At 67.7% G+C, this 43,711-nt stretch carries 42 protein-coding genes and 4 pseudogenes; 24 read left to right on the top strand and 22 right to left on the bottom strand.

Annotated elements, in window-relative coordinates; translation table 11 throughout:
- On the top strand, positions 1 to 1,624 hold a 1,624-nt coding region (locus EB75_RS17595; protein WP_217267710.1), incomplete at its 5' end, for an AMP-binding protein.
- Position 1,625: 1 nt separating this feature from the next.
- On the opposite strand, the gene EB75_RS17600 is transcribed toward EB75_RS17595, so the two are convergent.
- The 3 genes from EB75_RS17600 to EB75_RS17610 form a co-directional block, all read right to left on the bottom strand.
- Entirely contained in the window at positions 1,626 to 2,894 is a 1,269-nt protein-coding gene (locus EB75_RS17600) for a PE-PPE domain-containing protein (RefSeq protein ID WP_073696637.1), read from the bottom strand.
- 272 nt (positions 2,895 to 3,166) lie between these two features.
- Entirely contained in the window at positions 3,167 to 4,303 is a 1,137-nt protein-coding gene (locus tag EB75_RS17605; RefSeq protein WP_073696638.1) for a serine/threonine-protein kinase, read from the bottom strand.
- A 98-nt stretch (positions 4,304 to 4,401) separates the two neighbouring features.
- Positions 4,402 to 5,406, bottom strand: coding sequence for an oxygenase MpaB family protein (locus tag EB75_RS17610; protein WP_073696670.1), 1,005 nt, complete (start codon positions 5,404 to 5,406; stop codon positions 4,402 to 4,404).
- A 70-nt stretch (positions 5,407 to 5,476) separates the two neighbouring features.
- Here EB75_RS17610 and EB75_RS17615 point away from each other — a divergent pair, with 70 nt between their 5' ends.
- The 5 genes from EB75_RS17615 to phoU all read left to right on the top strand — a co-directional run bounded on the left by EB75_RS17615 (position 5,477) and on the right by phoU (position 11,248).
- Positions 5,477 to 6,064, top strand: coding sequence for a TetR/AcrR family transcriptional regulator (locus EB75_RS17615; RefSeq protein WP_073696639.1), 588 nt, complete (start codon positions 5,477 to 5,479; stop codon positions 6,062 to 6,064).
- A gap of 137 nt (positions 6,065 to 6,201) precedes the next feature.
- Positions 6,202 to 7,203 carry an acyl-ACP desaturase gene (locus EB75_RS17620; RefSeq protein WP_073696640.1) on the top strand — a complete coding sequence of 334 codons (1,002 nt, stop codon included), beginning with the start codon at positions 6,202 to 6,204 and terminating at the stop codon, positions 7,201 to 7,203.
- Positions 7,191 to 8,366 carry a tRNA dihydrouridine synthase DusB gene (gene dusB, locus EB75_RS17625; RefSeq protein ID WP_217267711.1) on the top strand — a complete coding sequence of 392 codons (1,176 nt, stop codon included), beginning with the start codon at positions 7,191 to 7,193 and terminating at the stop codon, positions 8,364 to 8,366. The genes EB75_RS17620 and dusB overlap by 13 nt, the downstream gene beginning before the upstream one ends.
- Before the next feature lie 2 nt (positions 8,367 to 8,368).
- A complete protein-coding gene (locus tag EB75_RS17630) occupies positions 8,369 to 10,501 on the top strand; it encodes an LCP family protein (RefSeq protein ID WP_073696642.1) in 2,133 nt (710 codons plus the stop codon).
- 78 nt (positions 10,502 to 10,579) lie between these two features.
- A complete protein-coding gene (gene phoU, locus EB75_RS17635) occupies positions 10,580 to 11,248 on the top strand; it encodes a phosphate signaling complex protein PhoU (RefSeq protein WP_073696643.1) in 669 nt (222 codons plus the stop codon).
- Between the two features lie 77 nt (positions 11,249 to 11,325).
- Here the strand turns inward: phoU and EB75_RS17640 are convergent.
- Positions 11,326 to 11,719: pseudogene (locus EB75_RS17640) on the bottom strand (MarR family winged helix-turn-helix transcriptional regulator); the annotation flags it as partial.
- Here EB75_RS17640 and EB75_RS17645 point away from each other — a divergent pair.
- A pseudogene (locus EB75_RS17645) lies at positions 11,718 to 12,170 on the top strand (zinc-binding alcohol dehydrogenase family protein); the annotation flags it as partial. The pseudogenes EB75_RS17640 and EB75_RS17645 sit on opposite strands and share 2 nt — an antisense overlap.
- 150 nt (positions 12,171 to 12,320) lie before the next feature.
- Complete coding sequence (locus EB75_RS17650; protein WP_073696644.1) at positions 12,321 to 13,193, top strand: type IV toxin-antitoxin system AbiEi family antitoxin domain-containing protein; 873 nt, start codon at positions 12,321 to 12,323, stop codon at positions 13,191 to 13,193.
- A gap of 87 nt (positions 13,194 to 13,280) precedes the next feature.
- Here EB75_RS17650 and pstB read toward each other — a convergent pair whose 3' ends face one another.
- The 6 genes from pstB to EB75_RS17680 all read right to left on the bottom strand — a co-directional run bounded on the left by pstB (position 13,281) and on the right by EB75_RS17680 (position 19,017).
- Complete coding sequence (gene pstB / locus EB75_RS17655; protein WP_073696645.1) at positions 13,281 to 14,057, bottom strand: phosphate ABC transporter ATP-binding protein PstB; 777 nt, start codon at positions 14,055 to 14,057, stop codon at positions 13,281 to 13,283.
- A gap of 16 nt (positions 14,058 to 14,073) precedes the next feature.
- Complete coding sequence (gene pstA, locus EB75_RS17660; protein ID WP_073696671.1) at positions 14,074 to 14,988, bottom strand: phosphate ABC transporter permease PstA; 915 nt, start codon at positions 14,986 to 14,988, stop codon at positions 14,074 to 14,076.
- Positions 14,989 to 14,996: 8 nt separating this feature from the next.
- Complete coding sequence (pstC, locus tag EB75_RS17665) at positions 14,997 to 16,028, bottom strand: phosphate ABC transporter permease subunit PstC (protein ID WP_073696646.1); 1,032 nt, start codon at positions 16,026 to 16,028, stop codon at positions 14,997 to 14,999.
- A gap of 72 nt (positions 16,029 to 16,100) precedes the next feature.
- Entirely contained in the window at positions 16,101 to 17,210 is a 1,110-nt protein-coding gene (pstS, locus tag EB75_RS17670; RefSeq protein WP_073696647.1) for a phosphate ABC transporter substrate-binding protein PstS, read from the bottom strand.
- 149 nt (positions 17,211 to 17,359) lie between these two features.
- Positions 17,360 to 18,244 (bottom strand): mycothiol synthase, encoded by an 885-nt coding sequence (mshD, locus tag EB75_RS17675; RefSeq protein WP_073696648.1) that lies wholly within the window; start codon positions 18,242 to 18,244, stop codon positions 17,360 to 17,362.
- A complete protein-coding gene (locus EB75_RS17680) occupies positions 18,241 to 19,017 on the bottom strand; it encodes a winged helix-turn-helix transcriptional regulator (RefSeq protein WP_073696649.1) in 777 nt (258 codons plus the stop codon). Before EB75_RS17680 ends, mshD begins: the two co-directional genes overlap by 4 nt.
- A gap of 209 nt (positions 19,018 to 19,226) precedes the next feature.
- Between EB75_RS17680 and lmeA the strand changes: the two genes are divergently transcribed.
- From lmeA to EB75_RS17710, 7 genes are all read left to right on the top strand, one after another.
- On the top strand, positions 19,227 to 20,024 hold the full coding sequence (gene lmeA / locus EB75_RS17685; protein WP_073696650.1) for a mannan chain length control protein LmeA: 798 nt from the start codon (positions 19,227 to 19,229) through the stop codon (positions 20,022 to 20,024).
- Positions 20,021 to 20,446 carry a thioredoxin family protein gene (locus EB75_RS17690; protein WP_073696651.1) on the top strand — a complete coding sequence of 142 codons (426 nt, stop codon included), beginning with the start codon at positions 20,021 to 20,023 and terminating at the stop codon, positions 20,444 to 20,446. The genes lmeA and EB75_RS17690 overlap by 4 nt, the downstream gene beginning before the upstream one ends.
- 29 nt (positions 20,447 to 20,475) lie before the next feature.
- Positions 20,476 to 20,568: an Ms5788A family Cys-rich leader peptide gene (locus EB75_RS30185; protein ID WP_350224456.1), complete on the top strand. Its 93-nt coding sequence runs from the start codon at positions 20,476 to 20,478 to the stop codon at positions 20,566 to 20,568.
- Between the two features lie 83 nt (positions 20,569 to 20,651).
- Positions 20,652 to 21,122 (top strand): DUF4395 domain-containing protein, encoded by a 471-nt coding sequence (locus EB75_RS17695; RefSeq protein ID WP_073696652.1) that lies wholly within the window; start codon positions 20,652 to 20,654, stop codon positions 21,120 to 21,122.
- Between the two features lie 38 nt (positions 21,123 to 21,160).
- Entirely contained in the window at positions 21,161 to 21,997 is an 837-nt protein-coding gene (locus EB75_RS17700; protein WP_073696653.1) for a sulfurtransferase, read from the top strand.
- Between the two features lies 1 nt (position 21,998).
- Positions 21,999 to 22,301, top strand: a complete 303-nt coding sequence (locus EB75_RS17705; protein ID WP_020098804.1) for a DUF1416 domain-containing protein — start codon at positions 21,999 to 22,001, stop codon at positions 22,299 to 22,301.
- Between the two features lie 277 nt (positions 22,302 to 22,578).
- Positions 22,579 to 23,238 (top strand): heme-binding beta-barrel domain-containing protein, encoded by a 660-nt coding sequence (locus EB75_RS17710; RefSeq protein WP_073696654.1) that lies wholly within the window; start codon positions 22,579 to 22,581, stop codon positions 23,236 to 23,238.
- A 351-nt stretch (positions 23,239 to 23,589) separates the two neighbouring features.
- Here the strand turns inward: EB75_RS17710 and EB75_RS17715 are convergent, their stop codons facing one another.
- A complete protein-coding gene (locus tag EB75_RS17715; RefSeq protein WP_502689383.1) occupies positions 23,590 to 24,378 on the bottom strand; it encodes an aminodeoxychorismate lyase in 789 nt (262 codons plus the stop codon).
- Between the two features lie 57 nt (positions 24,379 to 24,435).
- On the opposite strand from EB75_RS17715, the gene ygfZ reads away from it, so the two are divergent.
- Together ygfZ and EB75_RS17725 are read left to right on the top strand one after the other, a co-directional pair.
- Complete coding sequence (gene ygfZ / locus EB75_RS17720) at positions 24,436 to 25,509, top strand: CAF17-like 4Fe-4S cluster assembly/insertion protein YgfZ (RefSeq protein WP_073696656.1); 1,074 nt, start codon at positions 24,436 to 24,438, stop codon at positions 25,507 to 25,509.
- Between the two features lie 100 nt (positions 25,510 to 25,609).
- Complete coding sequence (locus EB75_RS17725) at positions 25,610 to 25,825, top strand: DUF3073 domain-containing protein (protein ID WP_073696657.1); 216 nt, start codon at positions 25,610 to 25,612, stop codon at positions 25,823 to 25,825.
- 58 nt (positions 25,826 to 25,883) lie between these two features.
- On the opposite strand, the gene purM is transcribed toward EB75_RS17725, so the two are convergent.
- Together purM and purF are read right to left on the bottom strand one after the other, a co-directional pair.
- Complete coding sequence (gene purM, locus EB75_RS17730; RefSeq protein WP_020098790.1) at positions 25,884 to 26,966, bottom strand: phosphoribosylformylglycinamidine cyclo-ligase; 1,083 nt, start codon at positions 26,964 to 26,966, stop codon at positions 25,884 to 25,886.
- 62 nt (positions 26,967 to 27,028) lie between these two features.
- Entirely contained in the window at positions 27,029 to 28,561 is a 1,533-nt protein-coding gene (purF, locus tag EB75_RS17735) for an amidophosphoribosyltransferase (RefSeq protein ID WP_073696672.1), read from the bottom strand.
- Between the two features lie 203 nt (positions 28,562 to 28,764).
- On the opposite strand from purF, the pseudogene EB75_RS17740 reads away from it, so the two are divergent.
- A pseudogene (locus EB75_RS17740) lies at positions 28,765 to 30,108 on the top strand (DoxX family protein).
- Position 30,109: 1 nt separating this feature from the next.
- Here the strand turns inward: EB75_RS17740 and EB75_RS17745 are convergent.
- From EB75_RS17745 to EB75_RS17755, 3 genes and pseudogenes are all read right to left on the bottom strand, one after another.
- Complete coding sequence (locus EB75_RS17745; RefSeq protein ID WP_073696658.1) at positions 30,110 to 30,490, bottom strand: sterol carrier family protein; 381 nt, start codon at positions 30,488 to 30,490, stop codon at positions 30,110 to 30,112.
- 53 nt (positions 30,491 to 30,543) lie between these two features.
- A complete protein-coding gene (gene purL, locus EB75_RS17750; RefSeq protein ID WP_073696659.1) occupies positions 30,544 to 32,832 on the bottom strand; it encodes a phosphoribosylformylglycinamidine synthase subunit PurL in 2,289 nt (762 codons plus the stop codon).
- Between the two features lie 51 nt (positions 32,833 to 32,883).
- Positions 32,884 to 33,307: pseudogene (locus EB75_RS17755) on the bottom strand (DoxX family protein).
- A gap of 136 nt (positions 33,308 to 33,443) precedes the next feature.
- Here EB75_RS17755 and EB75_RS29355 point away from each other — a divergent pair.
- Positions 33,444 to 33,614, top strand: a complete 171-nt coding sequence (locus EB75_RS29355) for a hypothetical protein (RefSeq protein WP_163692779.1) — start codon at positions 33,444 to 33,446, stop codon at positions 33,612 to 33,614.
- 4 nt (positions 33,615 to 33,618) lie between these two features.
- Here EB75_RS29355 and EB75_RS17760 read toward each other — a convergent pair whose 3' ends face one another.
- Together EB75_RS17760 and EB75_RS17765 are read right to left on the bottom strand one after the other, a co-directional pair.
- Positions 33,619 to 33,972, bottom strand: coding sequence for a VOC family protein (locus EB75_RS17760; protein ID WP_073696660.1), 354 nt, complete (start codon positions 33,970 to 33,972; stop codon positions 33,619 to 33,621).
- 15 nt (positions 33,973 to 33,987) lie between these two features.
- Entirely contained in the window at positions 33,988 to 35,247 is a 1,260-nt protein-coding gene (locus EB75_RS17765; protein ID WP_073696661.1) for a M18 family aminopeptidase, read from the bottom strand.
- Positions 35,248 to 35,310: 63 nt separating this feature from the next.
- Between EB75_RS17765 and EB75_RS17770 the strand changes: the two genes are divergently transcribed.
- The 3 genes from EB75_RS17770 to EB75_RS17780 are packed head-to-tail and all read left to right on the top strand — an operon-like array spanning position 35,311 to position 38,535.
- On the top strand, positions 35,311 to 36,678 hold the full coding sequence (locus EB75_RS17770) for a cytochrome P450 (RefSeq protein ID WP_073696662.1): 1,368 nt from the start codon (positions 35,311 to 35,313) through the stop codon (positions 36,676 to 36,678).
- A gap of 46 nt (positions 36,679 to 36,724) precedes the next feature.
- Positions 36,725 to 37,741 carry a Dyp-type peroxidase gene (locus EB75_RS17775; RefSeq protein WP_073696663.1) on the top strand — a complete coding sequence of 339 codons (1,017 nt, stop codon included), beginning with the start codon at positions 36,725 to 36,727 and terminating at the stop codon, positions 37,739 to 37,741.
- Positions 37,738 to 38,535 carry a family 1 encapsulin nanocompartment shell protein gene (locus EB75_RS17780; protein ID WP_073696664.1) on the top strand — a complete coding sequence of 266 codons (798 nt, stop codon included), beginning with the start codon at positions 37,738 to 37,740 and terminating at the stop codon, positions 38,533 to 38,535. The genes EB75_RS17775 and EB75_RS17780 overlap by 4 nt, the downstream gene beginning before the upstream one ends.
- 223 nt (positions 38,536 to 38,758) lie before the next feature.
- Here the strand turns inward: EB75_RS17780 and purQ are convergent, their stop codons facing one another.
- Complete coding sequence (purQ, locus tag EB75_RS17785; protein ID WP_073696665.1) at positions 38,759 to 39,433, bottom strand: phosphoribosylformylglycinamidine synthase subunit PurQ; 675 nt, start codon at positions 39,431 to 39,433, stop codon at positions 38,759 to 38,761.
- Positions 39,430 to 39,669 carry a phosphoribosylformylglycinamidine synthase subunit PurS gene (purS, locus tag EB75_RS17790; RefSeq protein WP_073696666.1) on the bottom strand — a complete coding sequence of 80 codons (240 nt, stop codon included), beginning with the start codon at positions 39,667 to 39,669 and terminating at the stop codon, positions 39,430 to 39,432. Before purS ends, purQ begins: the two co-directional genes overlap by 4 nt.
- Before the next feature lie 94 nt (positions 39,670 to 39,763).
- Between purS and EB75_RS17795 the strand changes: the two genes are divergently transcribed.
- Both EB75_RS17795 and EB75_RS17800 read left to right on the top strand, forming a co-directional pair.
- Positions 39,764 to 40,414: an MBL fold metallo-hydrolase gene (locus EB75_RS17795; protein ID WP_073696667.1), complete on the top strand. Its 651-nt coding sequence runs from the start codon at positions 39,764 to 39,766 to the stop codon at positions 40,412 to 40,414.
- A 17-nt stretch (positions 40,415 to 40,431) separates the two neighbouring features.
- The gene (locus tag EB75_RS17800) at positions 40,432 to 41,013 is read left to right on the top strand and encodes a phosphatase PAP2 family protein (protein ID WP_083612382.1); all 582 of its coding nucleotides are present in this window, start codon (positions 40,432 to 40,434) and stop codon (positions 41,011 to 41,013) included.
- A gap of 3 nt (positions 41,014 to 41,016) precedes the next feature.
- On the opposite strand, the gene EB75_RS17805 is transcribed toward EB75_RS17800, so the two are convergent.
- Together EB75_RS17805 and EB75_RS17810 are read right to left on the bottom strand one after the other, a co-directional pair.
- A complete protein-coding gene (locus tag EB75_RS17805) occupies positions 41,017 to 42,657 on the bottom strand; it encodes an FAD-binding dehydrogenase (RefSeq protein WP_073696668.1) in 1,641 nt (546 codons plus the stop codon).
- A 24-nt stretch (positions 42,658 to 42,681) separates the two neighbouring features.
- A complete protein-coding gene (locus tag EB75_RS17810) occupies positions 42,682 to 43,386 on the bottom strand; it encodes a DUF2334 domain-containing protein (protein WP_073696669.1) in 705 nt (234 codons plus the stop codon).
- Positions 43,387 to 43,711: the final 325 nt, after the last annotated feature.

Raw genomic sequence — 43,711 nt, forward strand, 5'->3', positions numbered from 1 at the left:
AAGGCCCCTAACCCCCCGCCTCCCCGAGCCGGCTCGGCGGGCCGGCCTCGAAACCCGCGCACTCGTGGCACTGGTGCGGGCCGGCGCCATCGGCGTCGACCTGCCGCACCGCTTGGTGCAGGTCCTGGCGGCACTCGACACCTACGGGCCGTTCGGCGCCGCGCCGCGTATCGCGGCGATCCGGCACGGCGCGTATCCGGCGATCGCTGACGAACGCGGCGAGCTCACCTATGCCGAGTTCGACGAGGCAGTTGACCGGATTGCCAACGCATTCCGGGATCGGCTCGCCCCAGGTGACACCGTCGGCATCCTCTGCCGCAACCATCGCGGACCGCTGATCGTGGCGTTCGCCGCGTCCCGCGCCGGCGTCAACGCGGTATGGCTCAACACCGCGTTCTCGGCCCGGCAGGCGGCGGAAGTCGCGAACCGCGAAGGTGTCGATCTGCTGGTGCACGACGTCGAATTCACTGATCTGGTCGCCGATATCGAGGCACCGAAGGGCACGTTTGTTGCCGATATCGACAGCGCGAGTGACGATCTCGACACCCTCGCCGCGAGCGCGTCGCCCAAGGCACCACCGGCGCCGGCCAAGCAGGGCCGGATCATCCTGCTGACGAGTGGGACGACGGGCACGCCCAAGGGCGCACCGCGCGCCGAGCCGCGCAGCTTCATCCTCCCGGGCGGTCTCCTCGAGCGGCTGCCGATGCGCGCCCGCGAAGCCACCATCATCGGCCCGCCACTGTTCCACGGCACGGGCCTGCTGATCGCGATCATGACGATCGCCCTCGGCTCGAAGTTGGTGCTGCGGCGCAAGTTCGAGGCCGAGCAACTGGTGGCGGACATCGAGAAGCACAAGGCGACCACAGTGTGCGTCGTGCCGATCATGTTGCAGCGGGTACTTGCCCTGGGCGACAACACCGTCCGCAGCTACGACACCTCGAGCCTGCGGGCCATCTTCTGCGCCGGCTCCCAGTTGCCGGCCGCCGTCGCGACCGCGGCGCAGGATCTGCTGGGCGAGGTCGTCTACAACCTCTACGGCTCAACGGAAGTCGCACTGGCGACCATGGCCACCCCGGCCGACGTTCGCGAAGCCCCTACGTCGGTCGGCAAGCCGATGCTCGGCTGCCGGATCAAGATCTTCGACGACAACGGCCGCGAGGTACCCTCACCTGGCACAGGCCGGATATTCGTCGGCGCCGCAACACAATTCGAGGGCTACACCGGTGGTGGCACCAAGGAATTCATCGACGGTCTGATGGCCAGCGGCGACGTCGGGCACTTCGACGACAAGGGCCGGCTGTACATCGACGGCCGCGACGACGACATGATCGTCTCCGGCGGCGAGAACGTGTTCCCCGTCGAGGTCGAGGAACTGCTGGTCACCCATCCCGCCATCGTGGAAGCCTCCGCCGTCGGCGTCGACGACGAGGAATTCGGAAAACGCTTGCGCGCCTTCGTGGTCACCGTCTCGGGCGCCGAGGTCTCGGAAGCCGACCTCAAGCAGTTCGTCAAGGACAACCTGGCCCGCTACAAGGTGCCGCGCGAGGTGGTGTTCCTCGATGAGCTGCCGCGCAACCCCACCGGCAAGGTGCTCAAGCGCGACCTGATGACCTGGACGGACTGAGCTACGGGCTGCCGGGAGCCTTGAGCTTCGGCAGGCCACCAGTCAGCCCGCTCACCACCCCACCGACCGTTGACGTGACGGCACCGGCAGCGCGGTTCGCCATGCTGCCGGGGTTGGGCAGGCCGACATGCGGCGCGGCCTTGTTCCCCGTCGTCATGTCGACGAGGTTCTTGGCCGGCGGCGTATCGGTGCTCGCGGCCAACACCTTTGGACTCGACGGAGTAGCGGCCAGTGGCGCGGGGAGGTCACCTGCGGCCGCCTGCGCACCCTCCTGGACGGCACCGGGCAAGCGTCCCAACGCGGTCTGCGTTTCCGCCACGGACGGGAACAGACCGACCGGCCGGGTCTCGCCCGGGTCCTGCGGTATCGGCGAATTGTCCTTGTAACCTGCGTCGACCAGCACTTTCAGTGCGGGCTCGATCGGGTCCGCAATGATGTTGCCGCCCGGGATCATTCGCACCGGACGCAGTAGTGGCAGCCCGGGGGACGTGAACGTCACGTACGTGATGTTGCCCGGAACCGGCACGGTATCAACGACTGTGCCGTCCGGCGCCACGATGTAGTGGTAGTGCTGCGCACCCGGGGCGACGGGTTCGAGCGCGGCGTCCGGCACCGGCGCGGTCCGCTCGGCACCGTAATCCCCGAGGTAGGCGGCCAGCGTGTTGGCGTCGGCCAGCACGTTGATCGGGTAGGTCGGCGCATCGGAGTTGACGTTGTACTCGTAGGCGACATCAGTTATCGGGACCGTGGTGTCGCTCGGCGTCGGGGCGGCCGAGGTCAGCAGGAAGGGTGCGCCGAACCAGTAGGTGGTCCAGAATCCGCCGCCGGCGCGGTTCGAGTTGTTGTCGAGCACCACGAGTTTCACGTTGTCCAACGCGGGGTCATTGCGGTCCTGCAGGATGCCGATTGCCGTGCCCGTCTGCCCGGCACCCCAGCCCGACGACAGAACGACGATGCCGCGCGGGTCGTCGGCGTTGGCCGCTATCGCATTCGCGATCCCATTCGGCCCGGCGAGGAACGGCACCACCTGCGGCTGCCCGTACGGGCTCCAGTCCCGGTTGTAGTACTCCGAGCCCGCGAAGAACTGCGCCGTGGAGTTCGCCGGCGTGATCAGCGCCGCCAACGCCACCGGCGCCGACATCACGGGGACACGCGTCGTGGCGGTGGTGAACGCTGTCGCGACGCCCGCAGCCGTCACCGTTACCGCGGCGGCCCCGCGCGACCATCGCCGCGTCGCCGCACGTCGAGCTTCACGATGCTTCCCGGCCATACGGACCCGCCGTTCCTCGGTCTCTCCCTGGATTGCTCACCAGCTACCCCGGGACCGTACTACGTTGACCAGCGAAATGATTGGCAAATCTGATGATCATCGCGGCAACGTCCGAAAATGCTTGTCAAAGCGTGAAACTGCCTTGCGAGTATCCGAATCACTAACCAATGGCAAATTTGCACAAATTCGCCAGCAACCAGCTTCGATCATGTTTGGAGCTGCGCCGCTACATCGGTACCTGATGGGCACCGGGGAGTGCCGCGCACCGGCGCTCAGTCGTGGTGCTTGTTCTTGGGGCCTTTGCCCCGACCGTTGCCGGGGCCCGTGGGCGGCGGGGTCTCAACAGTCGGGGTCGACGTCAGCGGCGGAACCGGCGTGGATGTCGCGGTCGACTCCGACGTGCTGGTGCCGACCGGAGCCGGCGTGGCCGGCCGCGACGCGGCATCGGCGATCACCGCGACAACCGTCACCAGCAACACGATGGCCACCGCGGCCCAGAGCAGGAACCGCGACCGACGCCGCGGAGCGCCCACCGGCAGCAGCGTGGTCGCCGGATCCGGGAGCGGCTGGTCGAGCACCAGCGTGTGTGGACGAGCGGCAGGCACAGCGCCGGACAGCACCGCGCGCATCTCGTCGGCGCTACTGAACCGCCAGCGCCGATCGCGGGCCATCGCCCGTTCGACGACGCTCGCAAGAGCCGGGTCGGCATCGGGCCGGACCACGGTGACCGGCACCGGGTTTTCCTCGGCGACGGCACGGGCGAGCGCAACCACGTTGTCCTGAGGAAACGGCAGCCGACCGGTGAGCGCCTGATACCCGACCACACCGACTGCGTACAGATCGTCCGCGACGGTCGCGGGCCGCCCCGACAGCCGCTCGACGCTGAGATAGCCGAGGGTCCCGACGATCTGCCCTGCCATCGTGTGGCTCGAATCGCCACTCTTGGCAATACCGAAGTCGGCGAGTTTCGCCGACCCCGAACCGTCCAGGAGGATGTTCCCGGGCTTGATGTCCCGATGCAGGATGCCAGCCGCGTGCGCCACCGCGAGCGCCGAGAGCACGTCGTCGAGAATCGACCGGATCCGCTGCTGCGGCAGGGGTCCCGTAGCCATCGCGTCCGCCAGCGTCCGTCCCGGTAGCCGCTCCATGACGATGTACGGCGTGCCGTCGTGCTCGCCGTAATCGTGGACCGCGACGACATGCGGATGGTTCAGGCCGGCAGCGGCGCGGGCCTCGATCTCGAAACGGCGCCGGAAATCCGGCTGCGCGCTGAACTGCGGGTAGAGCAGTTTGACGGCCACCGGACGCTGCAACTGGGTGTCCCAGGCGTCGCGCACTTCGGCCATTCCGCCATGCCCCAGCGTCCCGCGCAACTGATAGCGCTCGGCGAGGACAGCGGGCACTGGCATGGCCCCAACGCTAGCCCTGATGGCGGTCGGGGAACGGCAGCGGTCGAATCGATCTCGCAGACCCCTCGAATTGCTGCGAGTACCGCAACCGCCCCGGCTCAGTCGACCTCTGGGCAGTAGAACTGCGGCTGGCCTCGGTATTCGAGGGGCGGCAGGTTGCGCGCGGGAGTCTGCACCAGCGGCGAATCGACGGGCAACCGGCCGGACGCCCGGTCCATCGCCGAGCGCTTGCGCGGGTGCATCAGCGCCCGCTTGGGCCCGTACTTCGCGGCCAGCGTGATCACCGCGCACAGCCGGTCATGCAGCCACTGCTGCCGGGGCGACCAGGTGTACCCCATCAGCTCACGCACCGGCTCGTCGTACAGCGCCACCGTCATGAAGGTCAGGAAGCGCTCCATCACCTTGAGGTTCCTGGACCATAACCAATCCGGAATCCATTGCAGCGAAGGATGTTTGGGCATGGTCGACAGTTCCATGACGGTCGTCGCGGCCCAGTTCTTCTCCAGCACATTGCGACACATGTGGTCCCAGTAGTCCTGGAATTCCTCCCAGCTCTTCGGTACGGGGCGCATGCTCATGCCGTACATGCGGTACCAGGTGACATGCTCGTCGAACAGCTGACGCTTGTCCGCCTCGGAGAGGCCGCCGCCGAATTTCTCGGCGGCCATGAGGGTGGATTTGAAGAACGTCGCGTGCGCCCAGTAGAAGACGTCGGGATTCAGTGCGCTGTAGCGCCGCCCCTGCTTGTCCACCCCTTTGATGCCGACGTGGTAGTCGCGGACCTCGGCGCCGGTCTGCGGCGCGCGGTAGCCGTCGAACACCACACCACCGATCGGGTAGATCGACCGGAACAGTCGCGGCATCCGTTCGATGAAGAAGATCGAGTGCTCCTCGACGGCCGCTCCGAGCTGCGGATGCATGTTCTGCATGGAGCCCGCCCAGGAGCCCTGGAACAGCCCGGTCCATTGGCCGAAGTACTTCCACGTCAACGAGTCCGGCCCGAGCGGCACCACGTCGTAGCCGCCGGGGGCGACGGGGCAGCCGGCCGACGCGGGGGCAGAATCGCTGGTCACGGGGCATACGTCGGAAGTATTTTGGGTCACCGGCATTCTTTCCTGGATGTCAGCGGGTATCCTGACTACACGCGTTGTCAGCCCACAGCCTAGGAGTCACGTGCCTTCCGGTCAACGACAGGGCCGCTGGTCCACCGTCCCACTGGCGGACCGTCCGACCCGGCGCCGCGAGGCGCTCATCGACGCCGGCATCGCCGCGCTCGGCCATTCCGACGGCCCCTCGGCGACGGTGCGCGCGGTGTGCCGCGCCGCCGGCCTGACCGAGCGCTACTTCTACGAAAGCTTCACCGACCGTGACGATTTCGTCCGCGCCGTCTACGACGAGGTGTGCACCACCGCCATGGCGGCGCTGACCTCCTCGCAGGGCGCCCGCGACGCCGTCGAGCGCTTCGTCACGATGATGGTCGACGACCCGACCCGCGGCCGGGTCCTGCTGATCGCCCCGGCGCAGGAACCCGTCCTCACCCGGTCCGGCGCCGCCTGGATGCCGAGCTTCATCGAGTTGCTGCAGCACAAGATGTTCCCCGACTCCGACCCCACCCGGCGGGCCCTGGAAGCGACCAGCCTGATCGGCGCCCTGACGGCGCTGTTCACCGGATATCTGGGCGGAAAGCTGCCGGTCACCCGCGAACAGTTCGTCGATTACTGCGTCGACATGCTGATGAGCCGGATCCCCGCGCACCGGTAGCACCGGTAACACGTACACGGCCGCGACATCACAGTTCAGATTCATCCGATCGGACATGCGTCACACAAACTTGATGTCACTACCCGACACAGATACTCTGACTGCTACCAACAGGTACAGATATATCGGGAGGCGCCATGACAGCCGACTACACCGACCTGCAGCTCCTGCACGAGCTGGAGCCGGTCGTCGAGACGCTCGTCGACCGCCATATGAGCATGCGGAAAGACTGGAACCCGCATGACTACATCCCCTGGAAAGAGGGCAAGAACTACTACGCCCTCGGCGGCCAGGACTGGGATCCGGATCAGGCCAAGCTCTCCGAGGTGGCCCAGACCGCCATGGTCCAGAACCTGCTGACCGAGGACAACCTGCCGTCCTACCACCGCGAGATCGCGATGAACATGGGCATGGACGGCGCCTGGGGCTACTGGGTGAACCGGTGGACCGCCGAGGAGAACCGCCACGGCATCGCCCTGCGTGACTACCTCGTCGTCACCCGCAACTGCGACCCGGTCGAGCTCGAGGAACTGCGTGTCGAGCAGGTCACCCGTGGCTTCTCGCCCGGCCAGAACCTGCAGGGTGATCTGTTCGCCGAGAGCCTGTTCGACTCGGTCATGTACGTCTCGTTCCAGGAGCTGGCCACCCGCGTCTCGCACCGCAACACCGGCAAGGCCTGCAACGATCCCGTCGCCGACCAGCTGCTGCAGCGCATCTCGGGTGACGAGAACCTGCACATGATCTTCTACCGCGATGTCTCGGCCGCCGGACTGGACATCAACCCGAACCAGGCGATGGCCTCGCTGCACCGCATCGTGGAGAACTTCAAGATGCCCGGGTACACCGTGCCCGACTTCCGCCGCAAGGCCGTCATCATCGCCGTCGGTGGCGTCTACGACCCGCGTATCCACCTCGACGACGTCCTCATGCCGGTGCTCAAGAAGTGGCGCATCTTCGAGCGCGAGGACTTCACCGGCGAAGGCGCGCGACTGCGCGACGACCTGGGCCGGATCATCAACGAGCTCGAGGACACCTGCGCGAAATTCGAGGTGGCCAAGGAACGTCGCCTCGAGCGTGAACGCAAGATGGCCGAGAAGAAGGCCATGAAGAACCTCCTGGTGTCGACATCAGCGTCGTAACCGAAGCTGTCAGCGAGACGGCCCGATCCCTTCGGATCGGGCCGATCTCGTTGCGCTCTCCGGTCGTCCTCGCCCCCATGGCGGGTGTGACGAACGTCGCCTTCCGCACCCTGTGCCGCGAGCAGGAGCTGGCCCGGGTGGGCACGGTGAGCGGTCTGTACGTCTGCGAGATGGTCACCGCGCGGGCGCTGGTCGAGCGCAACGCGGCGACCATGCACATGACGACGTTCGCGCCCGAGGAATCACCCCGCTCGCTGCAGCTCTATACCGTCGACCCCGCCACCACGTACGCTGCGGCCAAGATGATCGTCGACGAGAACATGGCCGACCACATCGACATGAACTTCGGCTGCCCGGTGCCCAAGGTCACCCGCCGCGGCGGCGGTTCGGCCCTGCCTTACAAACGCAAGCTGTTCGGCCAGATCGTGGCGGCAGCCGTGCGCGCCACCGAAGGCACCGACATTCCCGTCACCGTGAAGTTCCGGATCGGGATCGACGACGCCCACCACACCCACCTCGATGCCGGCCGGATCGCCGCCGAGGAAGGCGCCGCGGCCGTCGCACTGCATGCCCGCACCGCCGCGCAGCGCTATTCCGGCACCGCCGACTGGGACCAGATCGCCGCACTGAAAGCCCACGTCACTGGCGTCCCGGTGCTCGGAAACGGCGACATCTTCGACGCCGACGACGCACTGCGCATGATGGCCGAGACCGGGTGCGACGGCGTCGTCATCGGCCGCGGCTGCCTGGGCCGGCCCTGGCTGTTCGCCGAGCTGTCGGCGGCCTTCAATGGGCAGCCCCGACCCACACCGCCTACCCTCGGCGAAATCGCGAACATCATCCGACGCCACGGCCAACTCCTCGCCGACCACTTCGGCGAGGACAAGGGCATGCGCGACATCCGCAAGCACGTCGCCTGGTACCTGCACGGCCTGCCCGCCGGCGCCGACCTGCGTCGCGCCCTGGCGCTGGTGAAGACCTTGGCCGAGTTGGATGAGCTGCTCACCCAACTGGACTCGGATGTGCCGTTCCCGGATTGCGCGGAGGGCCCGCGGGGCCGGCAGGGCTCGCCGGGCTCTGTGGTGCTGCCCGAAGGCTGGCTGGATGATCCCGACGACTGCACAGTGCCGTTCGGCGCTGACTTGGTCAACTCTGGCGGGTAGACGTGAGCGACCGTGACCGGACCACCCCCGGCGAGGGTGACGGCGATGCTGCCGGCGACAACCCCTGGGTGACCCGTACAACGCGGGCCTCGGGTCCGGTGCGGGCACCGTGGGAACGGGACGGTCGGCTGACGGACCAGCCGGACGACGGCGAGGTCACCGGCAGTCACGGCGGTGGTGGCGTCACGGTCGCCGAACTGATCGCGCGGCTCTCCGGTGGCACGGTCCCGCCGGCCCCGGCCATCGAAGCCCCCTCACCAGCCAAGGCACCGGAACCCCAGCGGCCCGCGCCTGCGCCGAAGCCGGTGGCCCGTCCCGAGCCGAAGCCGGTGGCCCGTCCCGAGCCGCAGCCGGCGTCCCCGCCTCCGGTGCCCGTCAGCCCGGCCGCTGAGGCACCCACGCGCGCCCCCCGCCGCCGGCCCGAAACCGAGGCCGCCACAGAGGTTTTCAGTGCGCCCCTGGTGACGCCGGCGGACCCTGTCGAGCTGCCCGAACGGCCGCGCGCCGTGGTGCGCACGGATGTGCGGAACTACATCGACCATCCGGAACGGCCCGCCCACGCCGATGCCCCGCCGCCCGTCGACCACCACACCCGGCACCGGTTCGCGGTGGCCGGTCGCGTCCTCATGGCGCTGGCCGCCGTCATCGCGCTGGCCATGACCGGCGCTGCCTGGCAGTGGCAGAACATCAAGAACAACAACATGAACCGGGTCTCGGCGCTGGACCTCAACTCGCGCGACATCGTCGACCCCAACGCGCAGTTCGGCGACGAGAACTTCCTGATCGTCGGCGTGGACAGCCGCTACGGCCAGAACGCGGACATGGGCGCCGGCACCACCGAAGAGGCCGGTGGTGCGCGCTCGGACACCATCATGCTCGTCAACATCCCGGCGAACCGCAAACGTGTTGTGGCAGTGTCGTTCCCGCGCGACCTGGCCATCAAGCAGACGCAGTGCGAAGCCTGGGATCCGAAGACCGGCATGTACGGGCCGATCTACGACGAAGACACCAAAAGCTATGGGCCCGACCAGGTTTACACCGAGACCAAGCTGAACTCGGCCTACTCGTTCGGTGGCCCCAAGTGCCTGGTCAAGGTGATCCAGAAGCTCTCCGGCCTGTCGGTGAACCGGTTCATGGCAGTCGATTTCGCGGGTTTCTCCAAGCTGGTCGACGCGGTCGGCGGCGTCGAGGTGTGCAGCTCCACGCCCCTGCAGGACTACGAGCTGGGCACCGTGCTGGAGAACTCCGGACGTCAGGTCATCGACGGTCACACCGCGCTGCAGTACGTCCGCGCCCGCCAGGTGACCACTGAGGTCAACGGTGACTACGGCCGGATCAAGCGCCAGCAGATGTTCCTGTCGTCGCTGTTGCGGTCGATGATCTCCAAGGACACGTTCTTCAACCTCGGCAAGCTCAACAACGTCGTCAACCTCTTCATCGACGACTCGTCCGTCGACAACGTCACCACCAAGGATTTGGTGCAGCTGGGCCAGTCGATCCAGGGCGTCAGCGCCGGCCGGGTCACCTTCGTCACGGTGCCCACCGGCGTCACCGACTCCGAGGGCAATGAGCCGCCCCGCGTCCAGGACATGCGCGCGCTGTTCGACGCCATCATCAACGACGAGCCGTTGCCCGAGGAACGCAACTCCGACAACACCCCGGTGCCGTCCACCTCGGCCGCACCGAGCACCACGTCGGCCGCCTCGGACGGCGAAGTGGTCAACACCACGACGAGCGACCCCAGCCAGGTGACGGTCCGGGTGTCGAACTCGACCGGGCAGGACGGCCTGGCCGCGACCGCGACCAAAGAGCTGGAACAGCACGGCTTCACCGTCACCTCACCGGACGACTACCAGGGCCAGGTGACCGCGACGACGGTGTTCTTCTCGGCGGGACACGAACAGGCCGCCGCGACGGTGGCGTCGGCTTTGCCCAATGCCCACGTCGAGCAGGTGTCCGGCCTGGGAGACGTGGTACGGGTGGTCCTCGGGACCGATTTCACCTCGGTGGGCGCACCGTCATCCGGCGGCTCAATCGCGCAGCTCCGGGTGACCCACGGCACCCTGTCGGGCGAACCGACCAAACTGCCGGAAGATCTCAGCGTCACCAATGCGGCCGACACCAGCTGTAAATAGCATCTGACCTGTCCCATTCACCGGCCGTTCATTGCCAGATCACGGCATGTCCCCTGGCCAGAAAGTAGTCTGGAGCGCATGCGTACCGCGTACCACGAGCAGCTTGAATCACTGACCGCGCGCCTCGGCGAGATGTGCGGACTGGCCGGTGTTGCCATGGAGCGCGCGACCCAGGCCCTGTTGCAGGCCGACCTGGTACTGGCCGAGCAGGTCATTTCCGACCACGAGCAGATCGCCGTCATGAGCACGCAGGCCGAAGAACAGGCGTTCGTCCTGCTGGCCCTGCAGTCCCCCGTCGCCGGTGACCTGCGGTCCGTGGTCGGCTCCATCCAGATCGTCGCCGACGTGGACCGCATGGGCGCGCTGGCACTGCACGTCGCCAAGATCGCCCGCCGCCGTCACCCGCAGCACGCGCTGCCCGAGGAGGTCAACGGCTACTTCGCCGAAATGGGCCGTCTGGCAGTCGAATTGGGCAACACCGCGCAAGAGGTGCTGCTCACCCAGGACCCCGAGCGCGCCGCCCGGATCCACGAAGAAGACGACGCGATGGACGACCTGCACCGTCACCTGTTCAGCGTGATGATGGACCGGGAATGGAAGCACGGCGTGACCGCGGCCGTCGACGTGACGCTGCTGAGCCGGTTCTACGAGCGCTTCGCCGATCACGCCGTCGAGGTCGCCCGCCGGGTGATCTTCCAGGTCACCGGCCGTTTCTCCGACGACGACGGCCTGCCCACCATCCGCTAGGCCCGCTCGCGAGCTGGGGGCACCTCCTACTCGCGAGCAGACGTAAAACTGTCGTTTTCACGTGCAAATCGACAGTTTTACGTCTGCTCGGCAGGGACCAGCCGGACGCCGTCACGGCCGGCCGCCAGCAGGTCCTGCAGCATCTTTCGCCAGCACCGACAGTTCCGCGGCGGTGTAGTGCGACAGGAAGTCGTGCCGGCCGGCATCCATCTCGTCGTGCATACGCTGGTGTACCTCGATGAGCAGCTCCCCGTCCGCAGTGGGCGTCAGCTGCAGTTCCTTCCGGTTGCCCGGCACCGCTGAGCGGATCACGAGCCCGGCATCGACCAATCTTTGAACATGCTTCGACACGGTGCCCTTGAGCTGCCCGGCGCGGGCAGCCAGGCCCACCACACTGATCGGCCCGTCGGCGAGCACCACCAGTAGATGCAGGCTGAGCGTGGGTAGTTCACGCGCGATGTGTTCCAGCCGCACCGTCGGAGCCGACGACGTCATCGCGCTCGGGACCGACGACCTCACCGAAAGCGTTGTGGCCCAACACTCCGCGCGGCCGTTCGATGCCGTCATCGACTACCTGTGGGGTACGCCGGCCCAGCAGACGCTGGCGGCCCTGGCCGCCGCGCACTCGTCGAGCCATTTCCACGCCACCCGCTTCATCCAGGTCGGTTCGATGACGGGCGAGACCATCAATATCGACGCGGCGACGTTGCGCAGCACCGGAATCACACTCCAGGGTGTGGGCATCGGCAGCGTCCCGCCGGAGGCCCTGATGCGGGCCCGCTCCGAAGGCCTGCCGCGGTTGTTCGCGATGCTGGAGACCGGCGAGTTACAGATGACCACTGTGGCCCGCCCGCTTGCCGACATCGAAAACGTCTGGGCGGCAAAGGAACCCTCCGGCACCCGCGTCGTCATCACGCCGTAGGTGGGTAGGGGGTCACCTTCCCTCGCGAGCAGACGTAAAACTGTCGATTTCAAGCGAAAAACGACAGTTTTACGTCTGTTCGCGGAGTTATCCACAGGGCTGGAGACCGGATGGTGGCGCCCACGCGGTCGGTCGACCACGATCGACCTCATGTCGCTCGACGAGGTATTCGCTACATATGACGGGCTGGCGACCGCCCAGCAGTTGCTCGCGACGATGACCGACCGGGCACTCGCCCGTAGGGTCCGGGCCGGCGAAGTGTTCCGCGTGTGCCACGGTGTCTATTCCGCGCAGCCTCCGGACACAGCATGCCGCCTCCGCGCTCTGGACATGCTGTCCGACGTCCCGATTGTCGCCTGCATGAACACCGCTGCCGCGATGTACGACTTTGACACGGAACAGGACGACCGGACCCACATTCTCGACCCGGGCGTGCGCATCCGACCGACGCCTGAACTTGTGGTTCACCAGCGAATTGGCGCTCCGCTCAAGAAGATTGACGGCCGCCTGGTCACCGCGCCCGCGTGGACCGCAATCGAGGTCGCGCGGACATTGAAGCGTCCACGGGTGCTGGCGATACTGGACGCCGCGCTCCGCAGCGGCACCTGCAGCCAAACGGAGCTGCAGCAGGCACTCGAGGAACAACGTGGTCGTCGCGGCGTCGTCAACGTCCGCGAAATGCTGCCCCTGGCCGACGCCCGAGCCGAATCACCGATGGAATCGGAAATGCGACTGGTCTTCATGGATTGGGAGCTTCCCGCTCCCGAATTGCAGTACGAGATCCGAGACCTTCACGGCAAAGTATGGCGGCTCGATTTCGCGTGGCCAGAGTTCCGCGTCGCCGCCGAATACGACAGCATGGAATGGCACTCGAATCCCATTGCAGTCAAACATGATCGGATCAAGACAGCGCGCTTGCAGGAGATGAACTGGACCAGTGTTCCGGCAGTCGTCGACGACATCCGGCAATACCCAGTGGAGCTGTGCACGCGGATCAAGCGTCATTTCGACCGCGCAGCCTGACTGATGCACCCGCGAGCAGACGTAAAACTGTCAATTTCAAGCCGAAAACGACAGTTTTACGTCTGCTCGCGGGTTTAGGTGACCGACCTAACCGAAGCGGCCGGAGATGTAGTCCTCGGTGGCTTTCTTGGACGGGTTGGAGAAGATCTTCTCGGTGTCGTCGATCTCGATGAGCTGGCCCGGCTTGCCGGTGGCTTCGAGGTTGAAGAACGCCGTCTGATCACTGACGCGCGCCGCCTGCTGCATGTTGTGCGTGACGATCACAATCGTGAAGTCCTGCTTCAGTTCTGCGATCAGATCCTCGATGGCCAGCGTCGAGATCGGGTCCAGCGCCGAGCACGGCTCGTCCATCAGGAGCACGTCGGGCTGCACCGCGATGGCGCGGGCGATGCACAGCCGCTGCTGCTGACCGCCGGAGAGCCCACCACCGGGCTTGTCGAGCCGGTCCTTGACCTCGTTCCACAGGTTGGCGCCCTTGAGTGAGCGCTCGGCGACCTCGTCGAGCGTCTTCTTGTTGCGCACGCCCTGCAGCTTCAGCCCGGCCACCACGTTGTCACGAATCGACATGGTGGGGAACGGGTTCGGCCGCTGGAACACCATGCCGATGGTCTTGCGCACGCCGACGGGGTCAACGCCGGGGGCGTAGATGTCGTCACCGTCGAGCAGCACCGATCCAGTGGCGCGCGCGCCCGGGATCACCTCGTGCATGCGGTTGAGGGTGCGCAGCACCGTCGACTTACCGCAGCCCGACGGCCCGATGAACGCCGTCACACTGCGCGGCTCCACCGACAGGCTGACGCTCTGCACGGCGTGGAACGCGCCGTAATAGATGTTGAGATCCTTGAGATCCAGACGCTTGGCCATTAACCCGTACTCCTGCTCAAACCTTCTTGGGGGAAAAGAACTTGGCGCACAGCCGCGCTGCCACATTCAGCAGTGCGATCAGCAGCACCAGGGTCAGCGCCGCGCCCCACATCCTGTCAGTGGGGACCTCGTTGGCGCCGGCACCGGCGCCGATCTGGTCGTACATCATGCCCGGCAGCGAGCCCATGAAGCCGCCGAACATGTCGAAGTTCATGGCCTGTGCGTAGCCCACCAGGACCAGCAGCGGGGCCGTCTCGCCCATGACGCGGGCCAGCGACAGCATGATGCCCGTGACGATGCCCGACAGCGCCGTCGGGATGACAATGCGCACAATGGTTTTCCACTTGGGAATGCCCAATGCGTAGCTGGCCTCACGCAGGTCCATCGGGACGATGCGCAGCATCTCCTCGGTGGCCCGCACGATGACGGGGATCATCAGCAGTACCAGTGACAGTGACACCGCGAAACCGGTGCGCTGGAAGCCCAGGGTGGCCACCCACAGCGCGTAGATGAACAGCGCGGCAACGATCGACGGGACACCGGTGAGGATGTCGACCATGAACGTGGTGACCTTGCCCAGCTTGGTGCCGCCGCCGTACTCCACCAGGTACACCGCCACCATCACGCCGATCGGGATCGAGATGGCGGCACACACCAGGGCTTGCAGCACGGTGCCGACGATGGCGTGGTACGCACCGCCGCCTGCGTCGAACGCCGTCATGCCGGACTGCGAGTTGGTGAACCACTCCGCCGACGTGATGGCCTTATAGCCCTTGGTGACAACGGAATACAGCACCCACACCAGGGGGATCAGCGCGACCAGCAGCGACAGGCTGACCAGCACCGTCGCAACCTTGTCGGTCACCTTCCGGCGCAGGCCCACCCCTTCGAACGACTGGTGCTTGACCGGCCGCTCCAGCATCGCCGCCATCTTCGCGTTCATTTCGCCGTCCTTCCGGCCACGACCGCGCGTGCCGCGGAGTTCACGACGAACGTCAGGACGAACAGCACGAGGCCGGCAGCAATATAGGCGCCGGCCTTGTACTGGTCGTTGAATTCGCTTGCGGTGGCGGCGATCTTGCTGGCGAACGTGTAGCCGCCGTCGAACAGGGACCAGCTGAACTGGGTCTGCGTACCGCGCAGGATGATCAGCAGCGCGATGGTCTCACCGAGCGCGCGGCCGAGGCCGAGCATCGCACCGCTGATGTAGCCGGACAGACCGAACGGCAGCACCGTGGTGCGGACGACCTCCCAGCGGGTGGCGCCCAGAGCCAGCGCGGCTTCGATCTGGCCGCGGGGCGTCTGGATGAAGACCTCGCGGGTCACGGCGGTGATGATCGGCAGGATCATGACGGCGAGAACGATGCCCGCGGTGAAGATGGTGCCGCCACCGGCCACCGACGCATTGCCGGTCTGAAACAGGAACAGCCAATCGAGATTCTTGTTGAGCCACAACGCAATCGGCTTGAGCACGGGAGCCAGCACGTAGAGGCCCCACACGCCGTAGACGATCGACGGCACCGCCGCCAGCAGGTCCACCACGTACGCCAGCGGTCCGGCCAGCCGTCGCGGCGCGTACTGCGTCTGGAAAATCGCGATACCCAGCGCCACCGGCATCGCGATCAACAGCGCAAACACCGACACGAAGACGGTGACCTGCAGCAGATCGAGGATGCCGAAGTGCATGGCCGACGTGTCGGTGGTGACCCAGTTGCCGCCGAAGGTGAAGAAGTTCTCCTTGTTGCGGGCCAGCGCCGGGATGGCGCGCCACAACAGGAACACTCCGATGGCCGCGATGAGCGCGACGATCAGCACCCCGGAGCCCTCGGCGAGCAGGCGGAAAATCCTGTCGCCCAGGCGCACTTTCGAGCCCTTCAGCGGGTCGAGCGACACCGGCGTCGGCTCAGGGAACGGTGCGGCGAGCGCCTCACCCGACCCCGCGTCGGCTGGATTCGGTGTTGTCACTGTCATCCTGTCAGGAACCTATCGGTCGTGGGCTCCGGTTCCATCCTTACCGCGATGGAACCGGAGCGCCAGCACTGCTTAAGCGATTGCGTCGACCGACTTCAGCAGACGCGCCTTGAAGGCGTCGGGCAGCGGGATGTAGCCCGCCTTCGACAGGTTGGCCTGACCCTGGTTGGCCGCGACCTTCAGGAACGACTTCACCGCAGCGGCGGTGTCGGCGTCGTAGCCCTTGGAGCAGACGATCTCGTAGGTGGCCAGCACCAGCGGGTAGGCGCCGGCTTCCTTGGTCGAGTACAGCGACTTCAGGTCGAGGGCCAGGTCGTTACCGTCCTTGGCGAACTTGGCGGAGGCGATGGCCTTCTTGGCGTTGTCGTCGGTCAGTTCGACTGCGCCCGAACCGGTGTCGATCTGCGCGAACGGCAGGCCAGCAGCGGCGGCCGGGCTCTTCTCGACGTAGCCGATGGCGCCCGGGGTGGCCTGCACGGCCTGCACGACGCCGGCCGACTTCTGCGCGCCTTCACCGGCGCCGCCCTGGAACTCGCTGCCGGCGCCCTTCTTCCAGCTCTCCGGAGCCGCGGCGGCCAGGTACTTCTGGAAGTTGTCGGTGGTGCCCGACGAGTCCGAACGGTAGACCGGCTTGATGTCGCTGTCCGGCAGGGTGGTGCCGGCGTTCAGCGCGGCGATGGCCGGGTCGTTCCACTTCTTGATCTCGCCCTGGAAGATCTTGGCCAGCACATCGGCGTTGACGACGAGCTTGCTCACGCCCTCGATGTGGTACGCCAGGGCGACGGGGCCGAACACCAGCGGCAGGTTCCAGGCCGGGTTGCCACCGCAGCGCTCGGCTGCCTTCTCGATCTGCTCCTTGGCCAGCGCCGAGTCAGAACCGGCGAAGTCGACCTGCTTGGCGATGAACTGCTGGCGACCGGCACCCGATCCGGTGCCGTTGTAGGACAGGTTCTTGCCCGAGCACGCCTGGCCCCAGGCCTTGTTGAACTCGGCGATCGCGTTCTGCTGCGCGGTCGAGCCCTCGGCGGTCAGCGAGTTCTTACCGCCACAGTCGGCGGCGGAACCGGACGTCGACGACGCGGTGCCGGACTTGTTGTCGTTGCCACACGCGGTCATGCCGACGGCAAGCGATGCGGCCGCTGCGGTGACGACGAATGCTTTACCGATGCTGGTGAACTTCACGGGTCCTACTTTCGGTGTCGGCCGATGGTCGGCTTTCAAGGGTCGGCTTCCGACTCCCGCGCAACGTATGCGGCCGTCATGGACGAATCACTTATGCCAAATGAACGCAGGGTGAACTCGATCAGCGATTTTTCAGCCAACTCGCTGTTTCAGCTAACGGTCGGGGCTCCGGCGTAGGCGACGTCGGCGCTGTAGCGCTCGAACCCGAGCCGTCGGTACGTCTTCACCGCGGCGGTGTTGTCTGCTTCGACATACAGCAAAACTGTCCCCTCGGTACCCAGCCGGTCGGCCAGGTAGTGCAGACCGGCCAGTGTCAGCAACGCACCGAGCCCGCGACCCTGCGCGTCGGGGCCCACACCGACGACGTACACCTCGCCCAGCCCTGTGCTCGGGTGGATCTTGGTCCAGTGGAAGCCGAGCAGGTGGTCGCCATCGTCGGCGTCATACGCGAGGAACAGCCCAGCAGGGTCGAACCACGACTCGCCCCGGCGCTCGTCGACCTCGGCCTGCGTCCAGCCACCCTGCTCGGGGTGCCAATGGAAGGCGGCGTTGTTGACGCGCAGCAGTTCGGCGTCGACACCGGGTCCCGGATAGGTGGTCAGCCGCACGCCGGGCGCGTCGGGCAGCGGCGGCAGCGCGGACAGCGAGCGGCGCATCTGCCACAGCTCGCGCACCGCGGTCAGGCCGAGTGCCGCGGCGGTCGCGCGCGCGCCGTCGAGATCGCCATGCGCCCAGATTCGGGTGTCGGGAGTCCCAGCAGCCAGACCGGTGCGGATCAGCTCGCTGCCGATGCCGCGCCGCCGCGCCGCGACGGCGACGACCGCCTCGGCCATGTCCGGCGTGAGGTTCAGATAGCCGACCAACTCATCGGCGTCGTGGGCCAGCAGATGCCGGGTGCGGCCCTGCGACAGCTCGCGCAGCACCTGGTCCCCGACCGGGGCCACCCCGTCGGCAGCGGTCGCCGCCGCGACGAGCGCACGGATGGCCGCCTGCTCGTCAGCTGTCAGTGCGGTGCGCCAGGTCAGTTCCGTCACTGGGCGGGCAGGGTCTGGCGGGTCTCGTTGTCGACGTCACCGGAGTCGGCATCATCGTCCTCGTCGACGTCATCGAGCGACTCGGTAGCACCGTTGGCGCGGCCACGCGCGGGCCGGACGGCCTTGTAACCGACGTTGCGGACGGTGCCGATCAGCGACTCGTAGTCGGGGCCGAGCTTGGCGCGCAGGCGCCGGACGTGCACGTCGACGGTGCGGGTGCCACCGAAGAAGTCGTAGCCCCACACCTCCTGCAGCAGCTGGGCGCGGGTGAACACCCGGCCGGCGTGCTGCGCCAGGTACTTCAGCAGCTCGAATTCCTTGTAGGTCAGGTCCAATGGTTTCCCACGCAGCCGGGCTGTGTAGGTGCCCTCATCGATGACCAGCTCACCGAGCGTGATCTTGCCGGCGCTCTGCTGGTCGGCCACGCCGTTGCGGCGTCCCACGAGCAGCCGCAGCCGGGCGTCGATCTCCGCCGGCCCCGTGCCGGGCAGCAGGATTTCGTCGATGCCCCATTCGATGTTGACGGCCACGAGGCCGCCTTCGTTGACCACCGCCACGACGGGGACGGACGCGCCGGTGCTGCCCAGCAGGCGACAGAGTCCGCGGGCTGCCGCGAGATCGGTGCGCGCGTCGACGATCGCCACATCGGCGTTGCCGGCTTCCAGCAACGACGACACCTCGGTGGGTGCCGGCCGCACGCTGTGCGGCAGTAGCGCCAGCGCCGGGAGCACGGACTCCGGGTGCGGGTCGACGGTCAGTAGCAGAAGATCCAACGGGTCCTCCAGTGCGTCCGGGGCCGCACCGAACCCTCCCCGGCGACGACGCTGTCGCGGTTCAATCCGATTCAACCCCGGAGAATCATGGCTGACACGTGACCGTTACCGGCCAACGATCACCTAACGATAGCTTGCCACCTGCGATTTAGCGGCTTTGAACGGCCGGTCGCGACGCTGGGCGGCTGGGCGTACGCCAGAATGTCCGGATGCGTAAGGTGCTGACCCGGCTGCTGATCCCAGTGGCCGCACTGATCCTCGTGGTCGTCGGCACCGATTTCGGCTTCGCGATCTTCGCCGAATACCGGATGGCCCGCAGCGTCCGGACCGCCGCGCACCTGCACTTCGATCCGTGGGTGTCGATCCTCGGTTTCCCGTTCGGAACCCAGGCCGCGCGTGGCCGCTACCAGCAGGTTGAGGTCAAGGCCGCCGGCGTCGCGCACCCCGTCGTAGGTAAGGCGTCCATCGAGGCCACGTTCTACGACATGGTGGCGACGCCCAAGTCCTGGCTGATCGGTCCGGATGCCAAGTTGTCGTCGCGCAGCCTGGAGAGCCGCATCATCATCGATTCCACTCATGTCGGCCGCTTCATGGACATCAAGGACCTACTGGTGGAGGCCCCGCAGAACGAAGCCGAGGACGGCATCGGCGGCACCACCGAATCCGGCATCTCCGACAACCACGGCCTGGTGTTCACCGGTACCCCGAAGGCCGCGGGTCTCGACAAGCGCGTCAGCGTGTCGGTGGATCTGTCGATCACCGGCGCCGACCACACGAACCTCGTGTTGACCGCCACCGACGTGCTGACCGGTCCGGGTACGGCCGAACAAAAGGTGCCCGACGACAAGAAAGCCGCGGTGCTGCGGGCCTTCTCCACCACAATGCCGGGGATGAAACTGCCGTTCGGCCTGGCCCCGACCAGCGAGGGCGCCCGGGGCTCGGACGTCATCATCGAAGGCATCGCCTCGGGAGTAACCGTGCCCCTGGATGGGTTCAGACAGTCATGAACTCCACTGTTCTGGTGCTGACCGTGCTGGTCGCCGCCCTCGGGATCGCCTACATCATCGGGCGCCTGCTGACCCTGCGCGCCGGCCTGATGAAGGAAGTCCCGGCCGCCGAACCCTCGGCCGAAAACGACAATGCCGACCTGGGCCTGTCCACCACCGGCCCCACCGTCGTGCATTTCAGCGCAACGTGGTGCGGACCCTGCGCGGCCGTCCGCCGCGTCGTCGACCAGGTATGTGACGACCTCGGCGTCGCGCATGTCGAGATCGACCTGGATGCCAATCCCGTTGCGGCCCGACGACTGTCGGTCCTCTCCCTGCCGACGACGTTCATCTTCGACGCCTCGGGGCAGCAGCGATACCGGACCGCGGGCGTCCCGAAATCGGCTGATCTGCGCGATGCCCTGCTGCCTCTGTTGGCTTGAGCACCACGTTGTTGGGTAAGCTGTCTGCCGTGTTGGCCCCCCGCGAGCTCCTGCTCACCAAGCGTCGCGCAGTAGATCTGTGCCGCGTTGCGGGTTGTTGCTGTTGTTGTTGTAGCTGCTGAGTAGCCGCGCCGTCATTTTCGTGTTGCGCTCCGAGCAGCCTTCCTGTGGCCCGTCCACGTTTTCCAACAACAGGAGCTTTCCCATGTCAGACAATTCCATCGAAAACCCGCAGGTCGACGTGCGCGGACCCCGCTTTGCAGCGTGGGTCACCACCGGCGTACTGATCGCTGCGCTGCTGGTGTCGGCGGCCAGCCCCATCGCCGCCGCCGTGATTCTCGGTCTGCAGGCCGTGGTGTTCGCGATCGGCGCGGTCGGCGGCCCGCGCAAGCACCCGTACGGCCGTATCTTCGCCACGTTCATCGCGCCGCGGCTGGCGCCGGTGTCCGAGAAGGAACCGGTCGCCCCGCTGAAGTTCGCGCAGCTGGTCGGGTTGCTGTTCGCCGTCGTCGGGACCCTCGGCTTCGCGACGGGCATCACCGCGCTGGGCCTCGGCGCCACCGCGTTCGCGCTGATCGCCGCCTTCCTCAACGCCGCCTTCGGCATCTGCCTGGGCTGCCAGATCTATCCCCTGGTGGCGCGGTTCCGCCGCCCGGGTGTCCCCGCCACCACCTGACCCGCTAGCGCTCAAAAGCAATCGAAAGGAATTCGTACATGGCACGTTCCGACGTCCTGGTCTCGACCGAATGGGCCGAGAACAACCTCGACACCGCCGGCGTGGTGTTCGTCGAGGTCGACGAGAACACCAGCGCCTACGACGACGAGGGGCACATCCCCGGCGCCGTCAAGCTGGACTGGCGCGATGATCTGCAGGACTCGGTCAAGCGTGACTTCGTGGACCAGCAGCAGTTCTCGAAGCTGTTGTCCGACAAGGGCATCAGCAACGACGACACCGTCGTCCTCTACGGCGGCAACAACAACTGGTTCGCGGCCTACGCCTACTGGTACTTCAAGCTGTACGGCCACAATGACGTCAAGCTGCTCGACGGCGGCCGCAAGCGCTGGGAGCTCGACGACCGCCCCCTGGTCAAGGACGCGACCGTCCGCCCCGCGACGTCGTACGAGGCCAAGCCGATCGACAACAGCATCCGCGCGTTCCGCGACGAGGTGATCGCCGCGATCAACACCAAGAACCTGGTCGACGTGCGTTCGCCCGACGAGTTCTCCGGCAAGATTCTGGCTCCGGCGCACCTGCCGCAGGAGCAGAGCCAGCGTCCCGGCCACGTGCCGAGCGCCATCAACGTGCCGTGGAGCCGGGCCGCCAACGACGACGGCACCTTCAAGACCGACGAGGAGCTGGCCAAGATCTACGCCGACGCCGGCCTCGACGGCGAGAAGGAGACCATCGCGTACTGCCGCATCGGTGAGCGTTCGTCGCACACCTGGTTCGTGCTGCAGGAATTGCTGGGCCACCGGAATGTAAAGAACTACGACGGCAGTTGGACCGAATACGGCTCCCTGGTGGGCGCCCCGATCGAGTTGGGAAATTGATATGTGCTCAGCACCCAAGCAAGGCCTGACGCTGCCCGCCAGCGTTGACCTGGAGAAGGAAACCGTCATCACCGGCCGCGTGGTCGACGGCTCGGGCCAGCCGGTCGGTGGCGCGTTCGTGCGGTTGCTGGACAGCACCGACGAGTTCACCGCCGAGGTCGTCGCGTCGGCCACCGGTGACTTCCGGTTCTTCGCTGCCCCCGGCACCTGGACCCTGCGTGCGCTGTCCAAGGTCGGCAATGGCGACGCCGTGGTGGCGCCGACCGGTGCCGGCATCCACGAGGTCGACGTCAAGGTCGCTTAGTCCTTTTGCCGCGAGCGGCCGTATCGGTACCCGGACTTCATGCCCTGGTGTGCCGATGCGGCCGCTCGTCGCATTTCCCGGCCGGTGCGGCGCACGTCACACCGGCATCCCGAGTAACCTGTCTCTCCGTGGTTCTTTTCTTCGAGATCTTGCTGGTTGTGGCCTCGCTGGCCATCACCTGGTTCGCGCTCTACGCGCTGTACCGACTGATCACCGACGAGTTGTGACGCCCGACCAGGACCCCGCGCACGCGAGGAGCGATTCAGCCCCTGACGGCTTGGGCGAGCTCGGCGCACTGGCCGGTTCCGGCGACCGCGCCATCGCCGCGGCAGCCGATCGCGCCAAGGCCACGGCCGCGCGCAATGTGCCCGGGTTCGACGACCTGCCGCTGCCCGCGGACACCGCCAACCTGCGCGAAGGTGCCGACTTCAACGACGCCCTCCTGGCGCTGCTGCCGCTCGTCGGCGTCTGGCGCGGTGAGGGCGAGGGCCGCGATGCCGCCGGTGACTACCGGTTCGGCCAACAGATCATCGTGTCGCACAACGGCGGCGACTACCTCAACTGGGATGCCCGGTCGTGGCGGCTCGACGAGAACGGCGAATATGCCGGCGCGGCCCTGCGCGAGACCGGCTACTGGCGGTTCGTGAACGACCCCAACGATCCCCACGGGCAGGACGAGTCCCAGGCCATCGAGCTGCTGCTGGCGCATTCGGCCGGCTACGTCGAGCTGTTCTACGGCTCTCCGCTCAACCAGGCCTCCTGGGAACTGGCGACCGATGCCCTGGCGCGCAGCAAGTCCGGCATGCTTGTCGGCGGTGCGAAGCGGCTCTACGGGATCATCGAGAACGGCGACCTGGCGTACGTCGAGGAGCGCGTCGACGCCGACGGCGGCCTGACGCCGCACCTCTCGGCGCGTCTCTCTCGCTTCGTCGGCTGACGTTTCTGCGGCGTCGATTCCTGCGGGTTCGCGCCGAGATGGACCAATTGGCTGCAATACCCCTCGGATCACGACCACTTCGTCGATCTCGGCGCAATTGACACCGGCTGACCTACCCCGGACATGAGGCGACCCCCGAGCCAAGGTTCCTGGTTGGACAAGACCGGGAGGCTCGGGGGCCGGGTGGCTGCGGGAATTCGCGAGTGCGCTCGGCGAATCACCCGGCGCTACTAGCGGGCAGCCACCTCACATGTCCTCAAAGAATCAATCAATTTGTCGGACCACCTCCTTCCCTGTGTACGTGCGACCGTACTCCCAGGCCGGAAACCCGACAACCGATTTTTCTCGGGGTCAGACCTGCCCGTCGATCAACCCGCTGATCAAGGCCGCGAATGGCGAAGCCGCGAGCGCCCGCCCGTCCAGGGTATGTACCCGCGCTGCCAGCGTGATCGCCGAGAGTAGCCAAACTCCTTGCGCGGCAAGCAAATCCGAGACCGTCACGCGCTGGTACCTGCACTCGACGCCCCGGGCTGCAGCGGCCGCGAACAGCGCGCGCTGCGTGGTCGACGGCAGGATCGCCGTTGCGTCAGGCGTCACCAGTACCGGTTCACCGGCCGAGCCGCGGACCGCCAGGACGACGGCAGACCGCGGCCCTTCGAGCACCGCGCCCGTCGTGTCGACGAAGACGGCGTCGTCGGCGCCGGCCCGCTCGGCATGGCGCAGCGCGGCCAGGTTCGCCGCGTAGGAGAGCGATTTCGCGGCCGCCAGCGGCCAGTGCGGGCGCACCAGCGTCACTGCCGCCACTCCATCCCGCCGGGCCGCGACGACGCGGTCGGGTACCGCGGAGACCATGACGAACGCCACGGCGCCGTCGACCCCGCGGCCGAGTACCAGCCGCAGCACCGCGTCGCCCGACGGCCACTGACCGACCGCTACGGTCACCGCCGCCCGCCAGCGGGCGGAGTCGGGGCAGGAGAGGCCAGCCAGCGCCGCTGACGCCGCCAACCGCGCCAGGTGCTCGTCCAGCAGCCAGACGACCCCGGAGCGCACCAGAGCCGTCTCGAAGACCCCGTCACCGCGCGCGAACACCGGGTCGTCGGACCGAATCGCCGCCCGGCAGCCGTCGACTGCGACGACGATCGGCGGCGCGGTGGTCACGGCCAGAAGGCTAGTCGGCACGCCAACTACGCTCGAAGCATGAGCGCAGTTCCCGCCCCCGAATCCGGACCCGACGCCGGCGCCGTCTGGCATTACGGCGACCCGCTCGGGGAGCAGCGTGCTGCTGCCACCGAGGCCGTCATCGTGGACCGCGGCCACCGCGCGACCCTCGAACTCACCGGTGACGACCGCCAGAGCTGGCTGCACAGCATCTCCAGCCAGCACGTCAGCGCCTTGCCCGAGGGGTCCGTCGTACAGAACCTGAGCCTGGACGGACAGGGCCGCGTCGAGGACCACTGGCTGCAGACCGAACTCGGCGGTGTCACCACCATCGACACCGAGTCGTGGCGCGGGCAGCCCCTCGCCGACTTCCTGCGCAAGATGGTGTTCTGGTCCAAGGTCGAGGTGAACCCGGCCGATCTCGCGGTGCTGTCGCTACTCGGCCCGGCCGTCAACGCGCTCGAGCTGCCGACCCCCGACACCGAATGGACCGCCGCGCCACTGCCCGGCGGCGGTTTCGTCCGCCGTGTGGGCCCGCAGGAGATCGAACTCGTGGTACCGCGGGCCGACGCGCCGGCGTGGCGGCAGCGGCTGCTGGACGCGGGCGTCCGGCCTGCCGGGCTGTGGGCCTACGAAGCGCTGCGGGTGGCGGCTCAGCGCCCGCGACTCGGCGTCGACACCGACGAACGGACCATCCCGCACGAGGTCGGCTGGATCGGCGGCCCCGGCGTCGGCGCCGTGCACCTGGACAAGGGCTGCTACCGCGGCCAGGAGACGGTCGCGCGCGTCCACAACCTGGGCAAGCCGCCCCGCATGCTGGTCCTACTGCATCTGGACGGCGGTGACGACCGGCCCGTGACGGGCGATCCGGTGCTCGCCGGCGGCCGGGCGATCGGCCGGGTGGGCACCGTCGCCGAGCATGTCGACCTGGGCCCGATCGCGCTGGCGCTGCTCAAGCGCGGCGTGCCCGCCGACACCGAGCTGACCACCGGCGGCGAGGCTCAGGTGCCCGCCGCGATCGACGCGGATTCGCTGCCCGCCGACGACACGGTGGGCGCCGGGAGGCTCGCGGTGCAGCGTTTGAGGTCTGGTGAGGGTGGCCTGCCAGCATGAGACCGTCGGGCACGGTAAGCTAGCGGCAGGACAATAAACACACTCAGATCGGAGCCGCCTGCACATCGGGCCGCTCCGTTATTGCGCGAGGGGGTCCCCCATGGGCCGCGGCCGGGCAAAGGCAAAGCAGACCAAGGTTGCTCGAGACCTTAAGTACAGCTCACCGCAGACCGATTTCGGTCGGTTGCAGCGAGAGCTCTCGAACGATTCCGTTGGTTACAGCACCAGTGCCATCGATGACGACCTGGACGACGACGACTCGGACGACGAGCCCGCCGGTCGCTGGGCCGTACCCGAAGACGACTGGCGTCACTAGACCCCACGTGTGGCCCTGATCCCAGGGCCACAGGCTCAGCCCCGCGCGCGACCTGAGGTCAGAAGCGCGGGTGCTGGCCCACCAACTCGGCGCGAACGCTGCTCTTGCCACCCTTGTTGACGGTGCCCAGAGTCCAGCAGTCCAGGTGCCGGGCAGTCAGAATCGCCAGTGCGCGGTCGGTGTCCTCCGGCGCGACGACGGCGACCATGCCGACTCCCATGTTGAACGTCTTCTCCATTTCGGCACGCTCGACGCGACCGCGCTGGGCGATCATCTGGAACACCGGTGCCGGCGTCCAGGTACCGCGGTCCATCTCGGCGGTCAGGCCGTGCGGGATGACGCGTTCCAGGTTCCCGGCCAGTCCCCCGCCGGTGACGTGGCAGAAGGTGCGCACCTGGGTCTCGGCGGCCAGCGCCAGGCAGTCCTTGGCGTAGATGCGGGTCGGTTCCAGCAGTTCTTCACCGAGCGTGCGGCCGAACTCCTCGACGTGCCCGGACAGGCTCATACGGTCGATCTCGAGCAGCACCTTGCGGGCCAGCGAGTAGCCGTTGGAGTGCAGTCCGGTGGCGGCCATGGCGATGATCACGTCGCCGGGGCGGACGTTCTCGGGGCCCAGCAGATCGTCGGCCTCGACGACGCCGACGCCGGTGGCGGAGATGTCGTAGTGGTCGGGCTCCATCAGGCCCGGGTGCTCGGCGGTCTCACCGCCCAGCAGCGCACAGCCGGCCTGCACACAGCCCTCGGCGATACCGGAGACGATCTCGGCGACCCGCTCGGGCACGGTGCGGCCCACGGCGATGTAGTCCTGCAGGAACAGCGGCTCGGCGCCGCACACCACGAGGTCGTCGACGACCATCGCGACGAGGTCGATGCCGACGGTGTCGTGCTTGTCCATGGCCTGTGCCACGGCGAGTTTGGTGCCCACACCATCGGTCGACGAGGCCAACAGCGGCTCGCGGTATCCGGCTTTCAGGCCGAACAGACCGGCAAAACCTCCGAGACCACCCCGCACCTCAGGGCGGGTGGCCTTCTTTGCGTGGGGCTTGAACAATTCGACGGCGCGATCGCCTGCCTCGATGTCAACCCCCGCCGAAGCGTAGGAGGCGCCAATCGATTCAGCTCGCTCATCCTGGCTAGTCATCGGCCCCAAGGCTACCGGTCGCACCCTCGCGGATGCACGTCGCGCCCAGTCAGGGCGTCCGGTCAGGGGCGACGCAGGGCCGAGGCGTTGTCGTTGTCGGCGGTCAGCGGCAGGCCGGTGCGGGCCGCGGTCGCCAGCATGTGCTCGACGACGTTCTTGCCGAGGGCGGCTTCACCCGGCAGTTCGATCGGGTAGTTGCCGTCGAAGCAGGCCGCGCACAGCCGGGAGGCGGGCTGTTCGGTGGCGGCGATCATGCCCTGCCTGCTGATGTAGCCGAGGGAGTCGGCACCGATCGCATGCCGGACCGCCTCGAGCATCTCGTCCTCGCTGGCCTCGGTGCTCTTGGCGTTGGCGATCAGCTCGGCGGGGGTGGCGAAGTCGATGCCGTAGAAGCACGGCCATTTCACCGGCGGCGACGCGATGCGCACGTGCACCTCGACGGCGCCGGCCTCGCGCAGCATGCGGACCAGGGCGCGCTGCGTGTTGCCGCGGACGATCGAGTCGTCGACGACGATCAGCCGCTTGCCGCGGATGACTTCCTTCAGCGGGTTCAGCTTGAGCCGGATGCCGAGCTGACGGATGGTCTGGGACGGCTGGATGAAGGTGCGCCCGACGTAGGCGTTCTTCATCAGGCCCTGCCCGAACGGGATACCCGAGCCCTGCGCGTAGCCGACGGCCGCGGGCACGCCCGATTCGGGCACCCCGATGACCAGGTCGGCGTCGACGGGCTTCTCCTCCGCCAGCCGGCGGCCGATCTCGACGCGCGCGGCGTGCACCGAGCGGCCGGCGATGGTGCTGTCCGGGCGGGCCAGGTAGACGTACTCGAAGACGCAGCTCTTCGGCTCGGGGTTGGCGAACCGGGTGGAGCGCACGCCGTCGGCGTCGATGGCCAGCAGCTCACCGGGTTCGATGTCCCGGACGAACGAGGCGCCGACGATGTCCAGCGCGGCGGTCTCGGAGGCGACGACCCAGCCGCGGTCCAGCCGGCCGAGGGACAGCGGACGCACGCCGTGCGGGTCGCGGGCGGCGTACAGGGTGTTCTCGTCCATGAAGGTCAGGCAGAACGCGCCGCGGACCTGCGGCAGCAGTTCCAGCGCGGACTGTTCCAGGCTCGAGTCGGCGGCGCCGTGCGCCAGCAGCGCGCCCAGGATGTCGGAGTCGGTGGTGGCGGCGACATGGCCACGCGCGTTGATCAGGCCGTCTTCGCGGGCCCGGGCCGCCAGTTCCGCGGTGTTGACCAGGTTGCCGTTGTGGCCGAGCGCGACGCCCGTGCCGGCGGCGGTGTTGCGGAACACCGGCTGCGCGTTTTCCCACGTGGTGGAGCCCGTGGTGGAGTAACGGCAGTGCCCGACGGCGACGTGGCCGTGCATGGCGGCCAGGGTCTGCTCATCGAACACCTGGCTGACCAGACCGAGGTCCTTGAACACCAGAATCTGAGATCCGTCGGCGACGGCGATGCCTGCCGCTTCCTGCCCTCGGTGCTGCAGCGCATAGAGGCCGTAGTACGTGAGCTTTGCCACGTCCTCGCCAGGGGCCCAGACCCCGAATACGCCGCATTCCTCGCGTGGCTCGTTCTCGGTCTGTTCGGTCACGATAGGGCTGCTCCCGGGGAGGCGGTTGGTGACAGAGACGAGTCTACGGTCCAGATGGGCGCGAAATGGAATCGAATCGCGCGGCCGGCACTGCCTCGGGCGCTGCGGGACACCTGCCCGGCTCAGCTCGCGCCCGGCCGCGCGCCGCCCCAGAGCACTCGGGATGGCCACCGGCCCACCGCAATCCAGCTGTTTAACTGGTTTTCATGGGGAGGCAACATTCAGAACAGCCCGTCACGGACGCGACCCAATCCGGCGTCGACACCACGCCGCCACCCTGGTCCACAGTGACGAAGATCGCATTCAGATTCTGTTTTCTGTACTTCGGCCTGTTCTGTCTGTTGTTCGCTCAGATCACGTTCGCTTTCTTCGGGATCGTCGGTGAATGGCTGCCGAAGCTGGCGGTGATGTGACAGATGACGGTGCTGGGCCCGGCGGTGAGATGGGTCGGCTGTGAGGTCTTCGGTGTCGAGGCGGTGCTGCACCCGGACTCCGGCAGCGGCGACCAGGCCGCGATCTGGGTGCTGGTGTTCTGCCTGCTGGCCGTCGCGGCCGTCGGCACCGCGGTGTGGACGGTCGTGGACCGGCGGCGGCCCGACTACGCGCGGCTGTCGGCGTGGTTCCTGACGTTCCTGCGGTTGTGCGTCGCCGGACAGATGCTGTTCTACGGCTTCGCGAAGCTCGTGCCGACCCAGATGCCGGAACCGCCGCTGACCGCGCTGCTGCGGTCCTACGGCGACTTCAGCCCGGCCTCGGTGTTGTGGCTGCAGGTGGGCAGCTCCCATCCGTACGAGATGGCACTCGGCGCCGTCGAGGTGCTCGCCGGGTTGCTCATGTTCCTGCCGCGCACCGCGACGCTGGGGACACTGTTGGGCCTGGCCAGCATGGCCCAGGTGTTCCTGCTGAACATGACCTTCGACGTGCCGGTCAAGATCCTGTCCGGTCACCTGCTGCTGATGAGCCTGGTGCTGCTCGTCCCCCAGCTCGGCCGCCTGACGAACCTGTTCCTCCTGCAACGCCCGGCGGAGCCGGTCACCCAACCCGAGCTGTTCAGCTCCGCGCGGGCCAATCGGCGAGCGGCCGTCGCGCAGGCCGCGCTGGGTCTCTGGATCGTCGTCGGTTGTGCCTGGGGCAGCTGGCAGGCGTGGCACACGTACGGGGGCGGCAGCCCCAAGCCCGAGCTGTACGGAATCTGGGCGGTCCGCGAGTTCCGCGTCGACGGCAAGGCACTGCCACCCCTGACCACCGACGAGACCCGTTGGCAGCGCCTGGTTTTCGAGAAGCCTGGCGCACTGACGTACCAGCGGATGAACGGCGAGCTGGTGGACGCAACCGCCACCGTCACGTCCGACACCATCACGGCGACCGAACCCGGCGACACGCCGCTGGCCGATTTGAAGGTGACCCGTCCGTCCGCCCGACAACTGCAGCTGACCGGCACGCTGCGCGGCCGCCCCGCGCAGATCACCCTCGATCAGGTCGACCCGAACCAATTCACCCTGCGCAACAGGGGTTTTCACTGGGTTCAGGAGTACCCGTTCTTCAGGTGAGTCAGGTGAGCGCCACCAGCGGCAGCCAGTCGGCGATCTCCGCTGCCCGCGATCCGGACATCTGCAGTCCCGTGGCGTCGGCCACCGACAGGAGTCCGGTGGCCAACAGCAGCCAGGTGCGCGGGTCGGTCTCCACCACGTTGGGCGGATTGCCGCGGCTGTGACTGAGCCCCGAAATACACTGCACCGCAACGAAAGGCGGCACCCGTACCTCGACGCTGGCGCCGGGGGCGACAGCCGCGAGGGTCCGCGCGGTCAGCCGGACGGCGTCCGCGATCGCGGCCCTCTCAGGCTGCGGACTTTGCTCATCCCGCAGCCAGTCGACTACCAGCAACACCGCCGCCCGCGTCTGCGCCGGGTCGGGCGCCTTACGCGTCACCATCTCAGGGATTTGTGCACGATTTTCCGCGGTGGGCGCGGATTTTCGTGCACAAATCACTCATGGGAGAACAGGGCGGGCAGCACGCTCTCGGAGGTGGTCCTCAGCTCGTCCAGCGTGACGCTGAACTGGCCCTGAACCTCCACCGAGTCGCTGCCCGGATCCACGACACCGATGCGGACGGCCGGCAGCTCACGGGCCTCGCACATCGCCATGAAGCGGCTCTCCTCGGTGCGCGGCACCGCGACAAGGACACGGCCCGACGACTCGGAGAACAGCTGCACGAACGGGTCAGCATCCTCGGGAAGCAGGACGCGACAACCGGTTTCGCCGGCCAAGGCCGCCTCGACGACGGCCTGGATGAGCCCGCCCTCGGACAGGTCGTGGGCGGCCGAGATCAGTCCGTCGCGCGAACCGGCGGTCAGCACCTCGGACAGCAGCTGCTCGCGCTTGAGGTCGACCCGCGGCGGCACGCCACCGAGATGGTCGGCCGTGACCTGGGCCCACACCGAACCGTCGAACTCGTCGTAGGTGTCGCCCAGCAGGATCAGGGTCTCCCCCGGCTCCAGTCCGATACCGGTCGGGATGCGGCGGTGCACATCGTCGATGACGCCGAGCACACCCACCACCGGGGTCGGCAGGATCGCGGTCGAACCGGTCTGGTTGTAGAAGCTGACGTTGCCGCCGGTGACCGGAATACCAAGGGCCGCACAGCCATCCGCGAGACCACGGACAGCCTGCGAAAACTGCCACATGACGCCCGGGTCCTCCGGCGAGCCGAAGTTGAGGCAGTTGGTGACGGCGACCGGCGTCGCGCCGGTGACGGCGACGTTGCGGAAGGCCTCGGCCAGCGCCAGCTGCGCGCCGGTGTAGGGGTCCAGCTGGGTGTAACGACCCGACGCGTCGGTCGACACCGCGATGCCGCGGCCGGTGGCCTCGTCGATGCGCAGGACGCCGCCGTCGGCGTGCTCGGCCAGGACGGTGTTACCGCGGACGTAGCGGTCGTACTGCTCGGTGATGAAGGCGCGGCTGCACAGGTGCGGGCTGCCGAGCAGCTGCAGCAGGGTGGCGCGCAGCTCGTCGCCGGTCTTCGGCCGGGGCAGCGTGGCGGAGGTGTCGGCGATCAGCGCGTCCTGGGTGTCGGGGCGCTGGACGGGCCGGTTGTACACCGGGCCCTCGTGCGCGACGGTGCGCGGCGGCACGTCGACGACGGTCTCGCCGTGCCAGCTGATCTTCAGCCGGTCACCGTCGGTGACCTCACCGATGACGGTGGCCAGCACGTCCCACTTGCGGCAGACGGCCATGAACGCATCGACGTTCTCCGGCGTCACGACGGCACACATGCGCTCCTGCGACTCGCTGGAGAGCACCTCGGCCGGGGTCATGCCCGTCGCGCGCAGCGGCACCTTGTCCAGGTCGATGTGCATGCCGCCGTCGCCGGCCGATGCCAGTTCCGAAGTGGCACAGGACAATCCGGCGCCACCGAGGTCCTGGATGCCGACCACGAGGTGCGCCGCGTACAGCTCGAGGCAGCACTCGATGAGCACCTTTTCGGTGAACGGGTCGCCGACCTGAACGCTCGGCAGCTTCTTGCGGCCGGCGCCGGACTCGTCGCCCGAGAAGGTGTCCGAGGCCAGCACGGAGACGCCGCCGATGCCGTCCAGACCCGTGCGGGCACCGAACAGGATGATCTTGTTGCCGGTACCGGACGCGAAGGCCAGGTGCAGGTCCTCGACGCGCAGCGCGCCGACGCAGAGGGCGTTCACCAGCGGGTTGCCGGCGTAGGACGGGTCGAAGATGGTCTCGCCGCCGATGTTCGGCAGGCCCAGCGAGTTGCCGTAGCCACCGACACCGCGGACGACGCCGTCGAGCACGCGGCGGGTGTCGGGGGCGTCGGCCGCGCCGAAGCGCAGCTGGTCCATGACCGCGACCGGGCGGGCGCCCATGGCCATGATGTCGCGGACGATGCCGCCGACGCCGGTGGCCGCACCCTGGTAGGGCTCGACGTATGACGGGTGGTTGTGCGATTCGACCTTGAAGGTGACGGCCCAGCCGTCACCGATGTCGACGACGCCGGCGTTCTCGCCGATACCGGCCAGCATGCCGGCGCGCATCTCGTCGGTGGTGGTCTCACCGAAGTAGCGCAGGTGCACCTTCGAGGACTTGTAGGAGCAGTGCTCGCTCCACATCACCGAGTACATGGCCAGTTCGGCATCGGTGGGCCGGCGGCCGAGGATCTCGCGGATGCGCTGGTACTCGTCATCCTTGAGGCCGAGCTCGCGATACGGCTGGGGCTGATCGGGCGTGGTAGTCGCGTTATTGACGGTATCGACCGAGGACGTCACGCAGAGAGTCTACCGTTGCCGACCTGGCCCGCCCGCCACGGCGAGCGCCGGCTACTCGTCGCCGCTGACCAGCACCTTGAGCAGCGCCGGCCGCCGCAGGATGAGTGCGCCCCAGATCAGCAGGCCGAAGGCCACCGCGAAGACCACCGGGAACCACGCCTCATGGTGCATGTCGATGGTCACGGCGCCGCCGAGGTACGCCGTCAGCCCGACCGCGCCCAGCACTGCGGTGCGCGGGACAACCCACGCGATGATGCAGGCCAGCAGCACCCATCCGATGACGTACGTCTGATACGGCGGGAATCCGAGTTCCTCGGTCGCGGTGCGCGCGAACTCCATGCCGAGAATCTTCGGGATGGCATTCGGCCAGCAGGAACAACAGGAGGAAGGCGCTCAGCGCCAGGCCGACCTTCTGCGGTGTGCTGCGGCCGGCGATCGCGGCCCGTGATTTCGATACGTCCTTGGCGTCGGCCATGGCGGACTCCGTTCTCGATCGGTGGTTCAACACTATGTCGACCATCGCGAGCACGCTGATTCATCGCGGCGGGGCTCATAGCCCGCTGCTAGGTGGCACCCACGCCGGCCTTATCCGGCGGTTTTAGCGTGGCCGGATGAGACTCCACCTTGGCCTCAACCGGGGTGCGCTCGCGCTGTTTGCCGTGATCGCGACCCTGGTGTGTATCTGTGCCGGCGCCATCGTCGTCGCGTCCAAGGCGTGGCATGCCGCGTCTGAGCCGTTGGTCTCCACCAGCGTGGAACTGGTCGACGAGACCAGTCCCTAGCTCGTCAGGCCGCGCCCGCGATGCAGAACGCGTTGCCCTCCGGGTCGGCCAGCACCACCCAGCGGGCCACCTCGCCGAACGCGTGGCGCTCGGTTTCCGTCGCGCCGGCGGCCTTGAGCCGTTCGATCTCGGGCTCGATGTCACCTTCGAGGTGGAAGTCCAGGTGCAGCCGGTTCTTGCCGGGCGTCGGGTCGTCGACCTGCTGGAAACCCAGGTTCGGGCCTTCGGCGAAGTTGACGACGAAGAACTCCCCCGGCATCAGGGTGTGCACCGTGCCGCCGAACTGCGCGGCCCACCAGTCGGCGAGCGCCTGCGCATCGGTGCAGTCGAATGTGACCATCTCCACTTTGAGTGCCATGGCCCCGACTGTAGGTCAGGCCGGTGACAGGAACGCCTGCAGCGCAGCGGCATAGGCCCCGACGTCGTGCGCGCCCATCACCTCGCGCGCCGAGTGCATGGCCAACTGTGCGGCGCCGACGTCGACGGTCGGGATGCCGGTGCGCGCCGCGGTCATCGGTCCGATCGTGGATCCGCACGGCAGGTCGGCACGGTGCTCATACCGCTGCAGCGGTACCCCGGCCTGGGCGCAGGCCAGTGCGAACGCCGCGGCGGTCCGGCCGTCGGTGGCGTACCGCAGGTTGGGCTGCACCTTGAGCACCGGTCCGGCGTTGACCTCGATGAGGTGTCCGGGCTCGTGCCGCTCGGGGTAGTTCGGGTGAGTGGCGTGCGCCATGTCGCCCGAGGCCACCATCGACCCGGCCAGCCGGCGCAACAGGTCCTCGCGCGTTCCACCGCCCGCCAGCACGATGCGCTCGAGCACCGTCGGCAGCAGGTCGGACTGCGCGCCGTGGTCGGACGTCGACCCGACCTCTTCGTGATCGAACAGCGCGAGCACCGGAACGTAGTCGGCTGCCGGAGCGGCCAGGAACGCCTCCAGCCCGGCGTAGCAGGTGCCCTGGTTGTCGAGCCGGGGCGCGCTGACGAGCTCGCCCGTGACGCCGATCAGCCGCGACGGCGTCAGGTCGTGGGTCATCAGGTCGGCGGCCAGGACGTCGGCGCCGTCCACCCCGGCGCGCTCGGCGACGAACGCCACGAAGTCGCGGGTTCCCGTCCCGACGCCCCACACCGCGTTGACGTGCCGCTGCGGGTCGAGGCTGACACCTTTGCGGTCGTCGGACAGGTGGATGGCCAGCTGCGGCACCCGCAGGATCGGGTCGTCGATCCGGACCAGGACGTCCTCGACGGTGTTGCCGCGCCGCACCGAGAGCCGCCCGCTGATGCCGAGGTCGCGGTCCAGCCAGGAGTTCAGCCAGGCGCCGCCGTAGGGCTCCAGCGCCACCACCTGCCAGCCGCTGACAAACCGGTCCGGGTGTTGCTTGACCCGCAGGTTGGGGCTGTCGGTGTGGCCGCCGACGATGCGGAACGGATTCGGCGCGTCCGTCGCTCGCCACGCCACCAGCGAGCCGGCCCGCACCGTGAAGTAGTTACCCGGAGAGCATGGCCAAGCGTCAGTCTCGTGCAGCTCGGTGAAGCCGGCGGCGGTCAGGCGCGCGGCCACCGTCGCGCACACGTGGAACGGTGACGGCGACGCGTCGATGAACTCGCACAGGCCCGCGGCAGAAGCTCCGGTCATGGCCAGAAAATCTACGCCGTTCGGTTGATGCGCCGGCGGCCCACGATCCCAAAAACTGACGTCATGGTCAATACAATCGGTCGTACGGACGCTGCGGTGTTGCCGTCGGTACCGCGCAGCCCGCTGTCGTACCGACAACAGCTCAAGTTGTTCACGACCATTCCCGTCGCGGCTCAGGAGATCTTGCGCGATGCGGGCGGGACCCTGACCCGCGTCAAACTCGTACCCCGGTGGGTCGGCCCCGAGTTCGTCTTCGCGCTGTCGCCGAGCGGTGCGCGTTGCATCCTCGGGGAGCCGGGACGCTCCACCGACCGCACACCCATTCACGACGAAGTCCGCAGCCTGCTCGGAGACAGCCTGTTCACCGTGCGCAACGACCACTGGGTACCCCGCAAACGCGCGTTGCAGCCGGTGTTCATGAAGCCGAATGTTCGCGCCTTCGGCGGCCACATGGCTCAAGCGGCCCAGACCGTTGTCGCCGGCTGGGCCGACGGGCAGGTGGTGGACCTGGATGCGTCGTGTCGGCGTCTGACGCTACGAGCGCTGGGCCGCTCGGTGCTCGGGATCGATCTGGACGAGCTGGCAGACAGCATCGGGGAATCGATGCACACCGCGCTGACCTACATCACTGCCCGCGCCATGACCCCGTTCAAGCCGCCCCACTGGCTCCCCACCCCGGGCCGGCACCGGGCCCGTGCCGCCGCGGCGCACTTGTACGACATGGCGGCACAAATCCTGCGGACCTGCCGCGACGACCCTGGCCACGACGCTCCATTGGTGCGGTCGATGATGGCGGCCACCGATCCAGACACCGGGCAGGCGCTGAGCGACGCGGAGATCTGTGCCGACCTCGTCATCTTCATGCTGGCCGGGCATGACACCACCGCAACCACGCTGACCTACGCCCTGTGGGCGCTCGGTCGTCATCCCGACCTGCAGGCCAGGGTCCGCGCCGAGGCGCACGCGATAGGCGACCGCGAAATCACCCCCGACGACCTACCGGGCCTGACCTACACAGTCCAGGTCATCCACGAGGCTCTCCGGCTGTTTCCGCCGGGACCGGCCAACCATCGGTTGATCACTCAGGACATGGAGGTCGACGGACACCTGGTGAAAGCCGGAACCGTGGCGCTGGTCGGCATCTACGCCATGCATCGCGACCCGGCACTGTGGGAGCATCCGCTGGAGTTCGACCCGGACCGCTTCAACCCGGAGCAATCCAAGGGGCGTGATCGCTGGCAGTACATCCCGTTCAGCGCCGGCCCACGGACCTGCATCGGCGATCATTTCGCGATGCTGGAAGCGACCCTGGCGCTGGCCACCATCGTGCGCCACACCGAAGTTCAGTCACTGCACGACGTTTTCCCGCCTGCGTTGCCGTTCACCATGACCGCCGACGGGCCCATCCACGCGCGGGTCCGTTCCGTGTAGCGACATATCCGGACATCCCACAGCGACGACCGCTAGGGTCGGGTTCGTGTGTCCCGCACGGCCTCAGCCCGTTCTCACCACGTTGACATCTGCCGCCATCTTTCTCATCGCGACCATCGATGAGGGCGCCGAGCCCGAAGTGCACGATGCGCTCACCGGGCTGTCCGGACTCGTTCGCGCAGTTGGATTCCGCACGCCCGCAAGCCGTCTGAGCCTGGTGACCGGCATCAGCTCGGACGCCTGGGATCGCTTGTTCAGCGGATCGCGGCCCGCCGGGCTGCACCCGTTCCCCGAATTGCAGGGTGCACGTCACCACGCGCCCTCGACCCCGGGCGATCTGCTGTTCCACATCCGGGCCAACGCCATGGACGTGTGCTTCGAGCTGGCCGGCCAGATTCTGAAGTCGCTCGACGGCGCGGTGACGGTGGTCGACGAGGTACACGGATTCAAGTTCTTCGAGAATCGCGACCTGCTGGGTTTCGTCGACGGCACCGAGAACCCGGACGGTCCGGACGCCGTGGTCGCGGCGCTGGTCGGTGACGACGATCCCGAATTCGCCGGTGGCAGTTACGTTCACGTGCAGAAGTACCTGCACGACATGTCGTCGTGGGAGTCGCTCAGCGTCACCGAGCAGGAACGGGTGATCGGCCGGAGCAAGCTCGAGGACATCGAGATGGCCGACGACGTCAAGCCGCCCAACTCGCACCTGGCCCTCAACGTCATCGAAGACGACGACGGCAACCAGCTCCAGATCGTGCGGGCCAACATGCCGTTCGGCCGCGTCGGCTCAGGGGAATTCGGCACGTACTACATCGCGTACTCGGCCGACCCGGCCGTCACCGAACGCATGCTGCGCAACATGTTCATCGGCGATCCGCCGGGCAACACCGACCGCATCCTGGATTTCTCCACCGCGGTCACCGGAGTGTTGTTCTTCACTCCCACAGTCGATTTCCTCGATGCCCCGCCGCCCCTGCCCGCCGCGCCACCGGCCGAACCCGAAGCCCAACCCACGTCCCCCGGCACCCTGTCCATCGGCAGTCTGAAAGGTCAACCGCAATGAACAACCTGTACCGCGATCTCGCTCCCGTCACCGCCGCCGCGTGGGCGCAGATCGAGGAGGAAGCCGCGCGGACGTTCAAGCGGCACATCGCCGGCCGCCGCGTCGTCGACGTGAGTGAACCGGGTGGACCCAAGACGGCCGCGGTCAGCACCGGCCACCTCGTCGATGTCACGTCACCGGCCGACGGTGTGCAGGCGCATCTTCGGGAAGCCCGGCCGCTGGTGCGGCTGCGGGTGCCGTTCACGGTGACGCGCACGGCCATCGACGACGTCGAGCGCGGCGCGCAGGACTCCGACTGGGATCCGGTGAAGGAAGCCGCCAAGAAGCTGGCGTTCTCGGAGGACCGGGCGATCTTCGAGGGCTACCCCGCCGCCCAGATCGAGGGCATCCGCGCCTCGAGCTCCAACCCGGCGCTGGCGCTGCCGAGCGATCCGCGCGGCTACCCGGACGTGATCTCGCAGGCGCTGTCGGAGCTGCGCCTCGCCGGTGTCGACGGACCGTATTCGGTGCTGCTGTCGGCGGAGGCCTACACCAAGGTCAGCGAGACCACCGAGCACGGCTACCCGCTGCTGGAGCACCTCAACCGCCTGGTCGACGGTGAGATCATCTGGGCGCCGGCCATCGACGGCGCGTTCGTATTATCCACGCGCGGAGGCGATTTCGATCTGCAGTTGGGCACCGATGTGACCATCGGCTACCTGTCGCACGATGCCGAGACGGTGCAGCTGTACCTGCAGGAGACGCTGACGTTCCTCTGCTACACCGCCGAGGCGTCGGTCGCGCTCGACAGCTGACGCATCGGTAGTTCCCCCACGCCGTATTGATCCTGTACCCAGGGCGCACTTGTTCGAGTGAGGTGCGCCCTCAGGTCAGGGTCAACAGGTCGGGATGCTCAAATCGAGTTGACCCTGAATCCTGGGCGCAGCTGCGTCGGCGCCGCCAACGAGGGTGCGCCCAGCGCGTCTCGCGGGCGAGTTGCACGAGCTGTATGCACCCTCGGGAGCAAGCACAACGGCGTCAGGCGCTCAGGACCGCGTCGAGCGCCGAGTAGAAGATGCCGAGACCGTCGTCCGACGGGCCGGTGAGGGCCTCGGTGGCGTGCTCGGGGTGCGGCATCAGGCCGACGACGCGGCCGTTGGCCGAGCTGATCCCGGCGATCGAGCGCATCGAGCCATTCATGTTGTCCCGGTAGCGGAACACCACGCGGCCTTCGCCCTCGAGTTCGTCGAGCACTGTCTCGGACGCGACGTAGCGGCCTTCACCCGACTTGAGCGGGATCAGGATGTCGGCGCCGGCGTCGTAGCGGCTGCTCCACGCGGTCGACGACGACGTCACCTCGAGCCACACGTCGCGGCAGATGAAATGCAGGCCCTCGTTGCGGGTCAGCGCGCCCGGCAGCAGCCCGGCCTCGCACAGCACCTGAAAGCCGTTGCAGATACCCAGCACCGGCATGCCCTTGGCCGCGGCCTCGACGACCGAGGTCATGACGGGCGCGAACTTGGCGATGGCACCGCAGCGCAGGTAGTCGCCGTAGGAGAAGCCACCGGGGACGATGACGGCGTCGACGCCCTTCAGGTCGGGATCGGCGTGCCAGAGGCTGACGGCCTCGCCGCCGACGGCCCGCACGGCGCGCGCCGCGTCGACGTCATCGAGCGTGCCTGGGAAGGTGATGACACCGACCTTCGTGGTCACGCGTCCCCCCGGTGCACCGAGAAGTCCTCGATCACGGTGTTGGCCAGCAGCGTCTCGGCGACGTGCTCCAGCGTCTCGTCGGACACGCTGTCGTCGACCTCGAGCTCGAAGCGCTTGCCCTGACGGACGTCGGACACTCCGGTGATCCCGAGGCGCCCCAGCGCTCCGACAATCGCCTGGCCTTGCGGGTCCAGGATCTCGGCCTTGGGCATCACGTGCACAACGACGCGGGCCACGCGCGCTCCTTTGTTCGGGTCGGATTGCTCGGGATTACTGTACCGGCGCCGTCGTCCACGGCGATGCCCGCACAATCGACTGCACAATGGGTGCATGGAGCTGACGCACTTCGGACATTCCTGCTTGTTGGCCCGATTCACCGATGGCGATGCCGAAGCGACGGTTCTCTTCGACCCCGGCAACTTCTCGCACGGGTTCGAGGGCATCACCGGGCTCGATGCCATCCTGATCACCCATCAGCACCCTGACCACGCCGACCCGGCGCGTCTCCCGGCCCTGGTCGAGGCGAATCCGCAGGCCAAGCTGTATGCCGACCCGATGACCGCGGCGCAGCTGGGCGCGCCGTGGCAGGCGGTGCACGTCGGCGACACGCTGTCGATCGGGCACCTGACGGTGCGCGGCGCGGGCGGCAAGCACGCCGTCATCCACCCGGACATCCCGATCATCGACAACATCTCGTACCTGGTCGGTGATGCTGGTCACGCTGCCCGCCTGATGCACCCCGGCGACGCGTTGTTCGTGCCGGATGAGCCCGTCGAGGTGCTCGCCGCGCCGGCCGCCGCGCCGTGGATGAAGATTTCCGAGGCCGTCGACTTCCTGCGGGCCGTCGCACCCCAGCACGCGGTGCCGATCCATCAGGGCGTCGTCGCCGAACAGGCCAAGGGCATCTACTACGGCCGGCTCGACGAGATGACGTCCACCGACTTCCGGGTGCTGACTCCCGAGCAGGAGACGCGGTTCTGAGCACCCACCGGTTCCTGGTGTGGTGGCCCGTCATCGGGTTCACCACGATGATCTTGCTGGGCCTGGCCGTCAGGTCCGGGGACACCGGCGTCGATCAGTGGTTCGTGACGGCATCGCACGAACTGCTCGGCACGCACCCGTACTGGATGCTGATCCTGAACCGGGTGAAGGTGCTGGTGCCGCTGTACCTGTTGGCGGTGGGGATTCCGCTGTGGCGGCGCGAGTGGCGGCTGGCGGCAGTCGCCGCGCTGTGTCCGATCGTCTCGATCGTCGGCGCCAAGGTGCTCAAAGTGTTGTTCGGCCGCCCCTGGTTCGGCGAGTTTCTGGCCTATCCCAGTGGGCACACGACAGTGGCGATCACCGTCGCGGCCATGCTGGTGCTCGTCATCGGGATTCGGACGTGGACCGTCATCGTCGCCGCGATGGGTGCCGCCATCCCCTCTATAGGCATGGCCAGCAACGGCTTCCACTACTTCACCGACATCATCGGCGGCGCGTTCTATGCGACGGCCATGGTGTGCCTGGCGGTCTTGGCCGCCGGTCCTGAGGCGCCGCACCATGCCCGGCGGGCCGCTTCGAATCTGTCGCGTTCGCAGTAGCGCTCAGCCGACAGCACGGGCGGCGGCCCGCCCGGCAGCGCGCCCCGAGAAGATGCAGCCACCCAGGAAGGTGCCTTCCAGCGCCCGGTAGCCGTGTACCCCGCCGCCGCCGAAACCAGCCGCCTCGCCGGCCGCGTACAGCCCGTCGAGCACCCCGCCCTCCGGCGTCAGCACCCGCGAATCGAGGTCGGTGTGCAATCCACCCAACGACTTTCGGGTCAGGATGTGCAGCTTGACGGCGATCATGGGACCGGCCTTGGGCTCGGTCAGTTTGTGCGGCCCGGCGATGCGTGCCAGCCGGTCCGGCAGATAGGAGCGCGCCGCCCGGTAGGCCACGGTCTGGCCATCACTGGTGAGCTTGCTGGTCATCTCCTTGTCGCGGGCGGTGACCTCGGCCTCGACGGTCGCGTAGTCCAGCGGCACCACGTCGGGCACCTTGTTCATGGCAGAAACCAAGTCGCGCAACGTGTTGGCCGACACGAAGTCCACACCCTTGTCGACGAAGGCACGGACCGGGGCGGGCCCACCATTACGACTACGCCCCAGCACTTCCCGCAGGTTCTTGCCGGTGAGGTCGGGATTCTGCTCCTGCCCGGACAGGCCGAACTCCTTGGCGATGATGCTCTGGTCGAGCACGAACCACGTGTAGTCGTAGCCGGTTTGGCAGATGTACTCCAGCGTGCCCAGGGTGTCGTAGCCCGGGTACAGCGGGTCGGGCAGGCGCTTGCCGGTGGCGTCCAGCCACAGGGACGACGGGCCGGGCAGGATGCGGATGCCGTGCAGCGGCCAGATCGGGTCGTAGTTGGTGATGCCCTCGGTGTAGTGCCACATCCGGTCGTTGTTGATGACGCTCGCGCCCGCGGCCTCGCTGATGCCGAGCATGCGGCCGTCGACGTGCGCGGGGACGCCGGACAACAGTTGCCCCGGCACCCGGCCCATGCGCTTGGGCCAGTTCTGCCGCACCAGATCGTGGTTGCCGCCGATACCGCCGCTGGCGACGATCACCGCTTGGGCCCGGAACTCGAACTCTCCCACAGTGTTACGCGACGACGCTTCCCCGCGGACAGTGGTCGACGGCTCCAATACCGCGCCGCGCACTCCGGTGACCGCGCCGTGATCGACAATCAGCTCGTCGACCCGATGCCGGTGCGCGAAGCGCACTTTGGGGTGACCCACGACCCGTCGCGCGAAGATGTCGACCAGCGCCGGCCCGGTGCCCCAGGTGATGTGGAAGCGCGGCACCGAGTTGCCCGGCCCCTTGCCGTCCCAGCCGCCCCGCTCGGCCCAGCCGACCAGGGCGAAGGTCTGCAGACCGCGCTCACGCAGCCAGCTGCGCTTCTCGCCGGACGCGAAGTCGACGTAGGCGCGCGCCCACTGCTCGGGCCAGTGGTCTTCGTCGCGGTCGAATCCTGCTGTGCGCAGCCAATCTTCCAGCGCCCGCTCGTAGCTGTCGCGGATCCCGACGCGGCGCTGTTCGGCGCTGTCGACGAAGAACAATCCGCCGAAGGACCAGAACGCCTGGCCACCGATGTTGGCCTCGTTCTCCTGGTCGACGATCAGAACCGATCGACCGCGCTCAAGTAGTTCAGCGGCAGCGACCAGTCCGGCCAGCCCGGCCCCCACGACGATGACGTCAGCGTCCATGGGGTCACGCTAGCGTCCCGGGCGTCAGGCCGCGTCGGTTAGTGCCGGGTCCGGCGTCCACGCATAGGCAGTAGGGCTGCAGCCGTGCATGAGTGACAGGTCGATGGCGTCGAGCATGGCCTGCCGGGGCCCGCTTCTCCGCAGTTGCGAGGCCGCCACGGCCAACCGGACGGTGCCGCCGCGCCGGGCGGTGCGCTCGGCAGCGAGCACCAGGGTGCGACACCACCAGGGTTCGGTGAGGAAGCCCTCGCCGATGCCGAGGACGCGGGACCGCACGGTCGTCGAGCGCACCAGATCGGTGATGCCAGTGTCCCCGGCGAGTAGCCGGAAACCGTTGCGCGGCAACGCCGTCACAGTACCCTGCGATGCCGTCCAGCCGGGCGCGGCGAACAGACGGGTGCGCAGGCCGAGGTGCTCGAGCACCCGGTCGGCGCCCATGAGCCGCAAGTTGGCCTCGTGGGCGGGCAGGGCCGCGAACTCGCCGCGGCGCTTCTTGCTGGCCGCCTCGTCGAACCCGTGCAGGACAACGGCGGCTCCGGCGGCGCGGCTCTTGGTCAACCACTCGACCGTCGGGATGTCGCGCTCCAGCCGGTAGCCACCCTTGAGCCGCGGGGCGACCAGCAGCGACGCGGGAATCCGGCGGGCGTCGAGTTCGGCACAGAAATCGGCGACATCGCCCAGCGTGCGGTCCCGGATGCCCGAGAGCGAGACGATCAGTTGGCCAGCCATGCAAGCAGTGTGACAACTTGAGGTGTCCCGTTGGTTGCCGTGACATTGGTGCCGCCTGAACACTGACCCTTGTTCTCTGCGCGAGCGGCCGTGTTTGTCCGGCGACACGCCGACCTACGTGTACAAAACGCGGCCACTCAGCAGCCACGAGCGACACCTTTCTGCACGCAAATTGCGGCGTGTTCCCGTACAAACACGGCCGCTCAGCAGTTGTGAGCGCAACCTTTCTGCACGCAAATTGCGGCGTGTTCCCGTACAAACACGGCCGCTCGCGGGTGGGCTTGACCCCTGATGGTGGACACCTAACTGGTGGGACTGCTGGTCC

The organism is Mycobacterium sp. ST-F2, assembly GCF_001905655.1.
In the GTDB taxonomy this organism is placed as follows: domain Bacteria; phylum Actinomycetota; class Actinomycetes; order Mycobacteriales; family Mycobacteriaceae; genus Mycobacterium.

Bases quoted from the DNA above. Each gene is read 5' to 3' on its own strand.
- EB75_RS17600 (WP_073696637.1), bottom strand. From the start codon at position 2,894: ATGGCCGGGAAGCATCGTGAAGCTCGACGTGCGGCGACGCGGCGATGG.
- EB75_RS17605 (WP_073696638.1), bottom strand. From the start codon at position 4,303: ATGCCAGTGCCCGCTGTCCTCGCCGAGCGCTATCAGTTGCGCGGGACG.
- EB75_RS17620 (WP_073696640.1), top strand. From the start codon at position 6,202: ATGACAGCCGACTACACCGACCTGCAGCTCCTGCACGAGCTGGAGCCG.
- phoU (WP_073696643.1), top strand. From the start codon at position 10,580: ATGCGTACCGCGTACCACGAGCAGCTTGAATCACTGACCGCGCGCCTC.
- EB75_RS17650 (WP_073696644.1), top strand. From the start codon at position 12,321: ATGTCGCTCGACGAGGTATTCGCTACATATGACGGGCTGGCGACCGCC.
- pstB (WP_073696645.1), bottom strand. From the start codon at position 14,057: ATGGCCAAGCGTCTGGATCTCAAGGATCTCAACATCTATTACGGCGCG.
- pstA (WP_073696671.1), bottom strand. From the start codon at position 14,988: ATGGCGGCGATGCTGGAGCGGCCGGTCAAGCACCAGTCGTTCGAAGGG.
- pstC (WP_073696646.1), bottom strand. From the start codon at position 16,028: ATGACAGTGACAACACCGAATCCAGCCGACGCGGGGTCGGGTGAGGCG.
- lmeA (WP_073696650.1), top strand. From the start codon at position 19,227: ATGCGTAAGGTGCTGACCCGGCTGCTGATCCCAGTGGCCGCACTGATC.
- EB75_RS17690 (WP_073696651.1), top strand. From the start codon at position 20,021: ATGAACTCCACTGTTCTGGTGCTGACCGTGCTGGTCGCCGCCCTCGGG.
- EB75_RS17695 (WP_073696652.1), top strand. From the start codon at position 20,652: ATGTCAGACAATTCCATCGAAAACCCGCAGGTCGACGTGCGCGGACCC.
- EB75_RS17700 (WP_073696653.1), top strand. From the start codon at position 21,161: ATGGCACGTTCCGACGTCCTGGTCTCGACCGAATGGGCCGAGAACAAC.
- EB75_RS17705 (WP_020098804.1), top strand. From the start codon at position 21,999: ATGTGCTCAGCACCCAAGCAAGGCCTGACGCTGCCCGCCAGCGTTGAC.
- ygfZ (WP_073696656.1), top strand. From the start codon at position 24,436: ATGAGCGCAGTTCCCGCCCCCGAATCCGGACCCGACGCCGGCGCCGTC.
- EB75_RS17725 (WP_073696657.1), top strand. From the start codon at position 25,610: ATGGGCCGCGGCCGGGCAAAGGCAAAGCAGACCAAGGTTGCTCGAGAC.
- purM (WP_020098790.1), bottom strand. From the start codon at position 26,966: ATGACTAGCCAGGATGAGCGAGCTGAATCGATTGGCGCCTCCTACGCT.
- EB75_RS17745 (WP_073696658.1), bottom strand. From the start codon at position 30,490: ATGGTGACGCGTAAGGCGCCCGACCCGGCGCAGACGCGGGCGGCGGTG.
- EB75_RS29355 (WP_163692779.1), top strand. From the start codon at position 33,444: ATGAGACTCCACCTTGGCCTCAACCGGGGTGCGCTCGCGCTGTTTGCC.
- EB75_RS17760 (WP_073696660.1), bottom strand. From the start codon at position 33,972: ATGGCACTCAAAGTGGAGATGGTCACATTCGACTGCACCGATGCGCAG.
- EB75_RS17765 (WP_073696661.1), bottom strand. From the start codon at position 35,247: ATGACCGGAGCTTCTGCCGCGGGCCTGTGCGAGTTCATCGACGCGTCG.
- EB75_RS17770 (WP_073696662.1), top strand. From the start codon at position 35,311: ATGGTCAATACAATCGGTCGTACGGACGCTGCGGTGTTGCCGTCGGTA.
- EB75_RS17780 (WP_073696664.1), top strand. From the start codon at position 37,738: ATGAACAACCTGTACCGCGATCTCGCTCCCGTCACCGCCGCCGCGTGG.
- EB75_RS17795 (WP_073696667.1), top strand. From the start codon at position 39,764: ATGGAGCTGACGCACTTCGGACATTCCTGCTTGTTGGCCCGATTCACC.
- EB75_RS17805 (WP_073696668.1), bottom strand. From the start codon at position 42,657: ATGGACGCTGACGTCATCGTCGTGGGGGCCGGGCTGGCCGGACTGGTC.
- EB75_RS17810 (WP_073696669.1), bottom strand. From the start codon at position 43,386: ATGGCTGGCCAACTGATCGTCTCGCTCTCGGGCATCCGGGACCGCACG.